The organism is Modicisalibacter ilicicola DSM 19980, assembly GCF_900128925.1.
In the GTDB taxonomy this organism is placed as follows: domain Bacteria; phylum Pseudomonadota; class Gammaproteobacteria; order Pseudomonadales; family Halomonadaceae; genus Modicisalibacter; species Modicisalibacter ilicicola.
Map to the genome: position 1 here is coordinate 55,126 of NZ_FQUJ01000009.1, position 56,142 is coordinate 111,267.

The 56,142-nt window shown below is 65.5% G+C and carries 52 protein-coding genes and 2 pseudogenes (1 of these 54 only partly in view); 30 read left to right on the plus strand and 24 right to left on the minus strand.

Features of this window, described 5'->3' with window-relative positions; all coding sequences use genetic code 11:
• Nucleotides 1–311: the 5' portion of a DUF423 domain-containing protein gene (locus BUA41_RS11160; protein ID WP_245791905.1), read on the minus strand. 94 nt of this gene lie to the left of the window's left edge; only the first 311 of its 405 coding nucleotides appear in the window; it begins with the start codon at nucleotides 309–311; its stop codon lies off the left edge, out of view.
• Nucleotides 312–419: 108 nt separating this feature from the next.
• Here BUA41_RS11160 and BUA41_RS11165 point away from each other — a divergent pair, with 108 nt between their 5' ends.
• On the plus strand, nucleotides 420–1,925 hold the full coding sequence (locus BUA41_RS11165) for an alanine/glycine:cation symporter family protein (protein ID WP_072822815.1): 1,506 nt from the start codon (nucleotides 420–422) through the stop codon (nucleotides 1,923–1,925).
• 62 nt (nucleotides 1,926–1,987) lie between these two features.
• Complete coding sequence (gene trmB, locus BUA41_RS11170) at nucleotides 1,988–2,710, plus strand: tRNA (guanosine(46)-N7)-methyltransferase TrmB (protein WP_072822817.1); 723 nt, start codon at nucleotides 1,988–1,990, stop codon at nucleotides 2,708–2,710.
• On the opposite strand, the gene BUA41_RS11175 is transcribed toward trmB, so the two are convergent.
• Nucleotides 2,608–3,714 carry a DMT family transporter gene (locus BUA41_RS11175; protein ID WP_072822819.1) on the minus strand — a complete coding sequence of 369 codons (1,107 nt, stop codon included), beginning with the start codon at nucleotides 3,712–3,714 and terminating at the stop codon, nucleotides 2,608–2,610. The two genes, trmB and BUA41_RS11175, sit on opposite strands and share 103 nt — an antisense overlap.
• A 96-nt stretch (nucleotides 3,715–3,810) precedes the next feature.
• Between BUA41_RS11175 and BUA41_RS11180 the strand changes: the two genes are divergently transcribed.
• Nucleotides 3,811–4,734: a LysR family transcriptional regulator gene (locus BUA41_RS11180; RefSeq protein WP_072822821.1), complete on the plus strand. Its 924-nt coding sequence runs from the start codon at nucleotides 3,811–3,813 to the stop codon at nucleotides 4,732–4,734.
• A gap of 223 nt (nucleotides 4,735–4,957) precedes the next feature.
• Here BUA41_RS11180 and BUA41_RS11185 read toward each other — a convergent pair whose 3' ends face one another.
• Nucleotides 4,958–5,872, minus strand: a complete 915-nt coding sequence (locus BUA41_RS11185) for an AEC family transporter (RefSeq protein WP_072822823.1) — start codon at nucleotides 5,870–5,872, stop codon at nucleotides 4,958–4,960.
• 110 nt (nucleotides 5,873–5,982) lie between these two features.
• Between BUA41_RS11185 and BUA41_RS11190 the strand changes: the two genes are divergently transcribed.
• A complete protein-coding gene (locus BUA41_RS11190) occupies nucleotides 5,983–6,483 on the plus strand; it encodes a hypothetical protein (RefSeq protein WP_072822825.1) in 501 nt (166 codons plus the stop codon).
• The gene (locus BUA41_RS11195) at nucleotides 6,480–7,088 is read left to right on the plus strand and encodes an SCO family protein (protein WP_072822827.1); all 609 of its coding nucleotides are present in this window, start codon (nucleotides 6,480–6,482) and stop codon (nucleotides 7,086–7,088) included. The genes BUA41_RS11190 and BUA41_RS11195 overlap by 4 nt, the downstream gene beginning before the upstream one ends.
• A 6-nt stretch (nucleotides 7,089–7,094) precedes the next feature.
• Here the strand turns inward: BUA41_RS11195 and BUA41_RS11200 are convergent, their stop codons facing one another.
• The 3 genes from BUA41_RS11200 to BUA41_RS11210 form a co-directional block, all read right to left on the minus strand.
• Complete coding sequence (locus BUA41_RS11200) at nucleotides 7,095–8,138, minus strand: extracellular catalytic domain type 2 short-chain-length polyhydroxyalkanoate depolymerase (protein ID WP_072822829.1); 1,044 nt, start codon at nucleotides 8,136–8,138, stop codon at nucleotides 7,095–7,097.
• A 6-nt stretch (nucleotides 8,139–8,144) separates the two neighbouring features.
• A complete protein-coding gene (bamJ, locus tag BUA41_RS11205) occupies nucleotides 8,145–8,861 on the minus strand; it encodes a BamJ family beta-barrel-assembly machinery protein (protein ID WP_072822831.1) in 717 nt (238 codons plus the stop codon).
• 84 nt (nucleotides 8,862–8,945) lie between these two features.
• Nucleotides 8,946–9,446 carry a TIGR02444 family protein gene (locus tag BUA41_RS11210; RefSeq protein WP_084671450.1) on the minus strand — a complete coding sequence of 167 codons (501 nt, stop codon included), beginning with the start codon at nucleotides 9,444–9,446 and terminating at the stop codon, nucleotides 8,946–8,948.
• A gap of 39 nt (nucleotides 9,447–9,485) precedes the next feature.
• Here BUA41_RS11210 and BUA41_RS11215 point away from each other — a divergent pair, with 39 nt between their 5' ends.
• Nucleotides 9,486–11,402 (plus strand): ABC-F family ATP-binding cassette domain-containing protein, encoded by a 1,917-nt coding sequence (locus BUA41_RS11215; protein ID WP_072822836.1) that lies wholly within the window; start codon nucleotides 9,486–9,488, stop codon nucleotides 11,400–11,402.
• An 84-nt stretch (nucleotides 11,403–11,486) separates the two neighbouring features.
• Nucleotides 11,487–11,717 carry a putative cation transport regulator ChaB gene (chaB, locus tag BUA41_RS11220; RefSeq protein WP_072822838.1) on the plus strand — a complete coding sequence of 77 codons (231 nt, stop codon included), beginning with the start codon at nucleotides 11,487–11,489 and terminating at the stop codon, nucleotides 11,715–11,717.
• Between the two features lie 8 nt (nucleotides 11,718–11,725).
• Here chaB and dtd read toward each other — a convergent pair whose 3' ends face one another.
• From dtd to BUA41_RS11235, 3 genes are all read right to left on the minus strand, one after another.
• On the minus strand, nucleotides 11,726–12,163 hold the full coding sequence (dtd, locus tag BUA41_RS11225; protein ID WP_072822840.1) for a D-aminoacyl-tRNA deacylase: 438 nt from the start codon (nucleotides 12,161–12,163) through the stop codon (nucleotides 11,726–11,728).
• Between the two features lie 70 nt (nucleotides 12,164–12,233).
• On the minus strand, nucleotides 12,234–13,508 hold the full coding sequence (locus BUA41_RS11230; protein ID WP_072822842.1) for a TRAP transporter large permease: 1,275 nt from the start codon (nucleotides 13,506–13,508) through the stop codon (nucleotides 12,234–12,236).
• 58 nt (nucleotides 13,509–13,566) lie between these two features.
• Complete coding sequence (locus BUA41_RS11235) at nucleotides 13,567–14,184, minus strand: TRAP transporter small permease (protein ID WP_175546959.1); 618 nt, start codon at nucleotides 14,182–14,184, stop codon at nucleotides 13,567–13,569.
• A gap of 140 nt (nucleotides 14,185–14,324) precedes the next feature.
• On the opposite strand from BUA41_RS11235, the gene BUA41_RS11240 reads away from it, so the two are divergent.
• On the plus strand, nucleotides 14,325–15,359 hold the full coding sequence (locus BUA41_RS11240) for a TRAP transporter substrate-binding protein (protein ID WP_072822844.1): 1,035 nt from the start codon (nucleotides 14,325–14,327) through the stop codon (nucleotides 15,357–15,359).
• Nucleotides 15,360–15,573: 214 nt separating this feature from the next.
• A complete protein-coding gene (locus BUA41_RS11245; RefSeq protein WP_072822846.1) occupies nucleotides 15,574–16,236 on the plus strand; it encodes an HAD family hydrolase in 663 nt (220 codons plus the stop codon).
• A 22-nt stretch (nucleotides 16,237–16,258) separates the two neighbouring features.
• Here BUA41_RS11245 and BUA41_RS11250 read toward each other — a convergent pair whose 3' ends face one another.
• Nucleotides 16,259–16,843: a chalcone isomerase family protein gene (locus tag BUA41_RS11250; RefSeq protein WP_072822848.1), complete on the minus strand. Its 585-nt coding sequence runs from the start codon at nucleotides 16,841–16,843 to the stop codon at nucleotides 16,259–16,261.
• 75 nt (nucleotides 16,844–16,918) lie between these two features.
• Entirely contained in the window at nucleotides 16,919–17,731 is an 813-nt protein-coding gene (gene thiD / locus BUA41_RS11255; protein WP_072822850.1) for a bifunctional hydroxymethylpyrimidine kinase/phosphomethylpyrimidine kinase, read from the minus strand.
• A 63-nt stretch (nucleotides 17,732–17,794) separates the two neighbouring features.
• On the opposite strand from thiD, the gene BUA41_RS11260 reads away from it, so the two are divergent.
• The 14 genes from BUA41_RS11260 to nuoN all read left to right on the plus strand — a co-directional run bounded on the left by BUA41_RS11260 (nucleotide 17,795) and on the right by nuoN (nucleotide 33,430).
• Entirely contained in the window at nucleotides 17,795–18,223 is a 429-nt protein-coding gene (locus BUA41_RS11260) for a YqaA family protein (protein ID WP_072822852.1), read from the plus strand.
• Nucleotides 18,224–18,377: 154 nt separating this feature from the next.
• Nucleotides 18,378–18,791 (plus strand): NADH-quinone oxidoreductase subunit A, encoded by a 414-nt coding sequence (gene ndhC / locus BUA41_RS11265; RefSeq protein WP_072822854.1) that lies wholly within the window; start codon nucleotides 18,378–18,380, stop codon nucleotides 18,789–18,791.
• Between the two features lie 84 nt (nucleotides 18,792–18,875).
• Entirely contained in the window at nucleotides 18,876–19,556 is a 681-nt protein-coding gene (locus BUA41_RS11270; RefSeq protein ID WP_072822857.1) for an NADH-quinone oxidoreductase subunit B, read from the plus strand.
• A gap of 51 nt (nucleotides 19,557–19,607) precedes the next feature.
• The gene (gene nuoC / locus BUA41_RS11275; protein WP_072822859.1) at nucleotides 19,608–21,386 is read left to right on the plus strand and encodes an NADH-quinone oxidoreductase subunit C/D; all 1,779 of its coding nucleotides are present in this window, start codon (nucleotides 19,608–19,610) and stop codon (nucleotides 21,384–21,386) included.
• Nucleotides 21,387–21,388: 2 nt separating this feature from the next.
• Nucleotides 21,389–21,913 carry an NADH-quinone oxidoreductase subunit NuoE gene (gene nuoE, locus BUA41_RS11280; protein WP_072822861.1) on the plus strand — a complete coding sequence of 175 codons (525 nt, stop codon included), beginning with the start codon at nucleotides 21,389–21,391 and terminating at the stop codon, nucleotides 21,911–21,913.
• On the plus strand, nucleotides 21,910–23,280 hold the full coding sequence (gene nuoF / locus BUA41_RS11285) for an NADH-quinone oxidoreductase subunit NuoF (protein ID WP_072822863.1): 1,371 nt from the start codon (nucleotides 21,910–21,912) through the stop codon (nucleotides 23,278–23,280). The genes nuoE and nuoF overlap by 4 nt, the downstream gene beginning before the upstream one ends.
• A 23-nt stretch (nucleotides 23,281–23,303) precedes the next feature.
• Complete coding sequence (gene nuoG / locus BUA41_RS11290) at nucleotides 23,304–26,096, plus strand: NADH-quinone oxidoreductase subunit NuoG (RefSeq protein WP_072822865.1); 2,793 nt, start codon at nucleotides 23,304–23,306, stop codon at nucleotides 26,094–26,096.
• Nucleotides 26,093–27,073, plus strand: a complete 981-nt coding sequence (nuoH, locus tag BUA41_RS11295; protein ID WP_072822867.1) for an NADH-quinone oxidoreductase subunit NuoH — start codon at nucleotides 26,093–26,095, stop codon at nucleotides 27,071–27,073. Before nuoG ends, nuoH begins: the two co-directional genes overlap by 4 nt.
• Nucleotides 27,074–27,089: 16 nt before the next feature.
• A complete protein-coding gene (gene nuoI, locus BUA41_RS11300; protein WP_072823029.1) occupies nucleotides 27,090–27,629 on the plus strand; it encodes an NADH-quinone oxidoreductase subunit NuoI in 540 nt (179 codons plus the stop codon).
• 27 nt (nucleotides 27,630–27,656) lie between these two features.
• Entirely contained in the window at nucleotides 27,657–28,202 is a 546-nt protein-coding gene (gene nuoJ, locus BUA41_RS11305) for an NADH-quinone oxidoreductase subunit J (RefSeq protein ID WP_072822869.1), read from the plus strand.
• Complete coding sequence (gene nuoK / locus BUA41_RS11310) at nucleotides 28,199–28,507, plus strand: NADH-quinone oxidoreductase subunit NuoK (protein WP_072822874.1); 309 nt, start codon at nucleotides 28,199–28,201, stop codon at nucleotides 28,505–28,507. Before nuoJ ends, nuoK begins: the two co-directional genes overlap by 4 nt.
• Entirely contained in the window at nucleotides 28,504–30,372 is a 1,869-nt protein-coding gene (nuoL, locus tag BUA41_RS11315) for an NADH-quinone oxidoreductase subunit L (protein WP_245791906.1), read from the plus strand. The genes nuoK and nuoL overlap by 4 nt, the downstream gene beginning before the upstream one ends.
• 74 nt (nucleotides 30,373–30,446) lie before the next feature.
• Complete coding sequence (nuoM, locus tag BUA41_RS11320; RefSeq protein WP_072822879.1) at nucleotides 30,447–31,988, plus strand: NADH-quinone oxidoreductase subunit M; 1,542 nt, start codon at nucleotides 30,447–30,449, stop codon at nucleotides 31,986–31,988.
• Nucleotides 31,985–33,430, plus strand: a complete 1,446-nt coding sequence (gene nuoN / locus BUA41_RS11325) for an NADH-quinone oxidoreductase subunit NuoN (RefSeq protein ID WP_072822881.1) — start codon at nucleotides 31,985–31,987, stop codon at nucleotides 33,428–33,430. The genes nuoM and nuoN overlap by 4 nt, the downstream gene beginning before the upstream one ends.
• A gap of 73 nt (nucleotides 33,431–33,503) precedes the next feature.
• Here nuoN and BUA41_RS11330 read toward each other — a convergent pair whose 3' ends face one another.
• The 6 genes from BUA41_RS11330 to BUA41_RS11355 all read right to left on the minus strand — a co-directional run bounded on the left by BUA41_RS11330 (nucleotide 33,504) and on the right by BUA41_RS11355 (nucleotide 39,242).
• A complete protein-coding gene (locus tag BUA41_RS11330) occupies nucleotides 33,504–34,613 on the minus strand; it encodes a TRAP transporter substrate-binding protein (protein WP_072822883.1) in 1,110 nt (369 codons plus the stop codon).
• A 274-nt stretch (nucleotides 34,614–34,887) separates the two neighbouring features.
• Nucleotides 34,888–36,291, minus strand: coding sequence for a TRAP transporter large permease (locus tag BUA41_RS11335; RefSeq protein ID WP_072822885.1), 1,404 nt, complete (start codon nucleotides 36,289–36,291; stop codon nucleotides 34,888–34,890).
• Nucleotides 36,291–36,848: a TRAP transporter small permease subunit gene (locus tag BUA41_RS11340; RefSeq protein WP_072822887.1), complete on the minus strand. Its 558-nt coding sequence runs from the start codon at nucleotides 36,846–36,848 to the stop codon at nucleotides 36,291–36,293. Before BUA41_RS11340 ends, BUA41_RS11335 begins: the two co-directional genes overlap by 1 nt.
• Nucleotides 36,849–36,990: 142 nt before the next feature.
• Nucleotides 36,991–37,800, minus strand: coding sequence for an endonuclease/exonuclease/phosphatase family protein (locus tag BUA41_RS11345; RefSeq protein WP_072822889.1), 810 nt, complete (start codon nucleotides 37,798–37,800; stop codon nucleotides 36,991–36,993).
• A gap of 1 nt (nucleotide 37,801) precedes the next feature.
• Nucleotides 37,802–38,440, minus strand: coding sequence for a thiol:disulfide interchange protein DsbA/DsbL (locus tag BUA41_RS11350; RefSeq protein WP_072822892.1), 639 nt, complete (start codon nucleotides 38,438–38,440; stop codon nucleotides 37,802–37,804).
• A gap of 175 nt (nucleotides 38,441–38,615) precedes the next feature.
• Nucleotides 38,616–39,242 carry a c-type cytochrome gene (locus BUA41_RS11355; RefSeq protein WP_072822894.1) on the minus strand — a complete coding sequence of 209 codons (627 nt, stop codon included), beginning with the start codon at nucleotides 39,240–39,242 and terminating at the stop codon, nucleotides 38,616–38,618.
• 311 nt (nucleotides 39,243–39,553) lie between these two features.
• Here BUA41_RS11355 and yihA point away from each other — a divergent pair, with 311 nt between their 5' ends.
• Nucleotides 39,554–40,135: a ribosome biogenesis GTP-binding protein YihA/YsxC gene (gene yihA, locus BUA41_RS11360; protein WP_245791908.1), complete on the plus strand. Its 582-nt coding sequence runs from the start codon at nucleotides 39,554–39,556 to the stop codon at nucleotides 40,133–40,135.
• Between the two features lie 4 nt (nucleotides 40,136–40,139).
• On the opposite strand, the gene BUA41_RS11365 is transcribed toward yihA, so the two are convergent.
• The 7 genes and pseudogenes from BUA41_RS11365 to argH all read right to left on the minus strand — a co-directional run bounded on the left by BUA41_RS11365 (nucleotide 40,140) and on the right by argH (nucleotide 46,256).
• Nucleotides 40,140–40,874 carry an HAD family hydrolase gene (locus BUA41_RS11365; protein ID WP_072822898.1) on the minus strand — a complete coding sequence of 245 codons (735 nt, stop codon included), beginning with the start codon at nucleotides 40,872–40,874 and terminating at the stop codon, nucleotides 40,140–40,142.
• A gap of 4 nt (nucleotides 40,875–40,878) precedes the next feature.
• Complete coding sequence (locus tag BUA41_RS11370; protein WP_072822900.1) at nucleotides 40,879–41,787, minus strand: tyrosine recombinase XerC; 909 nt, start codon at nucleotides 41,785–41,787, stop codon at nucleotides 40,879–40,881.
• Between the two features lie 7 nt (nucleotides 41,788–41,794).
• The gene (locus BUA41_RS11375) at nucleotides 41,795–42,511 is read right to left on the minus strand and encodes a DUF484 family protein (RefSeq protein ID WP_072822902.1); all 717 of its coding nucleotides are present in this window, start codon (nucleotides 42,509–42,511) and stop codon (nucleotides 41,795–41,797) included.
• Nucleotides 42,512–42,546: 35 nt separating this feature from the next.
• Nucleotides 42,547–43,380 carry a diaminopimelate epimerase gene (gene dapF / locus BUA41_RS11380; protein ID WP_072822904.1) on the minus strand — a complete coding sequence of 278 codons (834 nt, stop codon included), beginning with the start codon at nucleotides 43,378–43,380 and terminating at the stop codon, nucleotides 42,547–42,549.
• On the minus strand, nucleotides 43,380–44,636 hold the full coding sequence (gene lysA, locus BUA41_RS11385; RefSeq protein WP_072822906.1) for a diaminopimelate decarboxylase: 1,257 nt from the start codon (nucleotides 44,634–44,636) through the stop codon (nucleotides 43,380–43,382). The genes dapF and lysA overlap by 1 nt, the downstream gene beginning before the upstream one ends.
• Before the next feature lie 86 nt (nucleotides 44,637–44,722).
• A pseudogene (lptM, locus tag BUA41_RS19770) lies at nucleotides 44,723–44,836 on the minus strand (LPS translocon maturation chaperone LptM); the annotation flags it as partial.
• A 1-nt stretch (nucleotide 44,837) separates the two neighbouring features.
• Nucleotides 44,838–46,256, minus strand: coding sequence for an argininosuccinate lyase (gene argH / locus BUA41_RS11395; protein WP_072822910.1), 1,419 nt, complete (start codon nucleotides 46,254–46,256; stop codon nucleotides 44,838–44,840).
• 212 nt (nucleotides 46,257–46,468) lie between these two features.
• On the opposite strand from argH, the gene hemC reads away from it, so the two are divergent.
• From hemC to BUA41_RS19660, 6 genes and pseudogenes are all read left to right on the plus strand, one after another.
• The gene (gene hemC / locus BUA41_RS11400; RefSeq protein WP_072822912.1) at nucleotides 46,469–47,413 is read left to right on the plus strand and encodes a hydroxymethylbilane synthase; all 945 of its coding nucleotides are present in this window, start codon (nucleotides 46,469–46,471) and stop codon (nucleotides 47,411–47,413) included.
• The gene (locus BUA41_RS11405; protein ID WP_072822914.1) at nucleotides 47,410–48,198 is read left to right on the plus strand and encodes a uroporphyrinogen-III synthase; all 789 of its coding nucleotides are present in this window, start codon (nucleotides 47,410–47,412) and stop codon (nucleotides 48,196–48,198) included. Before hemC ends, BUA41_RS11405 begins: the two co-directional genes overlap by 4 nt.
• Nucleotides 48,199–48,204: 6 nt before the next feature.
• Nucleotides 48,205–49,779, plus strand: a complete 1,575-nt coding sequence (locus BUA41_RS18745; RefSeq protein WP_084671461.1) for a uroporphyrinogen-III C-methyltransferase — start codon at nucleotides 48,205–48,207, stop codon at nucleotides 49,777–49,779.
• Nucleotides 49,776–50,999 (plus strand): heme biosynthesis protein HemY, encoded by a 1,224-nt coding sequence (locus BUA41_RS11415; RefSeq protein WP_072822916.1) that lies wholly within the window; start codon nucleotides 49,776–49,778, stop codon nucleotides 50,997–50,999. Before BUA41_RS18745 ends, BUA41_RS11415 begins: the two co-directional genes overlap by 4 nt.
• A 282-nt stretch (nucleotides 51,000–51,281) precedes the next feature.
• Nucleotides 51,282–53,300, plus strand: a pseudogene (locus BUA41_RS19495) (type VI secretion system Vgr family protein); the annotation flags it as partial.
• Between the two features lie 126 nt (nucleotides 53,301–53,426).
• Nucleotides 53,427–55,976, plus strand: a complete 2,550-nt coding sequence (locus tag BUA41_RS19660; RefSeq protein WP_340641249.1) for a toxin VasX — start codon at nucleotides 53,427–53,429, stop codon at nucleotides 55,974–55,976.
• Nucleotides 55,977–56,142 lie beyond the last annotated feature (166 nt).

A 56,142-nucleotide genomic window follows, 5' to 3' on the forward strand; every position in this document is an offset into this window, starting at 1 on the left:
ACGCCGGTCAGGGCCATCAGATAGAGCGATCCCGAGAACAGCAGAATGCCCGTGGCCCACAGTCCCAGAACCAGGAGCTGCCCGGGCGTCGCCTGCTGTTGTCGCTGGATCAGTATCAGCAGGATCGCCAGGGTATGCCAGGCCTGGTAACGCACCCCGGTCTCGAAGGCCGCGAGCAACCGCTCGCTGACCTGCCCTTCCAGGCCATGGGCGCCGAAGGCGCCGGCCAGCACCATGACAAAGCCGCTCGAGGCGGCGGCGACCCAGAGCAAGCGCTCGCGCATGTCGACATTTCCCGGTAGTCGTCTCATCCCTCAACTCCCCGTCGATCAAAAACTTTCCAGCGTCAACGTTTCGCAATGTGCCTTGCGTCGCTATCCTTTCGATCAGGCGCAAGACAAATTCAGGAGAATAATGCCATGGAAGCCCTCCTTTCGTTCATCGTGCCGTTGCGCGATGGCATCTATGCTGTCATGAACCCGGTCAGCGATTTCATCTGGAGCTACATCCTGGTGTATCTGCTGCTGGGCGCGGGACTGTTCTTCACCGTCATGACCCGGGGAATGCAGTTCAGGATGTTCCGTCACATGGCCAAGGTGACGATCAGCGCCCGGGGGGCCAACGGGGGTGTCAGCGGGTTTCAGGCCTTTGCCACCTCGATGGCGGCACGTCTGGGCACCGGCAACCTGGCCGGGGTGGCCATCGCCCTGTGGGTCGGCGGGCCCGGGGCGATCTTCTGGATGTGGGTCACCGCCCTGGTGGGCTTCGCCACCGCCTTCATCGAATCGTCCCTGGCCCAGCTTTACAAGCACACCAACGAGGATGGGGTCTTCCGCGGCGGTCCTGCCTACTACATCGAGCGAGGGCTGGGCTGGCGCTGGCTGGGCGCGCTGTTCGCGGTGTTCCTGGTCATCGCCTACGGGCTGGCCTTCAACGCGGCCCAGTCCAATACCATCGCCCAGGCCATGAACGGCGCCTTCGGGGTGCCCAACTGGATCACCGGCGTGGTGCTGGTGGGCCTGGTGGCACTGGTCATCTTCGGCGGCCTGAAATCCGTCGCGCGCACCGCCGAGAAGATCGTGCCGGCCATGGCCATCGCCTACCTGCTGGTCTCGATATGGATTCTCGTCACCAATCTCACCGCCGTGCCGGACATGCTGACGTTGATCGTCAAGAGCGCCTTCGGCTACGGTCCCGCGGTCGGCGGCGCGGTAGGCTATTCGATCAAGGTGGCCATGGAGAACGGCATCAAGCGCGGGCTGTTTTCCAACGAGGCAGGCATGGGTTCCACCCCCAACGCCGCCGCCCAGGCCAGCGTCAAGCACCCGGCTGCCCAGGGGCTGGTGCAGTCCTTCGGGGTCTTCGTGGACACGATCGTGGTCTGCTCCTGCACGGCGGTGGTGATCCTGCTCTCCGGTGTCTACGACGAACTGCTGAGCAGTTCCGCCGGCGCGTCCATCGAAGGCATCAAGCTGACCCAGGACGCCATGGTCGACCACCTGGGCTATTTCGGCGAGGTCTTCATCGCCATCATCATCCTGTTCTTTGCCTATACGTCGGTACTGGCCAATTACTCCTTCTCCGCGGTCAACATCGAGTACCTGTTTCGCGGCCATGCCAGGAAGGCGGATCACACATTTCGCTGGGTGATCCTGGCCATGGTGATGATCGGTTCGGTGGCCAAGCTCTCCTTCGTGTGGAACTTCGCCGATCTCTCCATGGGGCTGATGGCCACCACCAACCTGTTCGCCATCCTCCTGCTGTCTCCCGTCGGGCTGCGGTTGCTCAAGGATTACGAGCGTCAGCGTCGCGAGGGCCACGACGAGCCGGTCTTCGATCCGCGCGTATTGAAGAAGCCCGAGCTGGTCGATGGGGATGTATGGCCTCCGAAACATGAGGATGTCGGCGGCGAGCAACGAAGGTAAACTATCGCCCCTCACGGGACGCGGTCACGAACGCATCGATGCTTGAGTCAGAAAACCAGGGTATGAACGACGAAACGAACGGTAACGACGGGACGAGCCTGCGACCCAGGCGCGGCGTGAAGAGCTACGTCTTGCGGGCCGGACGCATGACCACCGCCCAGACCCGGGGGCTGGAAGAGGTGTGGCCCCGGCTGGGGCTGCGTGTAGAGGACGGCCACCAGGATCTGGATCGCCTGTTCGGGCGCCACGCGCCGCGGATCGTGGAGATCGGCTTCGGCATGGGGGCGTCGCTGGTCGAACAGGCCGAGACGCACCCCGGGGTGGACTTCATCGGCATCGAGGTGCATGCCCCGGGCGTCGGCAAGCTGCTCGACGAGGCCGACAAGCGCGGCCTGACCAACCTGCGGGTCTACCGCGAGGACGCGCTGGAGGTGCTGTCGCGCTGCCTGCCGGAAGCGAGCCTCGATGCGGTGCAGCTGTTCTTTCCCGACCCTTGGCCGAAGAAGAAGCATCACAAGCGGCGCATCGTCCAACCCGCCTTCATCGAACTGGCGCGCACGCGGCTGAAACCCGGCGGTGTATTGCACATGGCGACCGACTGGGAAGCCTACGCCGAGCACATGGTCGAGGTGATGGCCGATGCGCGGGGGTATCGCAATACGGCGGAAGAAGACACGGCGCCTTACGTGCCCCGCCCCGAGTTCCGTCCCTCGACCAAGTTCGAGGCCCGCGGCGAGCGGCTCGGCCATGGCGTCTGGGACTTGATCTTCGCCCGGGAGGCCTGAGTGCCCGGCGCCGCCGGTTCATGGCGCGGCGCGCGAACGCTCGCGCCGCTTCCTTGCTTCCCGGGATCGCCGAACGTCAGAAGCACTCCCAGGGCGGCCACGATCATGCCCAGGCCGCCCAGCAGGCCAGGCAGTTCGTCGAACAGCAGCGCCGTCCACACCAGCGTCACCGCCGGCGTCAGGTAGATCAGGGTCGACAGGCGTGTCACGCCAAAGCGTGAGAGCCCCTGGACGAAGAAACCGTAGCCGCCGAAGGTTGCCAGCACCACCAGCCAGGCCATCACCAGGAGAGACTCCCGGGATATGGCCGGTGGGGCGATCCCGTCCTCCCCAAGAAGCAATGCGGCGGCGAAAAACACCCCCGTCGCGGCCGCCAGTTGCAAGGTCAGGCGTGCCTCCAGAGGCAAGCCGCGGTCCGGGCGAGCCGTCATCACGCTGCCCAGGGTCACCGACGCCACCGCCAGGACCGGCAGGCCGTAGGCCCAGATCGGGGCCCCGCCTACCCCCCGGGCGTCATCGAGCACGCACAGCCCAGCCCCCAGGGTCGCCACCAGCATGCCAAGCCATTGAACGCGGGAACTCCTCTCGTTCAGCCACAGGGCGGCAAGGGTCGCGGCGGCCAGAGGTTGCAAGGCGCCGATCAAGGAGGCGACGCCGGCACTGACCCCCTGCTGGATACCCACCAGCATGGCCAGCAGGTAGAGGCCTACCGTCAGGCTGCCGCTGGCCAGCTCACCACGCAGCTCTCTTGCGGAAATGCGTCCGCTGCCTTCTCCCAGGGCACGAAGCAGCCACCAGAGTGCTGCCAATGCCGTCGCCAGGGCGAAGCGCCAGGCATAGAGGGCCAAGGGAGGCGTATCGATGGCCACCGCCAGGCGGCTGCCGACGAAACCACTGCTCCAGCACAGCACGAACCCCGTTGCGATGACGACACCGCCCAGTGGCAGCGTGGCGGAGCGTGGGGGCAGTGCGAGACGCCATCCGCGTCGATAGAGCCAGGACATAGATAGCCTCCCTTGTCGCAGTTGAATGGTAGCGAGGCAAGTCTGGACCCTCTAGAGTGTTCAATGAATCGATATTTATTTCACTGAGTGTTCAATATGACTGAAGTCTCGACCGGGGCACTGGATCTCGAGGCACTGCGCAGCTTCGTAGTAGTCGCCCAGCAGGGCACGCTGGCTGCCGCCGCGGATCAGCGCAACCGCACCGTCAGCGCCATCAGCATGCAGATCAAGCGCCTGGAGGAGCATCTGGACACGCGCCTGCTCCTGCGCGGGGCACGGGGGGTGAGTCCGACACCCACCGGCGAGGCATTGTTGCGTGAAGCCAGGGAGCTGCTGCGCCAGCACGACAATCTTCTGGCACGCTTCACCGGCCGGGGGTTGAGCGGTACGGTACGCTTCGGGTTGCCGGAGGATTACGCCAGCGAGCTGGTGGGACAGATATTGCCGGAATTCCTCGCCAGTCATCCGGACGTGCTCCTGGAGGCCGTGACGGCCACCAGTGGCGAGCTGATCAAGCGCCTGCAGCGAGGCGAGCTGACCCTGGCGGTGCTGCTCGACCGGCAGAATCGGCTGCGAGGCGGCGAGCCCCTGTGGCGAACAACACCGGTGTGGGCCGCCGCCCGGGAGGCGCGCCTGGAGGGCGATCAGCCCCTGCCCCTGGCCCTGCATCCCGTGGACTGCCCCTATCGTGCGCTGGGAGTCGAGGCCCTGGAAGCGATCGGCAGGGCCTGGTACGCGGTATTCACCAGCACCAGCATCAATGCCCTGGAAACGGCGGTGGAGTCGGGCTTGGCGGTCGGTATCCTCGATCGTCGCCGCCTGACCCCGGCCATGCGCGTGCTGGACGAAAGCGATGGTCTGCCTTCCCTGCATGGTGGAGAAGCCAAGCTCTATTTCGGTCAGCGCATCGCCGCGGATTCGCGACCGGCGGTCGAGGCGCTGGCCGCCTTGCTGCGCGAGCGCCTTCACCGGCGCGCGCCCTGGCCCGGCGAGCGTTCCGATAACACGCGCAAGGGCTGATTCGTGGAGAAATCGAAAAAAGCGGCGATTCATGAGAATCGCCGCACAAGACCGTGACTAGCTTGATGAGGAGATAACCATGGCAGGGAAATCGATCCCGATGATCAGCCTTCTCTGCGATGGAAAGCGGCGTCTGGCGAACGCCACACCTGCAAGATAACCATTCTCATTCAGGGCGTCAAGAAAAATGAGAATCTTTTTTATTTAGCTGCCGGGATGCGGTTCACCCCACCAGAGAGAGCCAGAGTGGCAGGGTGATCATCGCCAGCAAGGTCTGACCGGTGATCAACGCGGCCATCAGTTCCGCATCGCCACCCAGCTGGCGTGCCAGGATGTAGGCCGATGTCGCGGTGGGCAGGGCGGCGAACAGCAGGACGATGTCGCGACTCACCGCGTCCAGGCCGATCAGCAGGGCCAGGGCCACCACCACGGCGGGCATCAATATCAGCTTGACCAGGTTTGCCGCCCACACGCCACGGTCGAGCCGCATCAGTGCCTGGGGGCGCAGCGCCACGCCCACCGCCACCAGCCCCAGCGGCAGGGCCGCGCGGCCGAGCAGGGTGACCGCCTTCTCGCTCCACCCCGGCAGGCCGATACCGCTGAGGTTGAGCAGGATGCCGCCGAGACAGGCCAGGATCAGCGGGTTGCGTGCCAGCGCGGACAGGCTCTTGGTCACGCTCGACGGCCCCAGCGTGCCGGCGGCGACGAAGCTCGCCACGCAGAGGACATTGACCACCGGTACCAGCAATGCCACCGCCACGGCGGCCGTGGTGGTGCCGGCGTCAGCGTGAAGGGCGGCGGCACCGGCGACACCGACGTAGGTATTGAAGCGCAGGGCACCCTGGAAGACCGAGGTGAAGGCCGCGGCATCGATTCGCAGTCGCGCACGCAGGCCCCACAGCAGCGTGGCGAAAAGTGCCATGGTGCCGAGCAGCACCAGGGCCAGGCGGCCGACGGGAACCTGGGAGACGTCGGTGGTGGCCAGCGTGGCCAGCAACATGGCGGGGAAGAGCAGGAAATAGATCAGTTGCTCGAGGCGAGGCCAGAAGTCTCCCGCCGGCCAGCGCAGCCAGCCGAAAAGGGCGCCCAGCAGTATCAACAGGAACAGCGGGCCGAGCGCGTTTTCGACACCGGTCATGTCATCTCCTCAACAGGCCTGCCCTGCGACAACCGTTCACGTCCGCCCGGGCATGATGGCTGGTAAGCTCATCATCCATTCGTTGTGTCCGCCGGGATCCCCTCATCATCATGCAACCAAGAATCGGTGACAGTGGCACGTTTCCGCTGCGCAATCTGCTGACGGTCATCACGCTGGCCATACTGCTCATGGCCGTGTGGTATCTGTTCGCTCACTACCTGCGCAGTGGCGGCAAGGATATCGCGTGGTACCCTCCCGAGACACCCTGCAATCTCCATCGTGGGGCTTGTCACGCCCCGCTGGGCGAGCAGGCCAGGCTGCACCTCGCCCTGGGCAGCGAGATCGCACCCCTCGAGCCGCTGCCGATCGAGGTGCGGCTCGAGGGGGCCGAGGCCGAGCGGGTCGTGGTATTGTTCGAGGGTCGCGGCATGGATATGGGGCTGCATCGCTTCGTGCTAGACGCCGTGAGCGCTGACCGTTTCCGGGGGCTGGGCCAGTTCGGGGTCTGCAGCCTTAAGGTGATGCCCTGGCGGATCAAGGTGCTGGTCGATACCGCCGATGGGCGCAAGGGCAGCTGGTTCGATATCGAGGTGAGGCGGAGGTCTGGATGAGCCATTTCAGTCATGTACAGCGTTGGGTGATGGCGCTGGGCGCCGTTGCGCTGGTCATCGCGCTGGTGCTGACATGGGTGATGCTGCAGCGACCCGGCGATGGATACGAGGCGCCTCCTGGCGGCCCCGTGACACTGCCTTCCACCCAGGGCGAATTCTCGCTGGGTGATCTAGGCGACGATCAGGTGGCAGTGCTGTTCTTCGGCTACACCCATTGCCCCGATGTCTGCCCGCTGAGCATGGCGGTGGTGCGTCAGACCCTGGCCCGGCTCGATGAGCAGGCGAGGCAGCGGGTGGTGCCGGTGCTGATCTCGGTGGATCCGGAGCGGGACGATCTTGCGAGGCTGAAGGAGTATGTGGGCTATTTCGGGCCACGGTTCATCGGTGCGACCGGCAGTCAGGCGCAGCTTGAGGAGATTGCCGAGCGCTATGGCGTATTCTGGCGCAAGGTGGATACCGACGACTCGGCGATGGGCTACACCGTCGATCACAGTGCCTCGCTGTTCATCGTCGACAACCAGGGCAAGATACTCAAGCAGGTGGTGTACTCGCCGGTGCCCCAGGCGCTGACCAGCGCCTTGGAGCAGGTGCTGTCGGCAAGCTGACGTCACTCACTGCGGTTTTCCGGCAATGTGATCGACCATCGCCTTGAGGGCCTGGATCTGCTGGCCCTGGCGGCTGTCGTAGCCGGGATCGCGCTGCCAGCTGCTCTCATCGTAGCCCCACCAGTCCCAGCATCCCTTGGGGTTGGGCAGACTGGGCCTGGCCTGAGGGTAGAGCACGACGAGCTGATTCTCCGCCGCCCAGGCGTTGAGCCCTGAATGGCGCACGAAGGTCTCGCCGATCTGCGCGCTGCCCATCGAGCAGCCATGCAGGGCGACGGTCAGGGCGCAGGGCGCGCCTTCCTCGCAGGTCTTGGGGATGTAGACATAGCCTTCCTCGGCCAGCCCCCCCTCGTGGAATGCCGTCTGGTCGAATCGCATCAGCATGCCACGGCCATCGCCCCGGGGCGCTTCCAGGCGTTCCGGATAGAGCCACTCCAGAGCCTGACCGGCCCCATCGAAATTGCAACGTAACAGGTAAGGGCTGCCCCCTTGCGTGCATGGCGCGAGATCCGCCCCTTCGCTGGCGTTCGCGGCAACCGGCCAGCCGTGGGCCGCCACTTCGCTGTACACGACCTCGAGCTGGCTCTCGGGCGTTTCCAGCCACTCCCGGTACTGCTCGGCCAGCAGCTCGGTCAGGCGCGGATCGACGACCTCGTCGTGCTGCCCATGCCAGAGGTAGACGCGCTGCCTGGCCAGCGCCCCCGGGCTGCCCACCTGGTTCTTCTCCAGGTACGCCGCATGGCGGTTTTCCAGTGTCGCCAGGTCGGGTAGACCCAGCCGGGTGTTCATGCACTGGGTCAGCGCCAGGGCGAGCGTTCCCTGGGCACAGCCCCAGGGACCGGCGGCGAATACCGCCAGCCCGGAGAAGCGCTCAGGCCAGGCAACCGCCAGCTGAGTCGCCATGTAGCCGCCGGAGGAGACCCCCATCACGCTGATGGCCTCGGGCTCGATATCGAGCACCGCCAGGGGCGACGCCTTCGCGTCCTCGGCAGCCACCGCCGACGCCGGTAGCGTCAGCCAGACGAGAAGGAGCGCGATCGGAAACGTCATCGAGGCTTATTCGTCGTCGCTTTCGCCATCGTCGCTGGCTTCCTCGACACCCAGCAGTTCGACCTTGAAGGTGAGGGTTTCGTTGGGGCCGATGGGGCCACCGGTGCCGGCGGGTCCATAGGCCAGATCGGAAGGCAGGTAGATCATCCAGGTGTCCCCGACGCTCATCATCTGCAAGGCTTCCTGCCACCCCTCGATGACCTGGTCGACCTGGAATTCGACCGGCTCGCCACGCTGATAGGAGCTGTCGAACACGGTACCGTCGATCAGCTTGCCTTCGTAGTGCACCCTGACGGTGTCCTTGGGGTCCGGCGTGGCGCCGTCACCGGATTCGAGTTCCTCGTACTGCAGACCCGACTCGGTGACCTTCACGCCTTCCTTGTCGGCGTTTTCCTCCAGGAACTTCTCGCCCTCGACACGGTTGGCCTCGGCGGCCTTCTGGGCTTCTTCCTGCTGTTCGGCCATCTTCTGCTGCTGGAACTGGGTGAGCGCCTTGGCCATCTCCTCGTCGCTCATCTGGAGCTCGTTGCCGGCATAGATGTCCTTGATCGCCTGGGAGAAGGCATCGACGTCGAGCTCCTCGATGTCCTGAGACAGGCTCTGACCCAGGGTCACGCCGATGCTGTAGCTGAGTCTTTCCTGCTCGCTCTCCGGGGCGGCGAGCGCCAGTGGCGCGGCACCCAGGATGGCGCCAAGGGTGGCAGCGGTCACCAATGTTTTCATGAAGGCTCCTTGAGTTCCTGTAACAGATGCGATGCGTGGGACGGTATCGACACTCGTGAGTGTATTCACCGGTTACCTGCGACTCTAACAGGGCGGCCCGGGTTCCGCACCCGCCGCCCGGGCGAGGCATGCCAGTGCCTCGTCGGTCTCATGGTGACGAGCCGCGACCAGGTGACGCAATGAAGCGATGAGCGTGTCACCGGGCAAGGCCTGGCGAACACCCAGCCCGGCCTCGGCCAGTGCCTGAAGCCGGTTCAGGGCCTCACGCTCGGCGAGCAGCTCGGCCTCCTTGATCGTCTGACGCAATCGGGCGATGTCGGGTCGGTCCCTGGCCAGGGGCTTGAGGGCCCGGCGCTGAGCGCGCAGCGGCCGGGTGACTTCGCGCTGCCAGCCCCTTACTCCCTCCAGGGCCCGTCCGGCATCCTCCGCCGGGGCCATCCCCCGGCTCGCCAACCAGCACACCCACAGCAGCTCGCAGACATCCAGGCCGTGGTCGTCCTGCAAGGCCAGGCAGGCATCGGCCACGTGCCGGCGAGCGTAGAGAACCAGCGCGTAATTCCACAATCGGCTAGAATGATCGTCCATTTTTTGCTTGGCTGCGCCATCCCACGCTTGAGAGGCATCATGATCGCACTGCGCCAACTGGCCCTGCAACGCGGTACCCAACCCCTGTTCGAGGAGGCGGAACTGACCCTGCACGCCGGCCACAAGGCCGGCATCGTCGGTCCCAATGGCGCCGGCAAGTCGAGTCTGTTCAAGCTGCTGCTCGGCGAGTTGACACCGGATCGCGGCCAGGTCGAGCTCTCCGCCGGGCAGCGGATCGCGCACATGGCCCAGGAGATCGAGACGCTCGACCGCTCGATTCACGATTACGTTCTCGACGGCGATGCCGAATTGCGTGGCACCCAGGCCGCCCTGGAAAGCGCCCGGCAGAACGGCGAGGCGCATCGCGAGGCCGAGCTCCACGGCAGGCTCGAGGCGCTCGATGGCTACAGCGCGCCAGCCCGGGCGGCACAGCTGCTGGTCGGGCTGGGGTTTACCCAGGCTCAGCTCGACCAGCCCCTGGCGGCGTTCTCTGGGGGCTGGCGCATGCGGGTCAACCTGGCGCGGACCCTGTTCATGCCCTCGGACCTGCTGCTGCTCGACGAGCCCACCAACCATCTCGATCTCGATGCGCTGCTGTGGCTGGAGCAGTGGCTGATACGATATCCCGGCACCCTGCTGCTGATCTCCCACGACCGCGACTTTCTCGATGCGGTATGCGATCACATCGTGCACTTCGATCGGCATCGACTGGTGCTCTATCGTGGCAACTACAGCGCTTTCGAGCGCACCCGGGCCGAGAAACTCGCCCAGCAGCAGGCCGAGGCCGCCAAACAGCAGGCGCGGCGCGAGGAGATCGAGCGCTTCGTGGCGCGCTTTCGCGCCAAGGCGACCAAGGCGCGCCAGGCCCAGAGCCGGTTGAAGATGCTCGAGCGCATGGAGACCATCGCCGTGGCTCACGTCGACTCGCCGTTTCACTTCACCCTGCCGTCTGCGGACAAGACTTCCCACCCGTTGCTGGTGCTCGATCAGGCCAGGCTGGGCTACACCTCGCCGCTGTTGAGTGACGTCAAGCTGACGCTGCTTCCTGGCCAGCGCATCGGCCTGCTGGGCCCCAATGGGGCCGGCAAGTCGACACTGATCAAGTCGCTGACCGGCGAGCTTCCCCTGATCGAAGGCAAGCGGGTCGCCGGCGAACACCTGGCCATCGGCTACTTTGCCCAGCACCAGCTCGAGGGGCTCGATCTCACCGCTTCCCCCTTTCTGCACGTGCAACGGCTTTCGCCCACCGCCAGCGAACAGGCTGTGCGCAACTTCCTGGGGGGCTTCGGCTTCCGGGGCGACGACGTGTTCGGCGAGGTCGGGCATTTCTCCGGTGGCGAGAAGGCGCGTCTGGCACTAGCCCTGATCGCCTGGCAGAAGCCCAACCTGCTGCTGCTCGACGAACCCACCAACCACCTCGACCTGGAGATGCGCGAGGCCCTGACCGAGGCCCTGGCCGCCTTCGAGGGCACGGTGATCATCGTGTCCCACGATCGTCACCTGCTGCGTGCCACGGTGGACGAGTTCTGGTGCGTGGCGGACGGCAGGGTCTCGCCCTTCGATGGTGACCTCGAGGATTATCGCGCCTGGCTCAAGGCGCGGCTCGATGCCGAGCGGCGCGAGGCTCGCCCGGAAAAATCGCCGGGCGACGCGCCGGCAGCCGATCGCAAGGCGGCGCGTCGGGTTGCCGCCGAACTGCGCGAGAGGCTGCGCCCGCTCAAGCGCGAACGCGATCGGCTCGAGCGCGACATGACCCGAACCACCGACGAACTGGGCCGGGTGGAGACCCAACTGGGCGACACCGAGCTCTACACCGATGCGTCCCGCAAGGAGGAGCTGACGACCCTGCTGGCCCGCCAGGGCGACCTCAAGAATCGCTTGGAAACGCTGGAACACGACTGGCTGGAAGCGGAAGAGGCGCTGGAGCGGCTCGAGTCGGAGCTGTCGCCGAGCTGAGCATGGCTAGGCTGTTGGGCAACGATCCGGCGCTTGGCTAGACTGGGGGCGAGAGCAACGGATGACGGTCAAAAGGAGATTGCCATGCCCTACGACAAGCGCGACGAACTGCCCGATGGTGTGCGTAACGTCTTGCCGCCCAAGGCGCAGACCATCTACAAGGAGGCCTTCAACAGCGCCTGGGACGAGTACAAGGATCCCGAGGATCGCCGAGGCAACGATTCCCGGGAGGAAACCGCGCATCGCGTGGCCTGGGCCGCGGTCAAGGAGAAGTACGAGAAGGGCGACGACGACAAGTGGCATCCCAAGGAGTAGGAGGACGATCAGCTTTCCAGCAGGAAGGTCACCGGCCCATCGTTGACCAGGCTGACCTGCATGTCGGCCCCGAACTCGCCGCCGGCGACCTTCGGCCAGCGTTCTTCGGCTTGCTGCCGCAAGTAATGATAGAGTCGTTCTCCCTCGTCTGGCGAGGCGGCGCTGGAGAAGCTCGGTCGCAACCCCTTGCGGGTGTCTGCGGCCAAGGTGAACTGCGAGACCAGCAGCAATCCCCCGTCGACCTGCCGCAGATCGAGATTCATCTTGCCGGCGTCGTCGCCGAAGACGCGGTAGTGCAGCAGCTTGTGCAGTAGCCTGTCGGCTCGCGTCTCGTCGTCTCCCTTCTCCACCCCGATCAGGGCCAGCAGGCCCCGTTCGATGGCACCCACGCAATGGCCTTCTACCTCCACGCTGGCATGTTGTACCCGCTGAATCAGTGCCTTCATGTCTCACCGATGACTCGCCGAAGAAGAATCCCCCGCCGAGTGGCGAGGGCCGCATGCTGGAATGGTATCTTCAGTTGGCCAGCTCCGGCAGGAACAGCGATATCTGCGGGAAGACGATGACCAGCAGGGTGGCCAGCAACAGCAGGGCGATGAAGGGTGGCGTCCCCTTGATGATGTCCAGGTAGGGTTTCTTGAATACCGCGACGGCGGTGAAGATATCGCAGCCGAAGGGGGGTGTCGCCGAGCCGATCGCCGCCTGCAGGGTGACCACCACACCCACGTGCACCGGATCGACCCCGGCGGCGCTGATCGCCGGGGCGAACACCGGCGAGAGGATCAGGATGACCACGATGGGATCGACGAACATGCAGCCGACGAAGAAGGAGACGGCGATCACCACCAGCAGCATGACCGGGTGGTCGGAAAGGTAGGGAATGTAACCGCCGAGGATGGCGTCGGGAATCTTGGCGAAGGAGATGATCCAGGAGAAGCCGGCGCCGGCGCCTACCAGGATGAAGACCACGGCGGTGATCAGTCCGGTGCTGAAGGCCACCTTGGGCAGATCGCTGAAGGTCACGCCGCGATAGATGACCATCTCGAGGAACAGGGCATAGATGACCGACACCGTGGCTGCCTCGGTGGGTGAGAAGATCCCCGAATAGATACCGCCGATGATGATGATGGGAAAGCCGGCGGGCAGGCTGGCGCGCTTCATGGCATGCCAGCGCTCCGACCAGGAGTGCTTGGCCAGGGGCTCGATGCCCAGCTTCTTGGCCTTCCAGATACAGTAGACCGAGAACAGTGCAAGGATCAGCAGGCCGGGCAATATGCCGGCGATGAACAGGTCGCCCACCGAGGTTCCGGTGGCCACACCGTAGATGATCATGCCGATCGAGGGAGGAATCAGCAGGGCGATGTCCGAGGCATTGATGATCAGGGCGATGGTGAACTTGTCGCTGTAGCCGGCATCGAGCAGGCGCGGGCGCAGCGGCCGTCCCATGGCGACCACCGTGGCCTGGGTCGAACCGGAGACGGCGCCGAACATGGTGCAACCCACCGCGGTGGTCACCGGCAGGCCGCCGCGCCAATGGCCGACGAAGCTCTCGATGACATCGAGCATGCGCTGGGCGGTGCTGCCCTTGAGCATGATGTCCGCGGCGAGGATGAACATGGGGACCGCCGTGAGCACCACCGGCTGGAGTCCACCGATCATCTGCTGCATGAACAGTTCGGGTTTCAGGAAGCTGAAGTCGCTGAACAGGATCACGAAGGCCCCCGCCACCAGCGGCACCATCATGGGCAGGCCCATCAGCAACAGCACCAGCATGACGATTACGGTCCACATGAGTACTTATCCTTGTTGTTGATCCTCTCTGAAGGAGCGATGGAGGAAGGGTGACGGCTCAAATACCCGTGTCGTCGACCTCGGCGTCCTCGGCTTCGACCTCCGGTGACTTCCAGGACAGCCAGCGGCCGGTGCTGAGCAGATTGCGCATCACGCTCAGGAAGAACTGCACGCTGCCCAGGGCGAGGCCGGCAGGGACCACGCTGTAGAGGATATACAGCGGCCAGCGCAACGATGGCATGACGCGTTTCGACTCCGCCAGGCTCATCACGTAGCCGTAGGCGAGATAAGCGAGATAGGCGAGCAGCAGGCAGGTGATGAGTTGCGCCAGGATCAGCACCGTCTTGCGCAGCAGTTCGGGCAGCGCATCGACCAGGGCCGTGACCCGGATATGGCGCCCGGCCCGCGCACCGTAACTGATGCCGATGAAGGTGAGCCAGATCTGCAGCACCTGCATGATTTCTTCGGTGAAGGGCAAGCTGTAATTGAAGACGTTGCGGCCGATGACGTTGGCGATGCTGGCAATGGCCATGCCGAAGATGCAGCCGACGATCAACCAGCGCTCCACCCAGGCCATGGCACTGTCGGCCTTGTCCAGCCCCCTTGCCACGCCAAGCAACCCGCCAGGCAGTCGGCGCAGCGAATCGGCGAACTCGTCGTTGTCGGTTGTGCTCATGAATGCCCCTTCGCCTTCGCATGAATAGTATGGTTCATCCCATCCTGTTTTTATCATTATGATTGCTAATGGAATTCTGGAAACTCTTCGACCATGCTGATATAGGTATATATCACCACTAATAGAAGGGGAATAACAACATGTTTAAGAAAGCCAGTCTGGTGGCGGCCATTGCTGCCGCAGGGATTTTTTCTTCCAGTGCAGCCCTGGCCGAGACGTGGCGTTTCGCGCTGGAAGAGGTCGAAGGCAGTGTCCAGGACGCCTATGCCCAGGAATTCAAGAAGCGCATCGAAGAGCGTTCCGACGGTGATATCACGATAGAGATCTATCCCTATGGATCGCTCGGCACCTCCTCGCAACTAACCGAACTGGTTCAGCAGGACGCCATTCAGCTGGCCTTCGCCTCGCCGGGCCATTTGGCATCGGTGATCCCGGAAACCGGCGTGTTCACCCTGCACTTCCTGTTCTCCGACGACAACGAGGTCAACGAGCAGGTGCTGGCCAACACCGAGGCGCGTTCGATGCTCCAGGAGGCCTATCACGAGCAGAACCTGCAGCTGCTGGGCATCATTCCCGAGGGTTGGATGGTATGGACCGGCAACCGCTCCATCGAGACGCCCCAGGACATGGAGGGCTTCAAGATCCGCACCATGACTTCGCCGATCCTGGTGGAGTCCTATCGGGCCTACGGTGCCAACCCGTCTCCGATGCCCTACGCCGAGGTCTATTCCGGTCTGCAGCTCGGCCAGATCGACGGTCAGGTCAACCCGATCTTCGCCATCGAGGAGATGAGCTTCTACGAGGTCCAGGATTACATGATCCAGGCCAAGCAGGCGCAGTTCATCACCACCCTGGTCGCCGCGCAGGACTTCTACGAGAACCTGCCCGAAGAACAGCAGACCATGATCGACGAGGTGACCAACGAGATGCGTGGTTACATCTTCGACAAGCAGGACGAGTTCAACGAGCAGCGTCTCGAGACCATCCAGGAGAACAGCGACATCGAACTGATCACCCTCAGCGAGGAGCAGCGCGAGGCATTCCGCGAGATGAGCCTGTCGGTGCGCGATACCTACATCGAGCAGGCCGGTGAACGCGGCAAGAAGATCCTCGAGACCCTGGATGAGGAGCTGCGGGCCGCGGAAGAGGAGAAGGGGGGCAGCGACAACGGCTGACCCACGCTGTCATTTGGCAAATACCACGACAAGGCCCGGGGCAGTCCAGCCCCGGGCCTTGTCAACGAGGGCGCGCTCTCGGGCAGGGGCTGGGCATCACCTGGCTGGTAAAGGTGGCCAGGAACAGGAACTAAAACGATGAAACGCGTTGGCAAACCATTACCTCAGACCCGGCGATAGCCGTTCCCCCGCAAGCGAAGCACTGGAGCCTTCAATGATCGACGTACTGTTCTTCGACCTCGACGGCACCCTCAGCGATACCCATGGTCTGGCGCGTGCCACCTGGCTCGAGGTGCTGAGGCCTCATGGCATCGACGTCGATTTCGAATTCTACCAGGAGAACATAAGGGGGCTGCCACATGACGAGGCCCTCGAGAATATCCTGCCCCGTCTGGAGGAAAGGGAGCGCAGCGATCTGCTCGATACCCAGGACAGCTACTATCGCAATCGGCTGAGTGCCACCGGCCCGCTCCCTGGATTGATCCCATTCCTCGATCGGGCCGGAGAAAAAGGGTATCGGTTGGCGCTGGTCTCGAATGCGCCGCGGGAAATTGCCGACGAGATTCTTCACGCCCTCGGTCTCGAAGGCCAGTTCGATGCGAAGGTGTTCGCCGAAGATGCAGGGGTGACCAAGCCCGATCCTGCGGTCTACCGATTGGCCCTCGAGCGGCTCGGGGTGGCGCCCGACCAGGGGCTTGCCTTCGAGGATTCGCCCAAGGGGGTCACTGCAGCGATAGATGCCGGGCTCACGGTGATCGCCATGGCGACGACGCATCATCCTGCCGAACTGCGCGATGCCGGTGCCTCGCTGGTGGTGGGCGACTTCGTGGACGCCGCCCTCGACGACATGCTGGAGCGGCCGGAGCCCCTCGGCTGATGCTCGGGGTGGCATGCCCGGCTCAGTTGCCCAGCAGCGCCTGCTTGAAGCTCTCCTTGGCCGGATTGTCGCCCAGCCAGATGGCGAAGAGCGCTGCTGCCAGCGCCTCGTTGTCGCTGCGATGCAGCACCTCGTCATTGAGGCTCAGGCGAAGCTCGTCGCCGGTCCAGGTCAGGGCGTAGCGATCACCGGGCACGACGTCTCGGTAGCTGGCGTTGAAGGCCTGCAGTGGATCGGTCAGTCCGGCGAAGCGGCTGGCGCTGAGGTTCCGTTTCACTCCCTTGCGCGTGGTATCGGCGAAGTCCTCGGCATCGATGGCATGGAAGTATTCCAGCACCAGATGGCGGGGAACGTCGCTCACGGGCGCCGGGCGGGGAAAGCCGCTCGCCTGGTAGTAGGCGCCGACGTAGGCATCCCAGATCATGTAGGTGAAAAGGCCGCTGCCCAGCATCTGATAGGGCCGGTCGTCGATCGTGATGCGCGTCGGAAACTCGACTCCCTCCACCCGTACGGATCGCTCGGCCTGCGCCGCCGCGCTGGAAGCTGCCAGCAGCCAGCACAGGGCAAGCATCAAAGGGCCCCGGCCGAGGAGTGCACGCATGGGCATGATGGAAGCTCCTTGTCCCGTCTGGTTGGCGATACAGGCATAGACGCCAAAATCGGAGCGCAGTTCAGCGGGGCTTCACCACCAGGCGTGAAAGTGATGAACCGGCCCGTGGCCTCGGCCGACCGAGAGGCGCTCGCTCGCATGAAGTGCCTGGCCCAACCAGGCCTTGGCCTGCCGGACGGCCTCGTTCAGGCTACGGCCCCGGGCCAGGTAGGCCGTGATCGCCGAGGAAAGCGTGCAACCCGTGCCATGCAGGTTGTCGGTGGCCACGCGCTTGCCCTCGATCCATTGCCGTTCTTCGCTGGAGGCCAGCAGGTCATGGCAGTGTTCGCCGCGCAGATGGCCGCCCTTGATCAGCACGTGGTGAGTGCCCAGGCCAAGCAGGCCCGGCACCAGCGCCTCCATGGCCGTGGGGGTCTCGGCGGCCGGACCATCCAGCAGCACCGCCGCCTCGGGCAGGTTGGGAGTGATCAGATCCGCCAGCGGCACCAGTTCCTCGCGTACTGCCCGGATGCCGGCCTCGTCGACGAGCACGTCGCCGCTCTTGGCGACCATCACCGGGTCGAGGACGATCCAGCGGGGGCGTCGTTTCTCGAGGGCCTCGCGGATGACGAGGGCAACCTCGCGACTGGCGACCATGCCGATCTTGGCTGCCGCGACGTCCACGTCGTCGAGCAGGGCGTCGAGCTGGGCGGCGATGAAGTCGGGCGGCACGGCATGTACGGCGCTCACCCCTCGGGTATTCTGTGCCGTCAGGGCGGTGATCACGCTGGTACCGTAGGCGCCCAGCGCCGAGAAGGTCTTGAGGTCCGCCTGGATGCCGGCGCCTCCCGAGGGGTCCGAGCCGGCGATCGTCAGGACATTGGGAACAGCAGAGGAGGTCGTCATCGCATTGGTGGTCTTGAATTGCCCGGAAGACCCTAGCCTAAAACACTTCATGGCGATGGAGCCATGCTGAGCCTGTTTCTGGTGGCCCTGGCCAGCGCCACCCTGCTGCCGGGCGGCTCCGAGGTGTGGCTGGCGCGCCAGTGGTGTGCGGGGGAGCCTGTCATGCTGCTGTGGGCGGTGGCCACCGCGGGCAATAGCCTGGGCAGCCTGGTCAACGTCGCCCTGGGGCGTTACGCGCGGCATTTCCAGCACCGGCGCTGGTTTCCGGCCTCACCCCGCAGCATGGCAAGAGCGGAAGCGTGGTATCGGGGAGTGGGTGAATGGAGCCTGCTGTTGTCCTGGGCCCCGCTCGTGGGCGACGCGCTCACGGTGGTGGCGGGGGTGCTGCGGCTGGCCTGGTGGCGGGCCGTGCTGTGGATCGTCCTGGCCAAGGGGGCGCGTTATGCCGTATTGCTCTTGTTGGCCCGAGCCTGGCTGATGCCACTTTGTTGATTGTCGGAAGCGATCGCTGGTAAACCCCGCATGCTCTCCTATGCTTGTGGCTGTATTAGTGAATGCCGTGGCTTATGTTGCATGGCAACACGATTGACGCGACAGACCGTTCAGGCATCATGGGTAGGAAGCCTGGTTTAGCGAGGGAATGTGCATGGACCAGAAAACAGCGTTGATCGCCGAGTATTGGGGCATAGGCCTCTTTGTTCTCGCGGTTCTTGCCTTGTGCGTCTTCATGATCGGCATGTCCGCCATGCTGGGTGGGCGTAGCCAGGGGCGCAGCAAGACGCTTCCCTTCGAGAGCGGTATCGTCGGTGCCGGCAGTGCCCGACAGCCCTTCTCCGTCAAGTTCTACCTGGTCGCGATGCTCTTCGTCATCTTCGATATCGAGGCGGTATTCCTGTTCGCCTGGGCCGTCTCGGTACGCGAGGTGGGCTGGGCCGGTTTCTGGGGCGCGACGATATTCATCTTCATCCTGCTCGCCGGGCTCATCTACGATAGTCGTGTGGGAGCCCTGGACTGGGCGCCCCAGGGGCGCAGCGGTAGACGCCGCGACAGCGGCGTCTGACACAACGCAACGACAAGACTCGTCTCGGGCCACCGATGGCCTTGAAGTTTTTCGCTTTTGCTGGACTTTCGCTGGAGGAGTCGCATGGCCTATACCCTGACGCGCGCCACCGATGCGGTAGCCACCGAGAATTCCCGCTACCCGCTGAACGAACGTCGGCGCGTCGAGGACCCGATGAAGCAGCAGGTGCATCGCAACGTGTTCACCGGCAAGCTCGAGGAGGTGCTCAACTCGGCGGTCAACTGGGGGCGCAAGAACTCGCTCTGGCCCTACAACTTCGGGCTCTCCTGCTGCTACGTGGAAATGACCACGGCCTTCACCGCGCCTCACGACATCGCCCGCTTCGGCGCCGAGGTCATTCGTGCCTCCCCGCGCCAGGCGGATTTCATGGTCATCGCCGGCACCTGCTTCCTCAAGATGGCGCCGGTCATCCAGCAGCTCTATGACCAGATGCTCGAACCCAAGTGGGTGATCTCGATGGGCTCCTGTGCCAACTCCGGCGGCATGTACGACATCTATTCGGTAGTGCAGGGCGTCGACAAGTTCCTGCCGGTGGATGTCTACGTGCCGGGCTGCCCGCCGCGTCCCGAGGCGTTCCTGCAGGGGCTGCAGTTGCTCCAGGACTCGATCCAGGAAGAGCGCCGCCCGCTTTCCTGGGTAGTTGGTGACCAGGGTGTCTACCGCGCCGAGATGCCGTCTCAGCGCGAGAAGAATCGCGAATGGCGAATCCAGGCGACGGAGCTGCGCACACCGGACAGCATCTGAGCCACTCATTCGGCACTCTACTCAACGCTGGCAAAGGAAGCTTTCAAATCCATGAGCGTCGCGACACCGCCACCCGATACTCCCACGACTCGTCACGATGCCGTCGTCGAGGCGCTCAAGCGGCGCTTCGGCGAGCAGGGGGTTCGAGAGCAGGCGACCCTGACCGGGTGGCCGGTGCTCTGGGTGGCACGCGAGGCATTGACCGAGGTGCTCGGGTTTCTGCGTGACAAGTCCCAGGCCTTCGAGATGCTCTACGACCTCTCGGCCATCGACGAACGCCTGCGCAGCCATCGTCGGGATTTGCCCGACGCGGATTTCACGGTCTTCTATCATCTGATGTCGCTGTCGCGGAACCGCGATGTCATCCTCAAGGTCGCCCTCGGCGAGACCGACCTGTCGCTCCCCAGCGTGGCCTCGATCTATCCCAACGCCAACTGGTACGAGCGGGAAGTCTGGGACATGTTCGGCATCACCTTCGAGGGCCATCCGCACCTGACGCGCATTCTCATGCCGCCGACCTGGAACGGCCATCCGCTGCGCAAGGACCATCACGCCCGGGCCACCGAGTTCGACCCCTATACCCTCACCGTGGTGGGGCAGGACAAGGAGCAGCAGGCGCTGAAGTTCGACCCGGAGCACTGGGGCATGCGCCGCAAGCACGACGACAGCGAGTTCATGTTCCTCAACCTCGGCCCCAACCACCCTTCCGCCCACGGCGCCTTTCGCATCGTGCTGCAGCTCGACGGCGAGGAGATCATCGACTGCGTGCCGGACATCGGCTATCACCATCGCGGCGCCGAGAAGATGGCGGAGCGTCAGTCCTGGCACAGCTTCATCCCGTATACCGATCGCATCGACTACACCGGCGGGGTGATGAACAACCTGCCCTACGTGCTGGCGGTGGAAAAGCTCGCCGGCATCCAGGTGACCGAGCGTGCCGCGACCATCCGCGTGATGCTGGCCGAGATGTTCCGCATCACCAGTCACCTGCTCTTCCTGGGTACCTACCTGCAGGATCTGGGGGCCATGACGCCGGTGTTCTTCACCTTCACCGATCGCCAGAAGGGCTACGAGGTGATCGAGGCGATCACCGGCTTTCGCATGCACCCGGCCTGGTATCGAATCGGTGGTGTGGCCCACGATCTGCCCAGGGGCTGGGAGAAGCTGGTGCAGGGCTTCCTCGACTGGATGCCCAAGCGACTCAGGGAGTACGAGCGGGCCATGATGGAAAATGCCATCGTGCGCGAGCGCACTCGCCACGTGGCCGCCCATACCACGACCGAGGCACTGGCCTGGGGCATCACCGGTCCCAACCTGCGGGCCACCGGCTTCGACTTCGACCTGCGCAAGCAGCGTCCCTATTCGGGCTACGAGAACTTCGACTTCGAGATTCCGGTGGGGAGCAACGGCGACGCCTTCGACCGCGGCCAGCTGCGCATCGACGAGATGCGTCAGAGCCTGAGGATCATCCAGCAATGCGTCGACCACATGCCGGCCGGCGACTACAAGGCGGATCACCCCTTGACCACGCCGCCGCCCCGGGAGCGCATGCTGCAGCACATCGAGACCTTGATCACCCATTTCCTGCAGGTCTCCTGGGGGCCGGTGCTCAAGCCCAACGAGTCGCTGCAGATGATCGAGGCCACCAAGGGCATCAACGGCTACTACCTGACCAGTGACGGCAACACCATGAGCTATCGTACCCGGATCCGCACCCCCAGCTTTCCGCATCTGCAGCACATTCCGGCACTGATGCGCGGCGGCTTCGTGCCGGATCTGATCGCCCATCTGGGCAGCATCGACTTCGTCATGGCCGACGTGGACCGCTGAACATGAACGACACTGCTTCCTTCAACGCCCAGTCCGCGATCGCCACCGACGGCGACGGCTTCGTCCTCCACGAGGAGGATCGCGATGCCATCCTGCATGAACGCGACCACTACGAGCAGCCGCAGGCCGCCTGCATCGAGGCGCTGAAGATCGTGCAGAAACGCCATGGTTGGGTGCCCGACGGGGCGATTCCCGCCATCGCCGGGGTGCTGGGCATCGGGGTCGCGAACGTAGAAGGCGTGGCCACCTTCTACAGCCTGATCTTTCGCCAGCCGGTGGGGCGCCACGTCATCCTGGTGTGCGACAGCAGTTCGTGTTTCCTGACCGGCTTCGACGAGTTGCGCGACGCCATCACCGCCGAGCTGGGCATCGACTTCGGCCAGACCACCGCGGATGGCCGTTTCACCCTGTTGCCGGTGTGCTGCCTGGGTGCCTGCGATCGCGGCCCGGCGCTGATGATCGACGACGATACCTATGGTCCCGTGCCGCCGGACGCCGTGGCCGAGCTGCTGAAGGAGTATGCATGAGCACCAGCCGCAGATCGCTTCGCTATCACTGCCAGCTGCGCCAGAGCGCCGGGGAGCGCCGCGCCGAGACCCATCCGCTGACCTGGCGGTTTCGCGAGGACGGCGCGCTGATCGGGCTCGAGGAGTACGTCGAAAAGGATGGCTACGCCGCCGTTCGGGAGGTGCTCGGCAATCAGTCGCCCCAGGATGTGATCGCCACCATGAAGGAGGCCAACGTGCGCGGCCGCGGCGGGGCAGGCTTCTCGGCCGGCTTGAAATGGAGCCTGACGCTGCAGGGCGGCGATCTGCCGCGAGGCTATCTGGTATGCAACGCCGACGAGATGGAGCCGGGCACCTTTAAAGACCGCCTGCTGCTCGAACAGCAGCCCCATCTGTTGATCGAGGGCATGATCCTCGGCGCCTACGCCAACAACTCCTGCTTCGGTTACATCTTCCTGCGCGGTGAATACATCGAGGCGGCCAGAGCCCTGATCCAGGCCCTGAACGAGGCACGCGCCGCCGGCTGGCTGGGCAAGAACATCGCCGGCAGCGGCTTCGATTTCGATATCGCCCTGCACACCGGCGCCGGCCGCTACATCTGCGGCGAAGAGACGGCGTTGATCAGCTCCCTGGAGGGCCTGCGCGCCAACCCGCGGACCAAGCCGCCCTTTCCCGGTCAGTCCGGCGCCTGGGGCAAGCCCACCGTGGTCAACAACGTCGAGACCCTGTGCAACGTACCGGCCGTGATGCGGCATGGCGCCGAGTGGTACCAAGGGCTCTCCGGCGGATTGAGCGATGACGGCGGCACCAAGCTCTACGGCGTCTCCGGGCGGGTCAACCGCACCGGCCTGTGGGAGCTGCCGATCGGTACCAGTGCCGCGGAACTGCTCGATCGCGCCGGCGGCATTCGCGACGGGCGCGCGCTCAAGACCTGGCTGCCCGGTGGCGGCAGTACCGGCTTCCTGCTGCCCGAGCATCTCGAACTGGCGCTGGATTTCGACACCATCGGCGAGTACGGCAGCCGTCTGGGCACCGGCCTGCTGACCGTGGTCACCGAGGAGCAGAGCGTGGTGTCCCTGGTACGCAACCTGGAGGCCTTCTTCGCCCGGGAATCCTGCGGCTGGTGCACCCCCTGCCGGGATGGCCTGCCCTGGACGCTGAAGATCCTGCAATCCCTGGAGCGCGGCGAGGGTGAGCAGGGCGACATCGAGCTGCTCGAGCAGCTGGCCAGCGACCTGGGCCCGGGCAAGACCTTCTGTGCCCACGCCCCGGGGGCGGCCATGCCGCTGGAATCCTCCATCAGGCATTTTCGCGCTGAGTTCGAAGCCGGCATCGCTCATGAGCGCCGTGCCGCCCATGAGGACCCGATCCCGGCGGGCGGGGTATGACGAACAGGCAGGGAGCACTCTAGATGGCAACGATTCATGTGGACGGGCAGGCCTTTGATGTCGACGGCGCGGACAACCTGCTCCAGGCCTGCCTCACCCTGGGGCTGGATATCCCCTACTTCTGCTGGCATCCGGCCATGGGCAGCGTGGGTGCCTGTCGCCAGTGTGCCGTCAAGCAGTACAAGGACGCCGATGACGACCAGGGCATGCTGGTCATGTCCTGCATGACCCCGGCGGCGGACGACACCTGGATCTCCATCGACGACGAGGAGGCCAAAGCCTTTCGCCAGGGTGTCATCGAATGGCTGATGATCAATCATCCCCACGACTGCCCGGTCTGCGAAGAGGGTGGTCACTGTCACCTGCAGGACATGACGGTAATGACCGGCCACGACCGGCGCCGCTACCGCTTCCGCAAGCGCACCCATCGCAATCAGTACCTGGGGCCCTTCATCGGTCACGAGATGAACCGCTGCATCACCTGTTACCGCTGCGTGCGCTTCTACGACGACTACGCCGGCGGCGATGACCTCGGGGCCTTCGGTGCCAACGACAACATCTATTTCGGACGCTACCAGGAAGGCGTGCTGGAAAGCGTCTTCTCCGGCAACCTGACCGAGGTCTGCCCGACCGGCGTATTCACCGACCGGACGCACTCGGAGCGCTATACCCGCAAGTGGGATCTGCAGTTCGCCCCGAGCATCTGCCACCAGTGCGCGGTGGGGTGCAACATCAGCCCGGGAGAGCGCTACGGTGATATCCGACGCATCGAGAACCGCTATCATGGCGATCTCAATCGCTACTTCCTGTGCGACCGGGGCCGGTTCGGCTATGGCTATGTCAATCGTGACGATCGGCCGCGCCTGCCGGAATGGCGCAGCGACACGGCGGACCAGAGCGTCACCCTGGAAGTGGATGCTGCTCTCGACCGGGGCGCCGACCTGCTGCGCAGCGCCCGTCGGGTTATCGGCATCGGTTCGCCGCGAGCGAGCCTCGAGAGCAATCATCAGTTGCGCGAACTGGTGGGCGAGGAGAACTTCTCGACCGGCATCGCCGCCCGGGAGCAGGAATGCCTGGAACGCATGCGCCGGCTCAATCGCGAGTGCGGGCTGCCGACGCCGACCCTGCGCGAGATCGAAGAGCACGATGCGGTACTGGTGCTCGGCGAGGACCTGATCCAGAGCGCTGCCCGGGTCGGCCTGTCGGTGCGCCAGGCGGTGCTGGGTCGCCGCGAGGAGCTGTCCCGGGCGCGTGACATTCCGGCCTGGAACGCCGAGGCGGTCAAGACCCTGGGCCAGGACAGCCGGCACCCCTTGTTCATCGCCTATCCGAGCCGTACCGGGCTCGACGGGATCAGCGAGGCAAGCTGGGCCCTGGCGGTGGATGACATTGCCCGGCTTGGCTTCGCCGTGGCCCATGCCATCGACGATGCGGCGCCACCCGTCGACGACCTCGACGAGGCAACCCGAGCCGAGGCCAGGCGTATCGCTTCGGCGCTGCTGGCGGCCCGGCGACCGCTGGTGATCAGCGGCGGCTCGCTAGGCGCCACGGCGATCCTCGACGCTGCGGGCAATGTCGCGCGGGCCCTGGCGCGCCGTGCCCGGCGAGCCGGGTTGTCCCTGATCCGTCGCGAAGCCAACAGCACCGGCTTGAGCCTGATGGGAGGCCGGCCCCTGGAGTGGGCGCTGGACGAACTAGCGGCGCAGAAGGCCGACGCCGTGGTGGTGCTCGAGAACGATCTCCATGTCCGCTTGCCCCAGGCCAGGGTCGATGCGGCCCTGGCGGCGGCCGAGACCGTGATCGTCGTCGATCATCAGCGCACCCCCACCTGGGAGCGTGCCCATCTCGGGCTGCCGGCGGCGAGCTTCGCCGAGGGCGACGGCACCCTGGTCAATTTCGAGGGTCGCGCACAGCGCTTCTTCCAGGTCTTCGAGCCGCGCTACACCCGCCCCGAAGCGCGTATCCACGAGAGCTGGCGCTGGCTTCACGCCCTCGAGGCCGGTCTCGCACGGCATCAGGTCGCCGGTATCATCCTCGATGACGTGACCCAGGCCTGCGCCAGTCGATACCCCGCCCTGGCGGGTATCGTCGAGGCCTCGCTGGATGCGGACTACCGGGTACGGGGGCTCAAGCTGGCGCGAGAGCCGCATCGTTACAGTGGCCGTACGGCGATGCGTGCCGATCTGGATGTCAGCGAGCCGCGCACGCCCCAGGACCCCGATACGCCCTTCGCCTTTTCCATGGAGGGCTACAACGGCTTCGATCGGCCGCGCAAGGAGGTGGCCTTCGCCTGGGCGCCGGGCTGGAACTCGCCCCAGGCCTGGAACAAGTTCACCGACGAGGTGGGGGGCCATCTGCGGGCCGGCGACCCGGGTGTGCGGCTGCTGCATCCGCGTCCCGGTCAATACGCGTACGCATGCGACTTGCCCCGGGGCTTCACCGCTCGCGACGACGCCTGGCAGGTCGTTGTTCTGCCGCGGCTGTTCGGCGGCGACGAGACCTCCTCCCGGGCCGCGCCGATTGCCGAGCGTACCGAGCCCGCGACGCTGACGCTCTCGACGGACGATGCCCAGCGCCTGGCTGTCGCCGAGGGTGAGACGCTCGCCATGGAAACGAAGAATGGTCGGCTCGTGCTGCCGCTGCGCCTCGATGCGGCACTGCCTGCCGGAGTGGTCGGGGTACCCGCGGGGCTGGCGCCAGCCCCGGTCTCGGGCGACTGGGCCACCGTCGCCAGGGTCTCTGAGCAACACAGCGATGGTGGCGATGTCCAGGCTCGGGATGCCAGGCGATCGCATGGCGGGGAGGATCGCCCATGAGCTGGCTGACACCTCAGGTCACGGCCATCATCATCGCCATGCTGCAGGCCCTGGCCGTCCTGCTCGGCGCAGTGTTGCTGGGCGCGGTGCTGACCGTGGTCGAGCGACGCCTGCTGGGGTTGTGGCAGGACCGCTATGGCCCCAACCGGGTGGGACCGTTCGGCTCGCTGCAGCTGATCGCCGACATGCTCAAGATCTTCTTCAAGGAAGACTGGATCCCGCCTTTCGCCGATCGCACGCTGTTCGTCCTGGCGCCGGCCATCGCCATGGCCTCGCTGCTGCTGTCATTCATCGTCATTCCGATCACGCCCAACCTCTACGTGGCGGATCTGCATATCGGGCTGCTGTTCTTCCTCGCCATGGCCGGCATCAACGTCTACGCGGTGCTGTTCGGCGGCTGGTCGAGCGGCAACAAGTACGCGCTGATCGGCGCCATGCGCGCCTCGGCCCAGACACTCTCCTACGAGGTGTTCATGGGCCTGGCGCTGATGGGGGTGGTGGCCATCACCGGCTCCTTCAACATGCGCGACATCGTCAATGCCCAGGAAGGCTTCTGGTTCGTGATTCCGCAGTTCTTCGGCTTCTGTACCTTCCTGATCGCCGGCATCGCGGTGACCCACCGCCACCCGTTCGACCAGCCCGAGGCGGAGCAGGAGCTGGCCGACGGCTACCATATCGAGTATTCGAGCATGAAGTTCGGCATGTTCTTCATCGGCGAATACGTCGGCATGGTGCTGATCTCGGCGCTGATCGTCACCCTGTTCTTCGGCGGCTGGCACGGTCCCTGGCTGCCGCCCATCGTCTGGTTCGCGCTCAAGACCGGTTTCTTCCTGATGCTGTTCATCCTGCTGCGGGCGTCGCTGCCCAGGCCGCGCTACGACCGCGTGATGAGCTTCGGCTGGAAGGTCTGTCTGCCGCTGACCCTGATCAACCTATTGATAACCGGCGCCGTGATTCTGCTGGTGGCACCGGAATGAGCGAGGAGTGATCGACATGCTCATGTGGCTATTCAAAGGCACCTGGTCGCAACTGCGCACCCTGGGCATGGTCTTCATGCATGCCTTTCGCAGGCGGGAAACGATCAATTACCCGGAAGAGAAGGTCTATCTGCCGCCGCGCTACCGGGGCCGCATCGTGCTGACCCGGGACCCGGACGGCGAGGAGCGCTGCGTGGCCTGCAACCTCTGTGCGGTGGCCTGCCCGGTGGACTGTATCTCGCTGCAGAAGGGCGAGAAGGAAGACGGTCGCTGGTACCCGGAGTTCTTCCGCATCAACTTCTCGCGCTGCATCTACTGCGGCATGTGCGAGGAGGCGTGCCCGACCTCGGCGATCCAGCTCACTCCGGACTTCGAGATGAGCGAGTATCGCCGCCAGGAGCTGGTCTACGAGAAGGAGGATCTGCTTATCAACGGTCCCGGCAAGGACCACGACTACCACTTCTACAAGGTGGCCGGCCTCGCCATCGCCGGCAAGGACAAGGGGCGCGCGCAGAACGAGGAAGAGCCGGTGGACGTCAAGTCACTGCTTCCCTAGGAACTCATTCACCAGCAGGAATGAAAAATGGAAGTCGCCTTCTATCTGAGTGGTCTCGTCGCCGTGCTGGCGACACTGGGAGTCATCACCAACACCAATCCGGTTCATGCGCTGCTCTACCTGGTCGTCTCGCTGATCGCCGTGGCGCTGGTGTTCTTTTCGCTGGGGGCCCCCTTCGCCGCGGCGCTGGAGGTGATCGTCTATGCCGGTGCGATCATGGTGCTGTTCGTCTTCGTGGTCATGATGCTCAACCTGGGGGAAGCGGTGGTGGCCCAGGAGCGGGCCTGGCTCAAGCCGCGCACCTGGTTGGGGCCCGCGGTACTGGCGGCGGTGTTGCTGCTGACACTGATCGCCGCGTTGTGGCGTGGCGACATCGGGTTGGTGATCAGCGGCGAGACCCTGACCGCCAAGGCGGTGGGGACGACCCTGTTCGGCCCCTGGCTGCTGATCGTCGAACTGGCGGCGATGCTGCTGCTGGCGGCGCTGGTGACGGCGTCCCATGTGGGACGCCTCGCCGCCCCGGACAAGCCGCCGATGCACCAGGAAACCGGAGCAAGGAAGGAGGTGCGATGAGCGGTGTACCGATGGAGCACGGCCTGGTGCTGGCAGCGATACTCTTTGCGCTGGGCCTGGCGGGACTGATGTTTCGCCGCAACATGGTGTTCATCCTGATGAGCCTGGAAATCATGCTCAACGCGGCGGGGCTGGCCTTCATCGTCGGCGGGACGGCCTGGGGCCAGCCCGAGGGGCAGGCGATGTTCCTGCTGGTGATCACCCTGGCTGCCGCGGAGGCCAGCGTGGGGCTGGCCTTGCTGATTCAGCTCAATCACCGTTTCAAGACCCTGGATACCGATGCCGCCAGCAGGATGCGTGGATGATGGAACTCTCGATGTCGCTACTCTTGCCCCTGACCTTCCTGCTGCCACTGGCCGGCACCTTGATCCTGGCGCTTTCCCGCGGCCGGCTGGGCGAACGTGCCAGCGCGACGGTGGGCGTGACGAGCCTGGCGCTGGCGGCGCTGGCGACCCTGCTGATCGCGCTTCGGTTCATCGCCGAGCCGCGCACCTACGGCGTCACCCTGTGGCAATGGATCAGCGTGGGCGACTTCCAGCCGAGCATCGGTCTGGCCCTGGATGGCCTGTCGTTGACCATGCTCGGCATCATCACCGGGGTGGGGTTCCTGATCCACCTGTTCGCCGCCTGGTACATGCAGGGCGAGGAGGGCATCACGCGCTTCTATGCCTACATGAACCTGTTCGTGTTCAGCATGGTGCTGCTGGTGCTGGGCGACAATCTGCTGCTGCTGTTCCTGGGCTGGGAAGGCGTCGGCCTGTGCAGTTACCTGTTGATCGGCTACTACTACCAGCATTCGGCCAACGGTTGGGCCGCCTTCAAGGCCTTCATCGTCACCCGGGTCGGCGATGTCTTCCTGGCCATCGGCATGTTCCTGCTGTTCTTCGAGCTGGGCACCCTGGACATCGCCGAGATCCTGCGACGCGCTCCGGAGGTGTGGGCGAAGGGCGATCCGACGGTGGAGCTGGCAGCGCTGCTGATGCTCGGCGGCGCCGTGGGCAAGTCGGCACAGTTGCCGCTGCATACCTGGCTGGCGGACGCCATGGCCGGCCCCACACCGGTATCGGCGCTGATCCATGCGGCGACCATGGTCACCGCCGGGGTCTACCTGATCGCACGCATGAACGGTGTGTTCCTGCTGGCGCCGGACGTGCTGCAGCTGACCGGGGTGATCGGTGCCCTGACACTGCTCATGGCGGGCTTCGCCGCACTCGCCCAGACCGACATCAAGCGGGTGCTGGCCTATTCGACGATGAGCCAGATCGGCTACATGTTCCTGGCCCTGGGGGCCGGAGCCTTCGATGCGGCGGTCTTCCACCTGATGACCCACGCGTTCTTCAAGGCACTGCTGTTCCTGTCCGCCGGGGCGGTCATCATCAGCTGCCACCACGAGCAGGACATGCGGCGCCTGGGTGGCTTGTGGAGGCGCCTGCCCCTGGCCTACGCCGGCTTCATCGTCGGCGGCTCGGCACTCGCGGCGCTGCCGCTGGTCTCCGCCGGCTTCTACAGCAAGGACGAGATTCTCTGGCAGGAGCTGGTGACCGACCATGGCGGCCTGCTGCTGGCGGGCATGATCGGGGCCTTCCTCACTTCGCTGTACACCGTGCGCCTGATCATCCTCACCTTTCACGGCGAGACGAAGAGCGACAACGCCCGGAACGCCCAGGCCGGGCGCGGCCTGGTACATGGCCTGCCGCTCGTCGTGCTGGCGCTGCTCTCGACCTTCCTGGGCGCCTGGATCGAGCCACCGCTGGAAGGCGTGTTGCCGGCCCCCGCCGAGGGCGAGGAACTCTGGCACCTGATCCTGGAAATCGTCGCCGCCGCCGTGGCGATCGCCGGCATCGTCCTGGGCGCCTGGCTCTACCTGCGGCGTCACGACTGGCTCGCCAAGCGCACGGCAAGCGGCTGGGGGGCTCGGCTCTGGGCGTTCTGGAACCAGGCCTGGGGATTCGACGCCCTCTACGATCGGCTGCTGGTGAGACCCTATCGCCGTCTGACCCGGCTCATGCGGGGCGATGTCATCGACGGGCTGTGCGGTCTGACAGCCAAGCTGGCCTGGCTGCTGCACCAGGGGCTTTCGAGGACCCAGACCGGCAAGTTGCGTTTCTATGCCACCTCGATGGTGGCCGGCGCGACGCTGTTGCTGCTGGTGCTGGCCCTGGCGCCCTGAGGTCGTCGCGGTTGCGCAAGGAAGTGGACGGGTTCTTCTGAGATGAGACGACACGAACAAGGAAAGCGACGCTTATGACCCTGGTCTGGCTGATCCTGATTCCCTTCATCGGTGGGCTGCTGTGCTGGCAGACCGAGCGGATGGGCACGATGCTCCCCCGCTGGATAGCACTGGGCACCATGCTGCTCGAGCTGGCGATGACCCTGGGGTTGTGGCTTTACGGCGACTTCCGCTTGCCGGAAGCGGGGGGCGGCGCCTCCCAGTGGGCCATGGAGTGGCGCGTCGCGTGGATCCCGCGTTTCGGCATCGACGTGCACCTGGCGCTGGATGGCCTCTCCCTGGTGCTGATCGCCTTGACCGGCTTTCTCGGCATGCTGGCGGTGGTCTGCTCCTGGAAGGAGATCGTCGGCCGCGTCGGCTTCTTCCACCTCAACCTGCTGTGGATCCTGGGCGGTGTCGTGGGTGTCTTCCTGGCCATCGACCTGTTCCTGTTCTTCTTCTTCTGGGAAATGATGCTGGTGCCGATGTATTTCCTGATCGCCCTGTGGGGACACAGCGGCTCCAAGGGCAATACGCGCATCGGCGCGGCCACCAAGTTCTTCATCTATACCCAGGCCAGCGGCCTGCTGATGCTGGTGGCCATCCTCGGCCTGGTCTTCGCCCACCATGCCGCGACCGGCGAATACTCCTTCAGCTACGACGACCTGCGCAACACGCCGCTGTCCGACGAGATGGCGATGTGGCTGATGCTGGGTTTCTTCATTGCCTTCGCGGTCAAGCTGCCGGTGGTGCCACTGCATGGCTGGCTGCCCGATGCCCATGCCCAGGCCCCCACCGCCGGCAGCGTGGACCTGGCCGGCATCCTGCTCAAGACCGCGGCCTACGGCATGCTGCGCTTCGCCCTGCCGCTGTTTCCCGAGGCCTCCCAGGCCTTCGCCCCGATCGCCATGGGGCTCGGGGTGCTGGGGATCTTCTACGGCGCAGTGCTGGCCTGCGGCCAGCAGGACATCAAGCGCCTGATCGCCTACACCAGCATCTCGCACATGGGGTTCGTGCTGATCGGCATCTATGCTGGCACCCAACTGGCCCTGCAAGGCGTGGTGATGCTGATGGTGGCCCACGCCTTTTCGGCGGCGGGCCTGTTCATCCTCAGCGGGCAGATCTACGAGCGCCTGCACACCCGCGACATGACCCGCATGGGTGGCTTGTGGGGGCGCCTGGGCAGCCTGCCCGGCTTCTCGCTGTGCTTCGTCGCGGCCTCGCTGGGGATGCCCGGTACCGCGAACTTCATCGGAGAATTCATGGTACTCTTCGGCACCTTCCCGGTGGCGCCGGTCGTGGTGGCCGTCTCCAGCGTCGGCCTGGTGCTGGCCGCCATCTACTCGCTGTTCCTCATGCAGCGCGTGCACTACGGCCCCGCCCAGGGGGAGGAGCCCCTCGCCGGCCTGGACCGACGTGAATACACCATGATGCTGGGACTCCTGGCCCTGGTGCTGCTGTTTGGCCTGTACCCGCAACCCTTGCTCGAGACCACCGGGGCAGCCATGAGCGAGATACAGCGCCTGTTCGCCGATCCCGCGCTGACGTCCACCACCTTGCCGATGAGGGCCTCATGACGTTGACGACGACCCACCTCGTGGCACTCCTGCCGCTGATCCTGGTCTGCGCGACGGCCATCGCGGTAATGCTGGGCATCGCCTGGCGGCGTCACCATGCCGCCACGGTGCTGGTCACGGCCATCGGGCTCAACCTGGCCCTGCTGTCGTTGCTGGTCGTCTGGCAGGTGACCCCCATCGAAACGCCCTTGCTGGTCGTCGATGGCCTGACGATATTCGCCACGGCCCTGATTCTGGTGTCGGCGCTGGCCTGTACCACCCTGGGCCACGCCTATCTGGAGCATTACACCGGTCCCGCCGAGGAGTTCTACCTGCTGCTGCTGTGTTCCGCGGCGGGGGGCATGGTGCTGGCGGCCAGCCAGCATCTGGCGACGCTGTTCTTCGGACTCGAGCTTCTTTCCATGCCGCTTTACGGCATGCTGGCCTACGCCTTCCACGAGCGCCGTTCCCTGGAAGCCGGCATCAAGTATCTGATCCTCTCCGCGGCGGCGACCGCCTTCCTGCTCTTCGGCATGGCGCTGCTCTATTCCCAGACCGGGCGTCTGGACCTGGCGGGGCTGGCGAGCGGCTTCGCCGAGGACAATGCCTGGGCACTCGCGGGAGCGGGCATGATGCTGGTGGCCCTGGGCTTCAAGCTCTCCATCGTGCCCTTCCACCTGTGGGCACCGGACGTCTATGAAGGCGGGCCGGGACCTGCCGCGACCTTCCTGGCCTCGGTGAGCAAGATTGCGGCCTTCATCATCCTGCTGCGCCTGGTCGTGGTATCGCCGGCCTTCCAGGGGGAGTGGTTGCAGGAAACACTGGTCGTCCTGGCACTGGCGACCATGCTGGTAGGCAACCTGCTGGCATTGACCCAGTCCAATCTCAAGCGGCTGCTGGCCTATTCCTCGATCGCGCACTTCGGGTACCTGATGGTGGCGCTGGTGGTCAGCGATGGCCTGGCGAAGGAAACCGCCGGCGTCTATCTGATCACCTACGTCGTCACGGTACTGGCGGCCTTCGGAGTCATCACGGTACTCTCCAGCCCCTACGGCGGGGCGGACGCAGCGGCGCTGCACCATTACCGGGGCCTGTTCTGGCGGCGACCCTACCTTACCGCGGTGCTGACCATCACCATGCTCTCTCTGGCCGGCATTCCCTTCACCGCTGGCTTCATCGGCAAGTTCTATATCGTCGCCCTGGGTGTCGAGGCCGAACGCTGGTGGCTGGTCGGCGGCATCATCGTCGGCAGTGCCATCGGGCTCTATTACTACCTGCGCGTGATGGTCACGCTGTTCCTGGTCGAGGCCGGCATGCGTCGCCGGGACGCGCCCCATGACTGGGGTGTCCGGGCCGGAGGCGTGGTGGTGATGGGGCTGGCGTTGCTGGTGCTGCTGCTGGGGGTCTATCCCGCGCCGATGATCGAGTGGGTCAGGGTGCTGGCGGCGACCAGCATCGGATGAGCGCGCGGCAGGTCGCGGACACCGACGACCGGGCTCGCGAGGCGAGCCCGGTCTTGTCAGCACGTCTAGCGGGTCACTCGCCGGTGGTGTCCCCTTCGGGGTTGCGTGCGTTGTAGTAGGCCTGTTCGGAGATGGCGTGGTAGTCGACCACCTTCTCCTGGAAGGCACGGTAGGAGTCGTGGATCTTCTTGGCCATCTCGTTGGTTTCGGCCAGTTCCGCCACCACGTCCTGGGAGTGCTTCTTGGCCTCGGCCAGCACGTCGTCGGGGAGACGGCGAAGCTCTACGCCGTGTTCGTTGACCAGGGACTCCAGCGCATCGTTGTTGCGCGCGGTGTATTCGTCCAGAACGTCCTGGTTGACGTCGCGCACGGCGGTCCGCAGGATTGCCTTCAAATCGTCGGGCAGCGACGCCATGGCGTCCTCGTTGACGATCGCCTCGAACATCACCGTCGGCTCGTGCCAGCCTGGGTAATAGTAGTAGTCGGCCGCCTGGTGTAGACCGAAGGCCAGGTCATTGTAGGGACCGATCCATTCGGTGGCATCGATGGCGCCGGACTGCAGCGAGGTGAAGATCTCACCACCGGGCATGTTGACGATGGCCACTCCCATGCGGCTCATCACCTCGCCGCCGAGCCCCGGCATGCGCATCTTGAGGCCCTCGAGGTCGGCCACGGAGTTGATCTCCTTGTTGAACCAGCCGCCCATCTGCACGCCCGAGGCGCCTGCGACCATGACATCGACGCCGAACGGGTCGTAGAGCTCGTTCCACAACTCCAGGCCGCCACCGTAGTGCAGCCAGGCGTTCATCTCCTGGGCATTCATGCCGAAGGGCACCGCGGCGAAGAACTGGGCCGCCGGGGCCTTGCCCTTCCAGTAATAGGAGGCGGAGTGCCCCATCTCGGCGGTGCCTTCGGACACCGCGTCGAAGACCTCGAAGCCGGGCACCAGCTGACCGGCCCCATAGACCTCGATGGTCAGGCGGCCATCGGACATCTCATCGACCAGCTTGGCCAGGCGCTCCGGCCCCTGGCCCACGCCGGGGAAGTTCTTGGGCCAGGAGGTGACCAGCTTCCACTCGAAGGTCTCCTGGGCCTGGGCGGTGTTGTCGATCGCGGTTGCCAGCCCCAGACCGGTCGCGGCGGAGGTCATGGCGATGGCGAGAGTAAGAGTCTTCAGTTGCATGGCGCGTTTCCCCTTGTTGTGTCGTTGAACGCTTCGGGTTGGTCGAGGCAGGCGGGCGGCCTGCCGGATGATGCCTGGGTATCGTGGTCGACTATCGCTTAGGGAATCACTGCATAAATGCCTAAACGAACGAATTGCTGCGTTGCGCGGTGCTGGTGCGCCAGCCCGGTAGAAACTCGCCTAACCCCATGTTATGTCTCGTTTTCTGCGCTCCGTGCGCCTTGCAGCGTAGCGACGCCCGCTTATTTCGCTCGGCGATTTATTCAGCAATTCCTTAGAACTGCTCCGGCAGCCAAGTGGCCAGGCCCGGGAAGAATGCCAGGGCCACCAGCATGGCAAGCTGCAATACGATGAACGGGATGACTCCTCGATAGATGGCCGAGGTGGGCACCGATTCGGGGGCCACGCCGCGCAGGTAGAACAGCGCGAAGCCGAAGGGCGGCGTCAGGAACGAGGTCTGCAGGTTGATGGCGATCATGATCCCCAGCCATACCGGGTCAAGCCCCATGGCCAGCAGGATCGGGCCGACGATCGGTACTACCACGAAGGTGATCTCGATGAAATCGAGGATGAAGCCGAGCAGGAAGATCACCAGCATCACCACCAGGGTGGCGCCCACCACGCCGCCGGGCATGTTGTTGAACAGCTCGTGGATCAGCTCCTCGCCCCCATAGGCACGGAACACCAGGGAGAACAGCGCCGCACCGATCAGGATCAGAAACACCATGGTGGTGACATGGGTGGTGGAGCGCAACGCTTCCTTGAGGGTCGCGAAGTCCAGCTGGCGATAGGCCAGCGCCAGCACCAGGGCGCCGAAGGCACCCACGGCGGAAGCCTCGGTGGGCGTGGCGAAGCCGCCCAGGATGGAGCCCAGCACGGCGATGATCAGCAGGATGGGCGGTACCAGTCCCTTGAGAAGCAGGGTGCCCAGACCGCCCTGATGGCCGAGTTCGGCCATCAGCTCCTGGCGATCCGCCGGGGGCGCTGCCTGGGGCTTCAGCCAGGCGATGGCCGCGACATAGCCGATGTACAGCGCCACCAGCACCAGACCCGGCACCAGGGCTCCCATGAACAGGTCGCCCACCGAGACCGTCTTGGGACTGAAGATGCCCATCGCCAGCTGCGCCTGCTGATAGGCAGACGACAGCACATCGCCGAGCAGCACCAGGGCGATGGACGGGGGGATGATCTGGCCCAGGGTGCCGGTGGCACAGATGGTGCCGGTGGCCAGCGACGTGCTGTAGCCCCGCTTGAGCATGGTCGGCAGCGAGAGCAGGCCCATGGTGACCACGGTGGCGCCGACGATGCCGGTGGATGCCGCCAGCAGCATGCCGACCAGGGTCACCGAGATGCCCAGTCCACCGCGCAGCGATCCGAACAGCAGCGCCATGGCGTCGAGCAGGGTTTCGGCGACCTTGGACTTTTCCAGCAATACCCCCATCAGCACGAACAGCGGCACGGCCAGCAGGGTCTGGTTGGTCATGATGCCGTAGAGGCGGTTGGGAAAGGCGGAGAGGAAGCTGCCGTCGAAGTTGGCATCGATGCCCAGGGCTTCCAGGCCCATGCCCAGCCCCGCGAAGGCCAGGGCCGTACCGGCCAGGGAAAGGGCCACCGGATAGCCGAACATCAATACCGCACAGATCACCGCGAACAGCACGAGAGGCATGAATTCCAGCATTACAGGCGCTCCTCGGCATGGTCCTCGTCGTCCCGGGGCGGGAGGCGCCCGGCAATGATCAGGCCGTTGCGCGCGATCTCGACGACACCCTGCAGGCACATCAGCCCCGCGAAGATCGGGATCAGCGTCTTGAGCAGGAAGACGCCGGGAAGGCCGCCGGATTCCGGCGAGCCTTCCAGAATACGCCAGGACTTGCCGACGTAGCCCAGGCTCGTCAGCACCACGAAGATCATCACCGGCATCAGCAAAAACAGCGTACCCAGCAGGTCGACCCAGGCCTTCTTCTTCGCGGTCATGCCGCGGTAGAAGATGTCGACGCGCACATGGCCGTCGTGCTTCAGGGTATAGGAGGCGGCGAGCAGGAAGACGACGGCATGCAGGTACATGACCGACTCCTGCATCGGGATGCTGTTGAAGTTGAACAGGTATCGCAGCACCACGATCAGGAATTCGACCAGCATCATGATCAGGACCAGCCAGGCCAGGGTCTTGCCCAACCGTTCGGTGATGCCGTCTATCCAGGCCAGCGGAGCGGGCAAGGATGAAGCACGATTCATGGAGTCCTCTTGTTCTGGGGGAGGTCGTTGTCGACTTGAATCATCATGACATAGCCGGTGATGTCGGCCGCGACGAGTGCGCCGGGTGGTCTCACGCAAAATCTACGCTAGCGTGAACGCTGGCCAAGGGCACGGCAATGACTCATTGGTCTGATGCGTGGTGGATCGCCTGATGGCAGGCCGTCGGCAGACGGATGTCCACGGACAGCGGCAGGTGGTCCGAGAAGAGCTGATCCAGCGCCCTGGGGGCATCGGCTTCCAGGGAGGTCGAGAGCAGGATGTGGTCCAGGGCACGCCGGGGCTGCCAGGCGGGATAGCTCAGCAGGGGGCGCACCGGATACAGCGGCAGTGCCATGCAAAAACGCGAGTGGGCGTTCAACTGGTCGGGGGTACAGTTGAGATCCCCCATGACCACCACATGCTTCAGGGGCGTGATCAGCTCGCTGAGATAGTCGAGTTGACGAATCCGGCCCCGCCGGCTCAGGGCCAGGTGGGCCACGAACACGTGCAGCGCGTCGGGCCCCTTGCCGTAGCGGGCATGCAGGGCACCGCGCCCGGGCAGGGTGCCGGGCAGGCGGTGTTCCTGAATGTGGCTGGGGCGCAGGCGTGACAGCAAGCCGTTGCTGTGCTGGGCGACGCGTCCCAGGTTGCGGTTGAGCTGCTGGTAGTGGTATGGAAAATCGGCCTGATGCGCCAGGTACTCCACCTGGTTGACATTGCCCGAACGAAAGCTTCCGCCGTCCACTTCCTGCAGGCCGACGATATCGAAATCACCGAGCACCTTGCCCATGATGTCCAGACGGCTGCGTCGTCTGGGATTGGGAAGCAGGTGCTGCCAGCTACGCGTCAGGTAGTGATGATAGGCCGATGTCTGGATGCCGACCTGAAGGTTGAAGGTCAGCAGCCTCAGCGTGTGAGCACGGCCCTGGTCTGCGGCAAGAGCGTGCGTCACCTCATTCCCCTTGCGTGTCGCCTTCGCTGCGCACCTTCTCGACCAGGGCCTCGGCAATCTGCGGCATGTTGTCGAGACTGCCGGCGCTATCGGGGGTGATGACGTAGCGCCCATCGACGATCAGCGCCGGTACCCCCATCAGCTGGTAGGCGCGCATCCTGGCATGGGCCTGGTTGATTCGGCTCTTCACGCCGAAGGACGTCAGCGCCTCTCTGGCCTCTTCCTCGCTGACCCCGTAGTCGCTGAAGAAGGCCGCGATATCATCGACCTGGGTCAGCTTTTTTCCTTCCTGATGGATGGCATCGAAGAAGTCGCCGTGGACCTCCTCGAGAATTCCCAGGCGCTCGGCGGCAAAGAACGCCGTGGCATGGCGAGTCCAGACGTCTCCCATGGTGGCCGGAAGGCGCCGGAAGACGACGTCCTCCGGCAGCTCCTCGACCCAGGCATCGAGGGGCCCTTCCAGGTCGTAACAATGAGGGCAGCCGTACCAGAAGGCCTCGGTGACCTCGATCTGGCCCTCATCCACGCTGGTGTCGACCGGGGTGTCGAGCACGCGGTAATCCTGGCCCTCGACCGGGGCCGCTGCGGCCAGCGTCGACAGGCTCAAGCCTGCGATGATGGCAATCCACTGTTTCCACATTCGTCGGTACTCCTCGATGATCCTTGGGGTCGCCCCAGTGCAAGTGAGGCCGTTGGCGCAGGCATGACCTGCACGGCATTGGCTTTGCTATATAGTGAACGACAAGGGTTCGTGGCGCCATGACGATAAAAGGCGGCACAGGCCGCCTTTTATCGCAGTTATCCCAGGCCTCGGTTCAGTGCAGGCCGTTGACGTAGCTGGCCACGGCTTCCATGTCCGCATCGCTCATCATGGAGGCAATATCGCGCATGATGGCGTTGGGGTCGTTGCTGCGCTCGCCTGTGGCGAAGGCCTGCAGCGTCGTCACCGTGTATTCGGGATACTGCCCCGACAGGGCCGGGTACTTGGCCGTGTTGATGCCCACCCCGGTCGGCATGTGACAGCCTATGCAGGCGGGAATGCCCTTGGCCAGATCGCCGGCCTTGTAGAGGGATTCACCCCGGTCGACCAGTTCCGGATCGGCCTGGCCGAGATTGGGGTCCTGGTTGGCATAGAAGGCGGCCAGGTCGGCGATGTCCTGCTCGTCGAGGTTGTCGACGATTCCCGCCATCTGTGGCACGGGGCGTACACCGTCACGGATCTCGGTGATCTGTTTGATCAGGTAGTCGGGCTGCTGGCCCGCCAGGTGGGGGAAGGTGGGGGTCGGGCTGATGCCCTGCTGACCGTGACAGGCCGTACAGGTCTGGGACTTCTCCCGTCCCGCCGCCGGATCGCCCTCGACCGTCTCGCTGTTCTGGGTTTGTGCGTGAGCCACACCCACGAACCCCATGATCATTGCCAAGCCTGCCAGTAACTTTCTCATCGCTATTTCACTATGCCGTTTCGTTGTGTCTGGAGTCAGCCTCCGGGCGTCGGGCCTCGTCGTGTCTGCGGCTCGACCGGTTCGCTGTCGATTCGATGCGGGTGCTACACTCGAACGCTGCGATTTTCCTTGCGCATCCTAGTTCGTCCCGGCGCGAAATAAAATATCCGCGTAGTATATCGAATCCCCCCGGCCGCGTGAATGTAGCCATAATGCCGCACCCGGAACCCAGTGTCCGCTGCACGAGACCTATCATCCTAGCCAGCAAGAGATTTCCTGTGACCCGTCTCAACTATCACACCGCCCGTTTCATGATCAGTGCACCGACCCTGGCACACTGTCCTGCCGACCAGGGCCGGGAGATTGCCTTTGCCGGCCGCTCCAATGCCGGGAAATCGAGCGCGATCAATGCGCTGACCCAGCAGAAGGCGCTGGCGCGTACCTCCAAGACCCCAGGGCGCACCCAGTTGATCAATTTCTTCAGTCTCGGCGAGGACACTTCCCGGCGCCTGGTCGATCTGCCCGGTTACGGCTTCGCCAAGGTGCCGGAAAAGATCAAGCTCGAATGGCAGCGTCACCTGGCCGAGTACCTGCAGCATCGCGCGTCGCTGCAGGGGCTGGTGCTGGTCATGGACGTGCGTCACCCGCTCACCGAGTTCGACGAGATGATGCTGGGCTGGGCCGACGAGCAGGAGATGCCGGTGCATATCCTGCTCACCAAGGCCGACAAGCTCAAGCCCGGCGCCGCCAGGAACAGCCTGCAGCAGGTGCGTCGGCGTCTGCAGGAGTGGGAGGACCTGGTGAGCGTGCAGCTGTTCTCGGCGTTGAAGCGCCAGGGGGTCGATGAGGCACGAGCGCGGCTCGATGGCTGGCTTTCTTCCGCCGAGGCCTGAACGGCTACGTCAAGTGCTCCAGCAGGGCAGGCAGCTCGCGGACATGCGCGAGTCGGTAGACGCCGGCCGGTAATTCGCTCGGTCTTTCGTCATGCTTGTCGATCCAGGCGACGCGCATGCCCAGGCGCCAGGCAGGGAGGACGTCCTCGTGCCAGGAGTCCCCGACGTGCATGGCGCGGGAAGGCGCGGAACCGAGTCGCGCCAGGGCGGCGAGGAAGGGACGGGCGTCGGGCTTGGGTGCGAGCAATTCGCCGGCGGCGATGGCCACGGGGAAGTGGCGTGCCAGGGGCAGGCGCGTGACCTGGACGTTGCCGTTGGTGATCGCGGCCAGGGCATAGCGCTGGGCGAGCGCGTCGAGCAGCCCTTCCACCTCGGGGTAGGGGGTGAGCCGATGACGCAAGGTCATGAAGTGCTCCATGGCGGCGAGAGCATACTCCTCGGCAACGGCGTGGGGCAGCCCGTAGTCGTGGAGCATTTCGATGAGACTCTGCCGGCGAATCCAGGTGAAATCGCCGCGGCGCAGCGGCTCGCGTCGTGCGATGTGCTGACGGCGTGCCTGGTAGGCGCTCAGCGGGAAACGCTCGCTCAGGCGTTGCCGGTCGGTATCGGCACGGGCCAGCGCCTCGTCGAGCCAGGCATAGTGGCCGTTCTCGGTGGCGACCATCACCTCGTGGTTGTCCCACAGGGTGTCGTCGAGGTCGAAGGTCAGGGCCGTGACGGGGGGCAGGGTGGAAGACATGGCATCAAGGTGTCGAGTCGTCGGCAGTGTCGTCCTTGCGGCGACGTGCCCGGGGATGAGCGGCATCGTAGGCACTGGCCAGGTGCTGCCAGTCGAGACGGGTATAGACCTGGGTGGTCGACAGGTTGGCATGTCCCAGCAGTTCCTGTACCGCGCGCAGATCCTGGCTCGATTCGAGCAGATGGCTGGCGAAGGAGTGACGCAGACGATGCGGGTGCAGGTGTTCGGGCAGGCCACGTTCGGCGGCAACCCGGGCCAGGCGTAGCTGGATGGCGCGATGGCCCAGGCGCTCGCCGCGCCGGCCCACGAACAGGGCGGCCTCGTGGCTGCCGGCCAGTTGACCCCGCACGGCCAGCCAGGCATCCAGCGCCTGGCGAGCGCGCTGTCCCAGGGGCACCTGGCGGGGCTTGCTGCCCTTGCCCAGCACGCGCACGCGCCGTGTCTCGAGGCCGTCGAGATCGAGAGAGGCCAGTTCCGCCAGGCGCAGACCGCAGGAGTAGAGGAGTTCGAGCATGGCCTGGTCGCGCAGCGCCAAGGTCGAGCCGTCGTGGGGCGTGTCGAGGAAACGGGAGAGCTGGTCGACATCCACCGGCCGCGGCAGATGCTGGGGCTGGCGCGGGGTGCGCGCCAGCTTGACCGGGTTGTGTGCCAGCACCCGCTGTCGCACCAGTTCCTCGGCGAAGCGTGACAGGGCGGCGCGGCGGCGTGCCAGGCTGCGCGGTGCCAGGCCACGGCTGCGCTCGTGGCCCAGGAAACGCTTGACCAGGCCGGCGTCGAGTTGGCGCCAGTCGGCAAGCCCTTGCCCCTCGAGATAGGCTGCGCAGGTCGTGAGGTCCCGACGATAGGCATCCACGGTCGCCGGGCTTGCCTGAGAGGCCAGCCTGGCCAGGAAGGCAGCGATGCGCTCGTCCACGGCTCGCCTACCGCGACCGGGTGTGGTGGACCAGCAAGCGAGCGACGACCTCGCCCAGATACTCGGTGAACAGCGTATCCAGGCTGGCCCGGAAGTGTTCGGTGTCGTGACTCGCCAGGATCAGGTAGCCAAGCGGCTCGCCCAGGGTCAGCCGGGTCAGGGCGCAGGAGCCGGCCTTCCTGGGGGGCTCGATGTGCGGCAGCAACAGTTGCCAATCCTTGCGCGACAGTCGCCGGCAACGGCTGGCGCGCCCGTCGAGCAGCGCGCCGAGGCGAGCACCCGCGGCGTCATCGAGCACGAAGCGTGGCGGCTGGGGCGCCGTGGGCTCGTCATCGGTCAGGCTGGGCGCGCACCACAACGCCACCGACTGGGTGCGGAAGCGTTCCGAGAGCTGGGTGGCCAGCGCCTGGCTCAGGGCATCGTTGTTCTCGGCCTCGAGCAGTCCCAGCACCAGTTCCCGGGTCCGTCGGTACTGGGATTCATTGTGACGTGCCGAGTCGAGCAACTGCTCCAGGCGCCATTCGGCGCCTTCCGCGCGCTTGCGCAGGTCGAGCACGAGGCGCTCGAGCAGTGATACGGTACCCTCGGTGTCCGGGTGTGGCACCCGGAGTTGTTGCAGCAGCCCCTCGCGCCCGACGAAGAAGTCCGGATGCTGCGCCAGCCACTGGGCCACGCTCTCGGGAGTCAACGTCTGGAGGGCGTCCGGGGCTTGAGCTTGGGACATGGATGAATTACCTCGTGATGGGCTCTTGTTGTCGCTCAGCCGAGCGGGACTCGGCCATCGAAGACCCGCACCGCAGGTCCGGTCATGAACATGCGGGTGTCGCCCCCGGCCCAGTGCAGGGTCAAGCGACCGCCGGGCAGGTCGACGTCCACCGTATCGTCCAGCAGGCCCTGGCGGATGCCACAGGCCACCGCGGCACAGGCCCCGGTGCCGCAGGCCAGGGTTTCGCCGACCCCACGCTCGAAGACTCGCAGGCGGATCGCCCGACGCGACACGATCTGCATGAAGCCGACATTGACGCGCCGCGGGAAACGCGGGTGGGACTCGATGGCAGCGCCCAGGCGCGTGACCGGTGCGGTCTCGGTATCGTCGACCCGCAGCACTGCATGGGGGTTGCCCATCGACACTACGCCGATTTCCAGATGTTCGCCATCCGCCTCGAGTGCATGCAGCGGCAGGTCCTGATCGGCACTGAACGGTACCTGGGCCGGCTCGAAGTGCGGCACGCCCATGTCGACGCGCACGCGATCATCGTTCTCGACCAGCAGGGTGAGCGGTCCGCCCTGGGTCTCGACACGAATCTCGCGCTTGTGGGTCAAGCGCTGGTCGCAGACGAAGCGGGCGAAACAGCGGGCGCCGTTGCCGCAATTTTCCACCTCGCTGCCGTCGGCATTGTAGATGCGGTAGCGAAAGTCCATCTCCGGGTTCCGGGGCGGCTCGACGGTCAGCAACTGGTCGAAGCCGACCCCGAAGTGGCGATCGGCCAGGGCGCGAATCTGTTCGGCTTCGAAACGCGCGCGCTGGGTGATCAGATCGACCACCATGAAGTCGTTGCCCAGGCCATGCATCTTGGTGAAGTGCAGCAGCATCAGGGACCCTCCGGAAGAAGCGTTTCTCCCGCCCATAGTGCCTCGAGAGGCTCGCGCCGACGTACCACCTGTAGCCGGCCGCCATCCACCATCACCTCGGGCGGACGCGGGCGACTATTGTAATTCGAGGCCATCACGAAACCATAGGCCCCCGCCGATCGCACGGCCAGGAGGTCTCCCGGTGCCAGGGCCAGTTCGCGTTCCTTGCCGAGGAAGTCGCCGGTCTCGCAGACCGGGCCCACCACATCGTAGAGCACCGGGTCGCGGGGTCGACGGGTGTCCACCGGGACGATCGCCTGCCAGGCCTGGTAGAGCGAGGGGCGGATCAGATCGTTCATGCCCGCGTCGACCACCGCGAAGTTCCTGGTCTCGCCCGGCTTGAGGTACTCGACGCGCGTCAGCAGGAGGCCGGCGTTGGCGGCGATCGAGCGCCCCGGCTCGAAGAGCAGCGTGAGGTCGCGTCCGGCCAGGCGCTCGAGCAGGGCCCGGGCGTAGTCGAAGGGTTGCGGTGGCTGTTCGTTCTTGTAGGGAACGCCCAGCCCGCCGCCCAGGTCCAGGTGGGCGATGTCGATGCCCTGCTCGCCCAGGCGGTCGAGCAGCACCAGCAGGCGATCCAGGGCATCGAGGAACGGGGCGAGCTCGGTGAGCTGGGAGCCGATATGACAGTCCAGGCCCACTGCCCGGACGTTCTTCAGGGTCGCCGCTCGGGCGTAGACGTCGACGGCCTGGTCCACCGGAATACCGAACTTGTTGGCCTTGAGGCCGGTGGAGATGTACGGATGCGTGCGGGCGTCGACATCCGGATTCACCCGCAGCGACACCGGCGCCACCTTGCCCAGGCGTGCCGCCACCTCGTTCAGGCGCTCGAGTTCCGGCAGGGATTCGACGTTGAAGCACTTGATGCCCACTTCCAGGGCCCGGGCCATCTCGTCGGAGCGCTTGGCGACCCCGGAAAAGACCACCCTGGCCGGATCACCACCGGCGGCCAGGACCCGTTCGAGTTCCCCGACGGAGACGATGTCGAAGCCCGCGCCCAAGCGTGCCAGCACATTGAGCACCGCCAGGTTGGAATTGGCCTTGACCGCGTAGCAGATCAGGTGCGGGTGGTCGCCCAGGGCCTCGCTGTAGGCGCGATAGTGGCGCTCCAGGGTGGCTCGGGAGTAGACGTAGCAGGGCGTGCCGACCTGCTCGGCGATTCGTGGCAGCGGCACGTCCTCGGCGTGGAGTACGTCGTGGCGATAGTCGAAATGGTCCATGCTCAGGGCTCTTGTCGGTCGTCGGAAGAGGTGGCGTCATCGTGCGTTCCCTCCTCTGGATCGGGCTCTGCGTATTCGTCGCCGGGATCGTACTCCGCGGCTGCCTCTTCGTTGCCCGGCAGGTAGAGCGGGCCCTTCTGGCCGCAACCGGAAAGCAGTACCAACAGCAGTAGCAGGCCGATGCCTGTCAGGGGGCGCATCTCAGTTACCTTCCGCCGCTGTCGGGCCGGCCGTCGTCGCGAGCGCGTCCCGGGCCCGCTGGGCGGCGGCACGCACCTGATCCGGCGCGGTGCCGCCGATGTGGTTGCGCGCCGCCACCGAGCCTTCCAGGGTCAGCACCTCGAAGACATCCTCGTCGATTGCCGTCGAGAACTGGCGCAACTCCGCGAGACTCATCTCGGAGAGGTCCTTGTGTCGCTCGAGGCCATGGGCCACGGACTGGCCGACGATCTCGTGGGCATCGCGGAACGCCACGCCGCGGCGCACCAGGTAGTCGGCCAGGTCGGTGGCGGTGGAGAAGCCTCGACGCGCCGCCTCGTGCATGTTGTCGGCCTTGGCCTCGATGGCGGGCACCATGTCGGCGAAGGCCTTGAGGCAGCCCTTGACGGTATCCAGAGTGTCGAACAGCGGCTCCTTGTCCTCCTGATTGTCCTTGTTGTAGGCCAGCGGCTGCGACTTCATCAGCGTCAAGAGGCCGACCAGGTGCCCGTAGACGCGCCCGGACTTGCCGCGCACCAGCTCCGGCACGTCGGGGTTCTTCTTCTGGGGCATGATCGAGGAGCCGGTACAGAAGCGATCCGGCAGGTCGATGAAGTCGAACTGGGCGCTGGTCCACAGCACCAGCTCCTCGCTCATGCGCGACAGGTGCATGAGCAGCAGACTGGCGAAGCTCACGAACTCGATGGCGAAGTCGCGATCGCTCACCGCATCCAGGGAGTTCTCGGCAGGTCGCTCGAAGCCCAGCAGCTCGGCGGTGACGTGGCGATCGATGGGGTAGGTGGTGCCGGCGAGCGCCGCGGCGCCCAGGGGCATGACGTTGACCCGCTTGCGGCAGTCGCGCAGGCGTTCGTGATCCCGGGCGATCATCTCCTGCCAGGCCAGCAGATGGTGGCCGAAGGTCACCGGCTGGGCGGTCTGCAGGTGGGTGAACCCCGGCATGATGGTATCCGCTTCACGATCCGCCAGCTCGATCATGCCACTTCGCAGCCGGATGAGCTCCGCCTCGAGGGTGTCGATCTCGTCGCGCAGGTAGAGGCGGATGTCGGTGGCCACCTGATCGTTGCGCGACCGCCCGGTGTGCAGCTTCTTGCCGGTGATGCCGATCTTCTCGGTCAGGCGCGCCTCGATGTTCATGTGCACGTCCTCGAGGGCGACCGACCAGGGGAACTGCCCGGACTCGATCTCCTTCTCGACCTCGGCGAGCCCTTCGAGGATGGTGTCGCGCTCTTCCACGGTCAGCACGCCGACACGCTCGAGCATGGTGGCGTGGGCCATCGAGCCACGGATGTCGTGGTGATAGAGACGGCGGTCGAAATCCACCGAGGCGGTGAACTTCTCGACGAAGGCATCGGTCGGCTCGTTGAAACGGCCACCCCAGGACTGGTTGGTCTGCTGGTTCATGGTGCGAAGGCGTCCTGCACGGTCATGATGGAATTTTGCCTCGAGTGTACCAGAGTCGCCGCGTCTCGTGAGGCCGGCATGGAGGCGGCGTGTCGCAGGGCAGTGGATTTTCCTGAACCGGCGACTGCTTTATGATGTTGCAAGCGCCGCTGTTGCGGCATGACGTTGATCGTGGCCGGAAAAACGGCCGCCCACCAGTTCAGGAGTTTGCCGTGCCCGCCATCACGACCCTTCGCATCGCCACCCGCAAGAGCCTGCTCGCCCTGTGGCAGGCAGAGCATGTGCGCGACCGCCTGATGGCGCTGCATCCGGGGCTCGAGGTCGAGCTGGTTGCCATGTCCACCCGTGGCGACAAGATTCTCGATACGCCCCTGGCCAAGGTCGGGGGCAAGGGGCTGTTCGTCAAGGAACTGGAAGAGGCGATGCTCGATGGCCGGGCGGACATTGCCGTGCACTCCATGAAGGATGTGCCGATGCACTTCCCCGAGGGGCTGGGGCTGTCGGTGATCCTCGAAGGCGCCGAAGCCACCGATGCCTTCGTCTCCAACCACTATGCCAGCTTCGATGCCCTGCCCGAGGGCGCCCGGGTGGGCACGTCCAGCCTGCGCCGGGGGTTGCAGGTCAGCGAGGCGCGGCCGGACCTGGACGTGCTGACCCTGCGCGGCAACGTGCAGACGCGGCTGCGCAAGCTCGACGACGGCGAATACGATGCCATCATCCTGGCCACATCCGGGTTGCGACGTCTGGGGCTCAGCGAACGCATCGCCATGGAACTGCCGGCGGAGATCAGCCTGCCGGCCTGCGGCCAAGGCGCCCTGGGCATCGAATGTCGCACCAACGATCCGGACCTGCTGGCCCTGTTGGCGCCTCTCGACCATGTCGAGACCGCCACACGGGTGCGGGCCGAGCGTGCCATGAACACACGCCTCGAGGGCGGTTGCCAGGTACCCATCGCCGGCCACGCGGTGCTTGAGGAAGGCGGTCGGACGTTGTGGCTGCGGGCGCTGGTCGGCATGCCGGACGGCTCCCGGGTACTGCGTGCCGAGGGGCGGGGGTCGGCAGGCGAACCCGAGACGCTGGGCATTCGTGTCGCCGAGGACCTGCTCGACCAAGGGGCTGGCGAAATCCTCGCCAAGGTGTACGGCGAAAGCCGATGAGTGTTCGCCCACGGGTGCTGATCACCCGCCCGGGGGCGCGCGGCCGGCCCTTGCGGCGCGCCCTGGAGGACCTGGGCGTCGAGGTCGAATCCCTGGAGGTGATGCGGCTCGAGGGCCTGCCCGAGGCTCAGGACACCCGTCGGGCCTGGCTCGATTTCGATCATTACCACAGCGTCGTGGTGGTCAGCCCCTTCGCCGCCGAGTGCCTGGCGGAAGCTCTGGATCGCTATTGGCCACAGCTGCCCCTGGGTCCTGGCTTCTATGCGGTGGGCGCGGGCACGGCCCAGGTCTTGAACGAACGGCTCGGGGTTCGCGTGCGCGTTCCTCCGGCCTCGCAGGAGAATACCAGCGAAGCATTGCTGGCATTGCCCTCGCTGCAGCGGCTCGAGCACCGTCGGGTGCTGCTGGTCGCGGGCGAGGGGGGACGTACGGCGATCGCCGAAACGCTCGAGCGGCGTGGGGCGCGCGTCGATCGAGTGGCACTCTATCGGCGCCAGTTGGTGGCACCGACCGGAATGGCGGCGCGACGTCTGGCCGATGGAGATTTCGACGTCATGGTAGTGACTAGCGGCGAATTGCTCGAACATCTGGCAGGATGGTGCTCTCGGGCGGCGTTGAACCAACCGCTAATCGTTTCCAGCCAGCGTTTGGCTACACTGGCCCAGACGCTGGGCTATCTGCACCCTCGAGTGGCGCAAGGTGCCACGCCGGCAGCTCTGGTGGCTGCAGTGGCCGATGTTTGTAACCTGGATGGCGCCGATCACGATGATCTTGAAAAAGGCTAGCGACTGATGAGCAAGCAAGAGCACGATCAGGACGAACAACGTGCGCTTTCCGGCGCCGACAAGAGCAAGTCTCCTGGTGATGCAACGACCTCCTCGAACGCGGAAGGCGAGAAGAGCACCACGGCTTCCGGTGAGGTCGACCGGACCGCGACGGGCGACGGCAAGACCGTGACCGCGGAAGAGCAGGGCGACGCCGACAAGCCGGCCCCGGGCAAGGTGAACCCGGGGAAGTCATCGAACAAGCACCACGGCAGGAATGGTGGCAAGGGCCGAAGCGCCGCCAAGAACTCGACGACCCCGGCTGCCGCCAAGACGCCTTCCAGCCAGGGACCATCGGCCAGCCAGGCCAAGCCCGAGGCGCCGGGCAAGCCGGTATCGTCATCGCCTGGGCAGGCAAGCTCCCCGGGAGGGCAGGCGAGCCAGGGCCCGGGCGAGCCCAATGCATCGACCGACAAGCCGTCATCCGCGAACAAGCCGGCCCCTGCCGGCGGCGCTGCTGCTGCCACGTCCGGGGGAGGGGCCGCCGGGGCCGCTGGCGGCGGAAGCGGTAGCGGAGGCCGTAGCGGCGGGATCGCGGGAATCATCGCCCTGGTCCTGGTGGTGTTGCTGATCGTGGCGGCGGCCATTGGTGGCTGGTGGCTGTGGCAGCAGTTCCAGCGGCAGCAGTCCCGCCTCGATCAGGTGCCGCAAACCTCTCAGGTCGAGAGCAATGCCGGCGCCATCGACGATCTCGAATCACGACTGAGCCAGGACGGCGAGCAGCGCCAGCAGGCCATCCAGGACCTGCGCGACGAGATGCAGCAGTACCGGGAGAGCGTCAATCAGACCCTGGACCAGGTGCTTGAGGAGCTCTCCAGCCAGCAACAGCCGGATGAGGACGAATGGGTCTACGCCGAGATCGAGTACCTGTTGCGTCTGGCCACCCAGCGCCTGCAGCTCGAGCGAGACGTCGAGGGGGCGCAATCCCTGCTGCGCACCGCGGATCAGCGCCTGGCCGGTATCGACAACCCGGCACTGACGCCGGTGCGTCGCGCCGTCCAGTCCGACCTGGGCGAGCTTCGCTCGGTGCCCGGCGTGGACCGAACCGGTCTCTATCTGACCCTGATGTCGGTGCAGGAGCAGCTGGCCAAGTTGCCGCTCCAGCAGGACATCAAGCAGATCGCTGCAGAAGGTGGCGACACCTCGACGGTCGAGGGCGGCTGGCAACAGCAGCTTGCCCGGTTCGGCCAGGAGCTCAAGGAGCTGGTGGTGGTTCGCAAGCACGACCAGGCCCTGGAAGCGCTGATGACGCCGGAGCAGGAGTCCTACCTGCGCCAGAACGCGCGTCTGCAGCTCGAGCAGTCGCAACTGGCCCTGCTGCAGGCCAATCCCGAACTCTATCGAGCGAGCCTGGAAAAGGGCCGTACCCTGATCGATACCTACTACGACCCGGAGAGCGAGGGTGTTCAGAAGGTGCTCGAGCAACTGGCGACGCTGTCCGACGAGACGATCCGCCCCGAGCTGCCTGACATCACCGGCTCCCTGGAGACCCTCCGAGATTTCATGGCACGTCGGCAGGACGGCGGGAGCGCTGAGGAATGAGAAAGCTTATCCTCATCATCGTTCTCGGCCTGGCCATCGGCGCCCTGTTCGGTCAGCTGATGCAATCCGTGCCGGGCTACTGGCTGGTTCGGGTCGGTGATACCTCGTTCCAGACCTCGTTCTGGTTCGGACTGGTACTGCTGCTGGCGCTGTTCTTCCTCCTGCACTTCCTGTTGCGGTTGCTGATGCGCCTGCGCCGTCCGGTGAGCCGGCTCAAGATATGGAACAGCCGCAATCGCAACCGCAATGCCATGCGTCGCACGGTACGCGGTCTGGTAGCCCTGGCCGAGGGGCGCTGGAAGCGGGCCGAGAAGGCCCTGACCAGGGCGGCGGACGACTCGAGCACCCCGCTGGTCAATTACCTGTCCGCGGCCCTGGCAGCCCATTACCAGGGTCGCTACGATCAGGCCGACGTGCTGCTGAAGCGTGCCCATTACAGCACCGAGGGTGCCGACACCGCCGTGGGCATGGTGCAGGCACAGCTGATGCTCGACCGGCAGCAGTTCGAAGAGGCGCTGGCGACCCTGACCCGGCTCGAGCGGCAGCTTCCCGAGCACCCCCAGGTGCTCAAGCTGCTCAAGCAGGCCTATCTGAGTGTCAACGACTGGGACGGCATACGCCGCCTGATGCCGAGACTGACCCGTCATCAGCTGGTGACCCAGGAAGAACGTCACGAGCTGGAGAAGCGTGCCTATCAGGAGTTGCTCGTGCAGGCGGCCCGCAATCCGAGCGATATCGAACGGGTGCGCAGCCTCTGGGCGGACATCCCCGATTACCTGCGCAATGACATCGATCTGGTCGGCCTTTATACCGAGGCGCTGGTGCGAGGCAACGAGGAGGGCCTGGCCGAGCGCCTGTTGCGCCATACTCTCAAGGAACGGTGGGACAGCCGATTGGTGCTGCGCTACGGGCTGTTGAACGTCGACGCCGGGCGACAGCTCGCCTACGCCGAGAAATGGTTGCAGGAGCGCCCCAACGATCCCGACCTGCTGCTGACCCTGGGCCGACTCTCGCTGCGCAACGCCTACTGGGGCAAGGCGCAGGAGTACTTCGAGGCCAGCCAGCGCCAGCGCCCCAGCGGCGTGGTGTGTGCCGAGCTGGCGCGGTTGTTCGCCAACCTGGGCGAGCACAACAAGAGCCAGCTCTACTATCGCCAGAGCGTGGAATTGCTCGACCGCTCGCTGCCGGCGCTGCCTCAGCCGAGCGATCATAATCCCTAGACGTATCCACGTTGCTCTCCTGGGCGCCTCGCGGCGCCCTTTTTTGGTTGGCCACGTGTCTGCGATATCCTTGGGTCGAGGTCGAGAAAGCCCCAGAACCTGAATGGCTTCGCAAGCCGCTCTGGAAAAATGAATTCAGTTCTTACAAATCACATGCTTAATGCGATTTGTAAGACATTGCCGACAACGCTTGTCAGTCATTTTATACAAATACTGTAAGCCTCTGTTCTGGATAATTAATTCCGCTATTCTGGGTCGTCTCGCATTCCCCAAGGACTCCGCATGGCGACCTCGACCGGCCTTCGGTTCACCCTCACCCGGGGCGATGGCGCCTCGAATGATGCCGGCGCCGACCTGGCGGTCGTCGACTTCCATCTGGAAGAAGCCCTCTCCCGACCCTTCGAACTCACCGTGACCCTGGCCAGCCCCCGGCCCGATCTTGCCGCCGGCGACTGGCTCGAACGCGAGGTGACCCTCACCGTGTGGCAGGACGGCGCGGCCCTGCGCCGCGTGCATGGCGTCGTCGCTGAGTTCGCCCAAGGCGATCGCGGCCACCGGCGCACCTTCTACACGCTTCTCGTCAGACCGGCCCTGTGGCGGCTTTCCCTGCGCCACAACTCGCGTATCTTTCAGCAGGTCTCGCCGCTAACCATCATCAACACCCTGCTTGCCGAGCGCGGCATCCAGGATGCGACCTTCGCGGTGACCCGCGAGCCCGCCGAGCGTGAATACTGCGTGCAGTACCGCGAGACGGATCTCGCCTTCATCGAGCGCCTGGCCGCGGAAGAAGGCCTGTTCTATTGCCATGAATTTGAAGATAAAGCAGGCGGGGCGCATCGGCTGGTGTTCGCCGACGCCCCCAACGTGCTCGGCAATCTTGGCCCACGGACCTATCACAGCCGCTCAGGGGGCACAGCCCCGGCGCGCCATCTCCGCCGCCTGCGCCAGACCGCCCGGGTGCGCCCGGCCTCGGCGATGCTGAAGGATTACTCCTTCAAGCAGCCCGCCTATTCACAGTTGCATCAGGCACAGCTGCATGAACAAGTCGGCAGCGAGCTGGAAGAACACGCGCAAAGAACGGACTATGAACACTTCGATTATCCCGGACGCTACAAGGCGGATGCCTCGGGCCAGGCGTTCACCAAGACCCGGCTGGAACAATTACGCAGTGACGCCCTCACCGTGAACGCCGAAAGCGATCTGCCGGAACTGCGGCCCGGGGCACGCTTCACCCTCACCGAGCATGACAGCGAGGAGATGAACCGCGGCTGGCAGGTGATCAAGGTCGTGCATAAGGGCACTCAGCCTCAGGCATTGGAAGAAGACGCCGTCGGCGGTGAGGGCGCCACGACGTATACCAACACTCTCATTCTCATGCCCGCCGACCAGCCCTGGCGTGCAGAGCTCAACGCCAAGCCCCGGGTCGACGGCCCCCAGGTGGCCTTCGTGGTCGGTCCCGAAGGTGAGGAGATCCACTGTGACGCACATGGCCGGGTCAAGGTGCAGTTCCCCTGGGACCGCTATGCCAAACCCGATGACACGGCCAGCGCCTGGATTCGCGTCGCTCAGGGCTGGGCCGGCGGTGGTTATGGGGCGATCGCGATTCCTAGGGTCGGCCACGAGGTGATCGTCTCCTTCCTCGAAGGCGATCCGGATCAGCCGCTGATCACCGGGCGCACCTATCACGCGGTGAATACCCCGCCCTATGCCCTGCCGGAACACAAGACGCGCACGGTGATCCGTACCCAGACCCACCAGGGCGAGGGCTTCAACGAACTGCGCTTCGAGGATGCCCAGGACAACGAGCAGATCTGGGTGCACGCCCAGAAGGATCTCGAGCTGATCACCGAGAACGATCGCACCGAGGCCATCCACCGCGACAGCCATCTCGCGGTCCAGCGCGACCGCCTCAGTGCGATCGAGCGCGACGACCATCTTCATGTCCACGGGGAGCGACGCGAGCAGATCGACGGCGACGACCATCGGATCGTCGGCCAAACGTGCCACGAGCGCTACGGCCGTGCCCAGCTCGTCGAGACGGGCCGCGAGGTTCATTACCAGGCCGGCAAGCAAGCCGTGTTCGAGGCCGGCGCCGAGATCACCCTCGCCGCCGGTGGCAGCTTTCTCAAGCTCGATCCCTCGGGCATCACCATTAGCGGCCCCGGCATTCGCGTCAACGCCGGCGGCAGCCCGGGCAGCGGCACGGGGCAAGCGGCGCTGGCCGCCCTGTTGCCCGGGCACGTCGTTCCCGAAAGCAGCGAGAGGCCCAGCGTCGTGCCGCCAGCCGCTCGCCTGAAACAGCACTACGTGCAGCACCAGACGGCGCTGCGGGAGTCGCAGAGAGCCGATGGCGCGCAAGACGCGCAGGAGCGTAACGCGGAGGAAGCCGTCGTCGCCGAGGAACTGCAACTGGCCGCCCTCATCCCGGTGCGTTACGCACTCGGCTATGAGGAGTTGAGCAGCGACTTTCTTTCGGTGCTCGACGTGCCTGACCTCGGTGGTTCCCTCCTGGCCGAATCGGATGCCCAGGAGAGTGTGCCGCTGTCCTACGTGGCCCGCCCGCTGCGCGACGGCTGGTGCTACGTATGGCTCGAGACCCAACGGCGTCTGGTCGAATACCGCGTCACCCAGGGAATGCTCGATGAAACCTCCCGCGGCGGGCCGATCGTCATGCCCGGCGGCGGGGCCTATCTGTTTCTCCCCGCCGACGCGCCGGCACGGCTGGCCTGGTCGCCGGTGCGCTGGAGCGAGCGCCACTATGCCAAACTGCAAGGTAACTCCGAGCACCGCCAGGCGCTGATGCGTGCCATCGTTCCGGGCCAGGGCCCGGCCAGCGGCCCCCTGGCGTGGGCCACCCAGGTGCCGGAACTCAATGGCGCGCCGCCATCGGTCTTTGCCTGGAGCAGTGAGCCCGGGGCCGAGCTGCCGCGCTGGGAAACCATGATGCCGACCCTGACCCAGGCGGAGATCCAGGCCGTGGCGGTGATCGACGACCCCTGGGGCCTCCTCCTCGATCTTGCCCACCTGGTGCGAGCGGTTCTCAACCGGCGCGAGGCCTGGTTCGCCGAGGAAGGCGAGGAGCGCAGTCTGGCTCAGCAGATCCTGGCCCTGGCCAAGCAGAACCGTGAGTTCTGGGCCGAACTGCCGACGCTCGCCGATCAGCCGCGCATCGAGGAAGCCGCCACCCGCTACGACGCCGAGATCGCCGAACGGGACGCGCAGCTCGCCGCGCTTCTCGCGGACTGGCAGTGCTGGATGGAAACGACTCAAGCGCAAGGCGCCAGCCTTCAGGCGGCCCAGCGGCATTTCGACCCGGCCGAGGCCGAGCACCACGACGCCATGGAGACCTTGTGGAGCGCCGTCCTGCTCGGCCCCACCCAGAGCCGGGCCGGTGCGGCCAGCGTCGAGCGGCTGATGGACCCGGCCCGGAGCTTCTGGGCGCCCGATACCGAGCACTCGCTCTGGGCGGCGCTGCTCGGTCACCGCGAACCCCTGACGCTGGCCGACGTGACGCGCCTGCTGGCGGTGGGCGATCTCGGCGCGGACAATGACTGGCAGGGCTGGGCCAACGGCCTCAATCAGCTTTCCGCCACGCTCGGCCAGACCTCCGCCGCCTTGCGCGAAGGCCTTTTCGTCGCCCTGGGCCCGCTGATCGGGCCGCTGCTCAAGCAACACGGCGCCGCCTCGGCCCACCACACCCTAGTGGCGGGCTATTTCGCCGCCGCCCTGGCGCGCAGCGGTCAACGGCTCAGCGCCACCCCGGTGCCGGCCCAGGTGATGGTCGACTGGCTCAACGCCCCCGGGGCCCGCGCCGCCAACGCCCCGGCCTCGCTTGGTCGACTGCGCCCGGACCTGCTGCCCGAACTGCAGGGCAAGACACTCACCACCCTGCGCCTGGCCGCCCCTGCCAGCGCCCCCACCGGCAACCCCTTCGTCGAGGCGCTGGGCGATGCCAGGCTCAAGAGCCTGCTGCTGATCCTCAACGGGGTGATGCTGGTGGAGGCGGGGGAGGCCTTGGTGGAAGAGGGGCGATCTTTCGATACCACTACAGGATTCCTTTCCAGCCTCTTCGGCACCGCCGCCGTGGCCGGGGCGATCGGTCAGCAGGTACTGGAGCTGAAAGCGGATCGAGTGCTGGCTACGGAAGGCATGTCGGCAGTATGGAAGGCACGTTATGAGTTCTTCTTGATTGCTGGTCAGGGCACCAGCTTTACCCTGGGCCTGGCCACCGCCTTCGATAGCGTCTATTTTGGCCGCCAGGCACTCGACAGCCTGGGCCGGGGCGACCGGGACTCCGCCGCCGTCCAGGCGGGCATGAGTGCCGCCAGCGCCGGTCAAGCCGCCCTGGCGGCCCGCGCCTTCTGGCTCTATCGCCGGGCCAGGGCGGCCTTGCTGATGGGCCGGACCCTCGAGGCGTCGGCCCTGGCCAGCCGCGCCGGGGCGCCGGGGGCGATGCTGGGCCTGGTGCTGCTGATCGTCGGCGGCGCCATCAGCCTCCGGTTCACCCGGGAGAAACCCTTGCAGCAGTGGCTGCGCAACACCCGTTTCGGCACCCATCCCGCTGCCTGGGCCGGCGACCTGGCCCAGGAGCTCGACCGGCTGTTCCGTTTGCTCTACGCGCCTCGGGCGCGCCTGGAGCGCCGCGACGAATGGAATCATGCTCTGAACACCCGCCATGTGGCGGTGTGGCTGACGATCGAGTTTCCCGGTGCGACGCCGCCCTTCCCGGGCATGTTCACCTGGCAGGCCAAGGAGCGCTGGAAGGCCGGCTGGTTCGGCAGCGAGACCCGCGACGTCGTCCTCACCGAGAAGGACCTGGCGCTGGATATCGGCGAACGTCATCGAGGCGGCCCGGCCTATCGGCGCATCTATCACGCCACCCCGGAAGACGAAACGCTCCTCGCCATCGGCGGCACCCTGCATTACCGTCCGCACCCGGGGCTGATCCTGCAGCCCTTCACCCTCTCCATTGACTGAGCGAGACCCCATGCACGGCATCCGCGGGTTTTTCGACAAAGTGGCCCGGAAGGCGGGCCTCGCCGACGACATGATCGTGCTCTCGCCCAAGCGGCGCGCCGCGGAAAAGCCCTTCCAGCTCGGCGACGTGCAGGAACAGAACGCGGTCTATCTCGACCTGGGCACC

Coding starts and splice junctions, on each gene's coding strand:
- BUA41_RS11350 (WP_072822892.1), bottom strand. CDS start 38,440: ATGTGGAAACAGTGGATTGCCATCATCGCAGGCTTGAGCCTGTCGACG.
- BUA41_RS11415 (WP_072822916.1), top strand. CDS start 49,776: ATGAGAAAGCTTATCCTCATCATCGTTCTCGGCCTGGCCATCGGCGCC.
- BUA41_RS11245 (WP_072822846.1), top strand. CDS start 15,574: ATGATCGACGTACTGTTCTTCGACCTCGACGGCACCCTCAGCGATACC.
- nuoN (WP_072822881.1), top strand. CDS start 31,985: ATGACGTTGACGACGACCCACCTCGTGGCACTCCTGCCGCTGATCCTG.
- BUA41_RS11200 (WP_072822829.1), bottom strand. CDS start 8,138: ATGACGTTTCCGATCGCGCTCCTTCTCGTCTGGCTGACGCTACCGGCG.
- nuoG (WP_072822865.1), top strand. CDS start 23,304: ATGGCAACGATTCATGTGGACGGGCAGGCCTTTGATGTCGACGGCGCG.
- BUA41_RS18745 (WP_084671461.1), top strand. CDS start 48,205: ATGAGCAAGCAAGAGCACGATCAGGACGAACAACGTGCGCTTTCCGGC.
- BUA41_RS11190 (WP_072822825.1), top strand. CDS start 5,983: ATGCAACCAAGAATCGGTGACAGTGGCACGTTTCCGCTGCGCAATCTG.
- BUA41_RS11235 (WP_175546959.1), bottom strand. CDS start 14,184: ATGAGCACAACCGACAACGACGAGTTCGCCGATTCGCTGCGCCGACTG.
- BUA41_RS11375 (WP_072822902.1), bottom strand. CDS start 42,511: ATGTCCCAAGCTCAAGCCCCGGACGCCCTCCAGACGTTGACTCCCGAG.
- BUA41_RS11230 (WP_072822842.1), bottom strand. CDS start 13,508: ATGTGGACCGTAATCGTCATGCTGGTGCTGTTGCTGATGGGCCTGCCC.
- BUA41_RS11185 (WP_072822823.1), bottom strand. CDS start 5,872: ATGACCGGTGTCGAAAACGCGCTCGGCCCGCTGTTCCTGTTGATACTG.
- BUA41_RS11175 (WP_072822819.1), bottom strand. CDS start 3,714: ATGTCCTGGCTCTATCGACGCGGATGGCGTCTCGCACTGCCCCCACGC.
- BUA41_RS11355 (WP_072822894.1), bottom strand. CDS start 39,242: ATGAGAAAGTTACTGGCAGGCTTGGCAATGATCATGGGGTTCGTGGGT.
- thiD (WP_072822850.1), bottom strand. CDS start 17,731: ATGACGACCTCCTCTGCTGTTCCCAATGTCCTGACGATCGCCGGCTCG.
- lysA (WP_072822906.1), bottom strand. CDS start 44,636: ATGGACCATTTCGACTATCGCCACGACGTACTCCACGCCGAGGACGTG.
- bamJ (WP_072822831.1), bottom strand. CDS start 8,861: ATGAAAACATTGGTGACCGCTGCCACCCTTGGCGCCATCCTGGGTGCC.
- BUA41_RS11210 (WP_084671450.1), bottom strand. CDS start 9,446: ATGGACGATCATTCTAGCCGATTGTGGAATTACGCGCTGGTTCTCTAC.
- nuoE (WP_072822861.1), top strand. CDS start 21,389: ATGAACGACACTGCTTCCTTCAACGCCCAGTCCGCGATCGCCACCGAC.
- BUA41_RS11180 (WP_072822821.1), top strand. CDS start 3,811: ATGACTGAAGTCTCGACCGGGGCACTGGATCTCGAGGCACTGCGCAGC.
- nuoK (WP_072822874.1), top strand. CDS start 28,199: ATGAGCGGTGTACCGATGGAGCACGGCCTGGTGCTGGCAGCGATACTC.
- chaB (WP_072822838.1), top strand. CDS start 11,487: ATGCCCTACGACAAGCGCGACGAACTGCCCGATGGTGTGCGTAACGTC.
- BUA41_RS11340 (WP_072822887.1), bottom strand. CDS start 36,848: ATGAATCGTGCTTCATCCTTGCCCGCTCCGCTGGCCTGGATAGACGGC.
- ndhC (WP_072822854.1), top strand. CDS start 18,378: ATGGACCAGAAAACAGCGTTGATCGCCGAGTATTGGGGCATAGGCCTC.
- nuoJ (WP_072822869.1), top strand. CDS start 27,657: ATGGAAGTCGCCTTCTATCTGAGTGGTCTCGTCGCCGTGCTGGCGACA.
- nuoF (WP_072822863.1), top strand. CDS start 21,910: ATGAGCACCAGCCGCAGATCGCTTCGCTATCACTGCCAGCTGCGCCAG.
- nuoI (WP_072823029.1), top strand. CDS start 27,090: ATGCTCATGTGGCTATTCAAAGGCACCTGGTCGCAACTGCGCACCCTG.
- BUA41_RS11365 (WP_072822898.1), bottom strand. CDS start 40,874: ATGTCTTCCACCCTGCCCCCCGTCACGGCCCTGACCTTCGACCTCGAC.
- nuoC (WP_072822859.1), top strand. CDS start 19,608: ATGAGCGTCGCGACACCGCCACCCGATACTCCCACGACTCGTCACGAT.
- BUA41_RS11270 (WP_072822857.1), top strand. CDS start 18,876: ATGGCCTATACCCTGACGCGCGCCACCGATGCGGTAGCCACCGAGAAT.
- BUA41_RS11215 (WP_072822836.1), top strand. CDS start 9,486: ATGATCGCACTGCGCCAACTGGCCCTGCAACGCGGTACCCAACCCCTG.
- nuoM (WP_072822879.1), top strand. CDS start 30,447: ATGACCCTGGTCTGGCTGATCCTGATTCCCTTCATCGGTGGGCTGCTG.
- BUA41_RS11405 (WP_072822914.1), top strand. CDS start 47,410: ATGAGTGTTCGCCCACGGGTGCTGATCACCCGCCCGGGGGCGCGCGGC.
- BUA41_RS11250 (WP_072822848.1), bottom strand. CDS start 16,843: ATGCCCATGCGTGCACTCCTCGGCCGGGGCCCTTTGATGCTTGCCCTG.
- BUA41_RS11330 (WP_072822883.1), bottom strand. CDS start 34,613: ATGCAACTGAAGACTCTTACTCTCGCCATCGCCATGACCTCCGCCGCG.
- BUA41_RS11260 (WP_072822852.1), top strand. CDS start 17,795: ATGCTGAGCCTGTTTCTGGTGGCCCTGGCCAGCGCCACCCTGCTGCCG.
- yihA (WP_245791908.1), top strand. CDS start 39,554: ATGATCAGTGCACCGACCCTGGCACACTGTCCTGCCGACCAGGGCCGG.
- dtd (WP_072822840.1), bottom strand. CDS start 12,163: ATGAAGGCACTGATTCAGCGGGTACAACATGCCAGCGTGGAGGTAGAA.
- BUA41_RS11335 (WP_072822885.1), bottom strand. CDS start 36,291: ATGCTGGAATTCATGCCTCTCGTGCTGTTCGCGGTGATCTGTGCGGTA.
- trmB (WP_072822817.1), top strand. CDS start 1,988: ATGAACGACGAAACGAACGGTAACGACGGGACGAGCCTGCGACCCAGG.
- dapF (WP_072822904.1), bottom strand. CDS start 43,380: ATGCTGCTGCACTTCACCAAGATGCATGGCCTGGGCAACGACTTCATG.
- nuoH (WP_072822867.1), top strand. CDS start 26,093: ATGAGCTGGCTGACACCTCAGGTCACGGCCATCATCATCGCCATGCTG.
- argH (WP_072822910.1), bottom strand. CDS start 46,256: ATGAACCAGCAGACCAACCAGTCCTGGGGTGGCCGTTTCAACGAGCCG.
- BUA41_RS11195 (WP_072822827.1), top strand. CDS start 6,480: ATGAGCCATTTCAGTCATGTACAGCGTTGGGTGATGGCGCTGGGCGCC.
- nuoL (WP_245791906.1), top strand. CDS start 28,504: ATGATGGAACTCTCGATGTCGCTACTCTTGCCCCTGACCTTCCTGCTG.
- BUA41_RS11240 (WP_072822844.1), top strand. CDS start 14,325: ATGTTTAAGAAAGCCAGTCTGGTGGCGGCCATTGCTGCCGCAGGGATT.
- BUA41_RS11165 (WP_072822815.1), top strand. CDS start 420: ATGGAAGCCCTCCTTTCGTTCATCGTGCCGTTGCGCGATGGCATCTAT.